Source organism: Streptomyces sp. NPDC017529 (assembly GCF_044329785.1).
GTDB lineage: Bacteria > Actinomycetota > Actinomycetes > Streptomycetales > Streptomycetaceae > Streptomyces.
The window spans coordinates 1-54,314 of sequence record NZ_JBIRJY010000023.1 but is presented as its reverse complement, the minus strand read 5'-3'; the positions used below and the strand labels follow the sequence as shown (position 1 = coordinate 54,314).

General features: G+C 69.1%; 56 protein-coding genes and 10 pseudogenes (1 of these 66 running past the window's edge). 25 read left to right on the top strand and 41 right to left on the bottom strand.

Annotated elements, in window-relative coordinates; all coding sequences use genetic code 11:
- A protein-coding gene (locus ACH4K4_RS33950) for a hypothetical protein (protein WP_398172847.1) crosses the window boundary here: on the bottom strand, positions 1 to 192 show its 5' portion. It extends 66 nt beyond the left edge of the window; only the first 192 of its 258 coding nucleotides appear in the window; its start codon is at positions 190 to 192; the stop codon falls past the left edge of the window.
- A 603-nt stretch (positions 193 to 795) separates the two neighbouring features.
- Between ACH4K4_RS33950 and ACH4K4_RS33945 the strand changes: the two genes are divergently transcribed.
- Positions 796 to 1,035 carry a hypothetical protein gene (locus tag ACH4K4_RS33945; RefSeq protein ID WP_398172845.1) on the top strand — a complete coding sequence of 80 codons (240 nt, stop codon included), beginning with the start codon at positions 796 to 798 and terminating at the stop codon, positions 1,033 to 1,035.
- A gap of 284 nt (positions 1,036 to 1,319) precedes the next feature.
- Positions 1,320 to 1,619, top strand: coding sequence for a hypothetical protein (locus ACH4K4_RS33940; protein ID WP_398172843.1), 300 nt, complete (start codon positions 1,320 to 1,322; stop codon positions 1,617 to 1,619).
- 156 nt (positions 1,620 to 1,775) lie between these two features.
- On the opposite strand, the gene ACH4K4_RS33935 is transcribed toward ACH4K4_RS33940, so the two are convergent.
- The 5 genes from ACH4K4_RS33935 to ACH4K4_RS33915 all read right to left on the bottom strand — a co-directional run bounded on the left by ACH4K4_RS33935 (position 1,776) and on the right by ACH4K4_RS33915 (position 4,257).
- Positions 1,776 to 2,234 (bottom strand): NUDIX domain-containing protein, encoded by a 459-nt coding sequence (locus ACH4K4_RS33935; protein ID WP_398172905.1) that lies wholly within the window; start codon positions 2,232 to 2,234, stop codon positions 1,776 to 1,778.
- A gap of 14 nt (positions 2,235 to 2,248) precedes the next feature.
- On the bottom strand, positions 2,249 to 2,842 hold the full coding sequence (locus ACH4K4_RS33930; protein WP_398172841.1) for a hypothetical protein: 594 nt from the start codon (positions 2,840 to 2,842) through the stop codon (positions 2,249 to 2,251).
- A gap of 207 nt (positions 2,843 to 3,049) precedes the next feature.
- Positions 3,050 to 3,268: a hypothetical protein gene (locus ACH4K4_RS33925; protein WP_398172839.1), complete on the bottom strand. Its 219-nt coding sequence runs from the start codon at positions 3,266 to 3,268 to the stop codon at positions 3,050 to 3,052.
- 3 nt (positions 3,269 to 3,271) lie between these two features.
- Positions 3,272 to 3,436, bottom strand: a complete 165-nt coding sequence (locus tag ACH4K4_RS33920; protein WP_398172903.1) for a helix-turn-helix domain-containing protein — start codon at positions 3,434 to 3,436, stop codon at positions 3,272 to 3,274.
- A complete protein-coding gene (locus tag ACH4K4_RS33915) occupies positions 3,382 to 4,257 on the bottom strand; it encodes a tyrosine-type recombinase/integrase (protein WP_398172837.1) in 876 nt (291 codons plus the stop codon). The genes ACH4K4_RS33920 and ACH4K4_RS33915 overlap by 55 nt, the downstream gene beginning before the upstream one ends.
- Positions 4,258 to 4,346: 89 nt before the next feature.
- Between ACH4K4_RS33915 and ACH4K4_RS33910 the strand changes: the two genes are divergently transcribed.
- Entirely contained in the window at positions 4,347 to 4,814 is a 468-nt protein-coding gene (locus tag ACH4K4_RS33910) for an NUDIX hydrolase (RefSeq protein ID WP_398172835.1), read from the top strand.
- A 138-nt stretch (positions 4,815 to 4,952) separates the two neighbouring features.
- Complete coding sequence (locus ACH4K4_RS33905; protein WP_398172915.1) at positions 4,953 to 5,666, top strand: hypothetical protein; 714 nt, start codon at positions 4,953 to 4,955, stop codon at positions 5,664 to 5,666.
- 554 nt (positions 5,667 to 6,220) lie between these two features.
- On the opposite strand, the gene ACH4K4_RS33900 is transcribed toward ACH4K4_RS33905, so the two are convergent.
- Both ACH4K4_RS33900 and ACH4K4_RS33895 read right to left on the bottom strand, forming a co-directional pair.
- Entirely contained in the window at positions 6,221 to 6,727 is a 507-nt protein-coding gene (locus ACH4K4_RS33900; RefSeq protein ID WP_398172833.1) for a LysR substrate-binding domain-containing protein, read from the bottom strand.
- A gap of 38 nt (positions 6,728 to 6,765) precedes the next feature.
- Positions 6,766 to 7,110: a LysR family transcriptional regulator gene (locus ACH4K4_RS33895; RefSeq protein WP_398172831.1), complete on the bottom strand. Its 345-nt coding sequence runs from the start codon at positions 7,108 to 7,110 to the stop codon at positions 6,766 to 6,768.
- Positions 7,111 to 7,298: 188 nt separating this feature from the next.
- Between ACH4K4_RS33895 and ACH4K4_RS33890 the strand changes: the two genes are divergently transcribed.
- Together ACH4K4_RS33890 and ACH4K4_RS33885 are read left to right on the top strand one after the other, a co-directional pair.
- Positions 7,299 to 7,604 (top strand): DUF1330 domain-containing protein, encoded by a 306-nt coding sequence (locus ACH4K4_RS33890; protein ID WP_398172829.1) that lies wholly within the window; start codon positions 7,299 to 7,301, stop codon positions 7,602 to 7,604.
- A 543-nt stretch (positions 7,605 to 8,147) separates the two neighbouring features.
- Positions 8,148 to 8,270: a hypothetical protein gene (locus ACH4K4_RS33885; RefSeq protein WP_398172827.1), complete on the top strand. Its 123-nt coding sequence runs from the start codon at positions 8,148 to 8,150 to the stop codon at positions 8,268 to 8,270.
- Between the two features lie 59 nt (positions 8,271 to 8,329).
- Here ACH4K4_RS33885 and ACH4K4_RS33880 read toward each other — a convergent pair whose 3' ends face one another.
- On the bottom strand, positions 8,330 to 8,788 hold the full coding sequence (locus ACH4K4_RS33880; RefSeq protein WP_398172825.1) for a DUF4279 domain-containing protein: 459 nt from the start codon (positions 8,786 to 8,788) through the stop codon (positions 8,330 to 8,332).
- 59 nt (positions 8,789 to 8,847) lie between these two features.
- Positions 8,848 to 9,092 (bottom strand): annotated as a pseudogene (locus tag ACH4K4_RS33875) (IS110 family transposase); the annotation flags it as partial.
- Between the two features lie 511 nt (positions 9,093 to 9,603).
- On the opposite strand from ACH4K4_RS33875, the gene ACH4K4_RS33870 reads away from it, so the two are divergent.
- The 3 genes and pseudogenes from ACH4K4_RS33870 to ACH4K4_RS33860 form a co-directional block, all read left to right on the top strand.
- Complete coding sequence (locus tag ACH4K4_RS33870; RefSeq protein ID WP_398172823.1) at positions 9,604 to 10,365, top strand: hypothetical protein; 762 nt, start codon at positions 9,604 to 9,606, stop codon at positions 10,363 to 10,365.
- A 14-nt stretch (positions 10,366 to 10,379) separates the two neighbouring features.
- A pseudogene (locus ACH4K4_RS33865) lies at positions 10,380 to 10,607 on the top strand (hypothetical protein); the annotation flags it as partial.
- A gap of 637 nt (positions 10,608 to 11,244) precedes the next feature.
- Positions 11,245 to 11,571: pseudogene (locus ACH4K4_RS33860) on the top strand (hypothetical protein); the annotation flags it as partial.
- Positions 11,572 to 11,605: 34 nt separating this feature from the next.
- On the opposite strand, the gene ACH4K4_RS33855 reads toward ACH4K4_RS33860, so the two are convergent.
- Complete coding sequence (locus ACH4K4_RS33855) at positions 11,606 to 12,196, bottom strand: hypothetical protein (RefSeq protein ID WP_398172821.1); 591 nt, start codon at positions 12,194 to 12,196, stop codon at positions 11,606 to 11,608.
- A 288-nt stretch (positions 12,197 to 12,484) separates the two neighbouring features.
- Here ACH4K4_RS33855 and ACH4K4_RS33850 point away from each other — a divergent pair, with 288 nt between their 5' ends.
- From ACH4K4_RS33850 to ACH4K4_RS33835, 4 genes and pseudogenes are all read left to right on the top strand, one after another.
- Positions 12,485 to 16,846, top strand: a complete 4,362-nt coding sequence (locus ACH4K4_RS33850; RefSeq protein ID WP_398172819.1) for an NB-ARC domain-containing protein — start codon at positions 12,485 to 12,487, stop codon at positions 16,844 to 16,846.
- A 123-nt stretch (positions 16,847 to 16,969) separates the two neighbouring features.
- Positions 16,970 to 17,362, top strand: a complete 393-nt coding sequence (locus tag ACH4K4_RS33845; protein ID WP_398172817.1) for a 1-deoxy-D-xylulose-5-phosphate synthase N-terminal domain-containing protein — start codon at positions 16,970 to 16,972, stop codon at positions 17,360 to 17,362.
- Between the two features lie 78 nt (positions 17,363 to 17,440).
- Positions 17,441 to 17,572: an integrase gene (locus ACH4K4_RS33840; RefSeq protein ID WP_398172815.1), complete on the top strand. Its 132-nt coding sequence runs from the start codon at positions 17,441 to 17,443 to the stop codon at positions 17,570 to 17,572.
- A gap of 332 nt (positions 17,573 to 17,904) precedes the next feature.
- Positions 17,905 to 18,012 (top strand): annotated as a pseudogene (locus ACH4K4_RS33835) (oxidoreductase); the annotation flags it as partial.
- A 57-nt stretch (positions 18,013 to 18,069) separates the two neighbouring features.
- Here ACH4K4_RS33835 and ACH4K4_RS33830 read toward each other — a convergent pair.
- The 6 genes from ACH4K4_RS33830 to ACH4K4_RS33805 all read right to left on the bottom strand — a co-directional run bounded on the left by ACH4K4_RS33830 (position 18,070) and on the right by ACH4K4_RS33805 (position 22,466).
- Positions 18,070 to 18,279, bottom strand: coding sequence for a DUF1427 family protein (locus ACH4K4_RS33830; RefSeq protein WP_398172813.1), 210 nt, complete (start codon positions 18,277 to 18,279; stop codon positions 18,070 to 18,072).
- Between the two features lie 274 nt (positions 18,280 to 18,553).
- Positions 18,554 to 19,462, bottom strand: a complete 909-nt coding sequence (locus ACH4K4_RS33825) for an alpha/beta hydrolase fold domain-containing protein (protein ID WP_398172811.1) — start codon at positions 19,460 to 19,462, stop codon at positions 18,554 to 18,556.
- The gene (locus ACH4K4_RS33820; RefSeq protein ID WP_398172809.1) at positions 19,459 to 20,016 is read right to left on the bottom strand and encodes a quercetin 2,3-dioxygenase; all 558 of its coding nucleotides are present in this window, start codon (positions 20,014 to 20,016) and stop codon (positions 19,459 to 19,461) included. Before ACH4K4_RS33820 ends, ACH4K4_RS33825 begins: the two co-directional genes overlap by 4 nt.
- A gap of 85 nt (positions 20,017 to 20,101) precedes the next feature.
- Complete coding sequence (locus tag ACH4K4_RS33815; protein ID WP_398172807.1) at positions 20,102 to 20,353, bottom strand: non-oxidative hydroxyarylic acid decarboxylases subunit D; 252 nt, start codon at positions 20,351 to 20,353, stop codon at positions 20,102 to 20,104.
- A gap of 52 nt (positions 20,354 to 20,405) precedes the next feature.
- Positions 20,406 to 21,830, bottom strand: a complete 1,425-nt coding sequence (locus ACH4K4_RS33810) for a non-oxidative hydroxyarylic acid decarboxylases subunit C (RefSeq protein WP_398172805.1) — start codon at positions 21,828 to 21,830, stop codon at positions 20,406 to 20,408.
- 45 nt (positions 21,831 to 21,875) lie between these two features.
- Entirely contained in the window at positions 21,876 to 22,466 is a 591-nt protein-coding gene (locus tag ACH4K4_RS33805) for a non-oxidative hydroxyarylic acid decarboxylases subunit B (protein WP_398172803.1), read from the bottom strand.
- Between the two features lie 183 nt (positions 22,467 to 22,649).
- On the opposite strand from ACH4K4_RS33805, the gene ACH4K4_RS33800 reads away from it, so the two are divergent.
- From ACH4K4_RS33800 to ACH4K4_RS33790, 3 genes are all read left to right on the top strand, one after another.
- A complete protein-coding gene (locus tag ACH4K4_RS33800) occupies positions 22,650 to 23,618 on the top strand; it encodes an AraC family transcriptional regulator (RefSeq protein ID WP_398172801.1) in 969 nt (322 codons plus the stop codon).
- The gene (locus ACH4K4_RS33795; RefSeq protein ID WP_398172799.1) at positions 23,615 to 24,106 is read left to right on the top strand and encodes a MarR family winged helix-turn-helix transcriptional regulator; all 492 of its coding nucleotides are present in this window, start codon (positions 23,615 to 23,617) and stop codon (positions 24,104 to 24,106) included. Before ACH4K4_RS33800 ends, ACH4K4_RS33795 begins: the two co-directional genes overlap by 4 nt.
- Before the next feature lie 233 nt (positions 24,107 to 24,339).
- Entirely contained in the window at positions 24,340 to 24,648 is a 309-nt protein-coding gene (locus tag ACH4K4_RS33790; protein ID WP_398172797.1) for a transposase, read from the top strand.
- Between the two features lie 229 nt (positions 24,649 to 24,877).
- Here the strand turns inward: ACH4K4_RS33790 and ACH4K4_RS33785 are convergent.
- Positions 24,878 to 25,104 (bottom strand): annotated as a pseudogene (locus ACH4K4_RS33785) (amidohydrolase); the annotation flags it as partial.
- A 34-nt stretch (positions 25,105 to 25,138) separates the two neighbouring features.
- On the opposite strand from ACH4K4_RS33785, the pseudogene ACH4K4_RS33780 reads away from it, so the two are divergent.
- Positions 25,139 to 25,264 (top strand): annotated as a pseudogene (locus ACH4K4_RS33780) (LysR family transcriptional regulator); the annotation flags it as partial.
- Positions 25,265 to 25,309: 45 nt separating this feature from the next.
- Here the strand turns inward: ACH4K4_RS33780 and ACH4K4_RS33775 are convergent.
- The 7 genes from ACH4K4_RS33775 to ACH4K4_RS33745 form a co-directional block, all read right to left on the bottom strand.
- Positions 25,310 to 25,615 (bottom strand): hypothetical protein, encoded by a 306-nt coding sequence (locus tag ACH4K4_RS33775; protein ID WP_398172913.1) that lies wholly within the window; start codon positions 25,613 to 25,615, stop codon positions 25,310 to 25,312.
- A gap of 26 nt (positions 25,616 to 25,641) precedes the next feature.
- On the bottom strand, positions 25,642 to 26,991 hold the full coding sequence (locus ACH4K4_RS33770; RefSeq protein WP_398172795.1) for a TRAP transporter large permease subunit: 1,350 nt from the start codon (positions 26,989 to 26,991) through the stop codon (positions 25,642 to 25,644).
- On the bottom strand, positions 26,991 to 28,049 hold the full coding sequence (locus tag ACH4K4_RS33765; RefSeq protein WP_398172793.1) for a substrate-binding domain-containing protein: 1,059 nt from the start codon (positions 28,047 to 28,049) through the stop codon (positions 26,991 to 26,993). Before ACH4K4_RS33765 ends, ACH4K4_RS33770 begins: the two co-directional genes overlap by 1 nt.
- A 62-nt stretch (positions 28,050 to 28,111) precedes the next feature.
- Positions 28,112 to 29,440, bottom strand: a complete 1,329-nt coding sequence (gene otnK / locus ACH4K4_RS33760) for a 3-oxo-tetronate kinase (protein ID WP_398172791.1) — start codon at positions 29,438 to 29,440, stop codon at positions 28,112 to 28,114.
- Entirely contained in the window at positions 29,437 to 30,069 is a 633-nt protein-coding gene (locus tag ACH4K4_RS33755; protein WP_398172789.1) for a hypothetical protein, read from the bottom strand. Before ACH4K4_RS33755 ends, otnK begins: the two co-directional genes overlap by 4 nt.
- Complete coding sequence (locus tag ACH4K4_RS33750; RefSeq protein ID WP_398172787.1) at positions 30,066 to 30,884, bottom strand: hydroxypyruvate isomerase family protein; 819 nt, start codon at positions 30,882 to 30,884, stop codon at positions 30,066 to 30,068. Before ACH4K4_RS33750 ends, ACH4K4_RS33755 begins: the two co-directional genes overlap by 4 nt.
- Positions 30,884 to 31,885 carry a phosphoglycerate dehydrogenase gene (locus tag ACH4K4_RS33745; RefSeq protein ID WP_398172785.1) on the bottom strand — a complete coding sequence of 334 codons (1,002 nt, stop codon included), beginning with the start codon at positions 31,883 to 31,885 and terminating at the stop codon, positions 30,884 to 30,886. Before ACH4K4_RS33745 ends, ACH4K4_RS33750 begins: the two co-directional genes overlap by 1 nt.
- Before the next feature lie 139 nt (positions 31,886 to 32,024).
- Between ACH4K4_RS33745 and ACH4K4_RS33740 the strand changes: the two genes are divergently transcribed.
- Entirely contained in the window at positions 32,025 to 32,717 is a 693-nt protein-coding gene (locus ACH4K4_RS33740; protein WP_398172783.1) for a GntR family transcriptional regulator, read from the top strand.
- Between the two features lie 247 nt (positions 32,718 to 32,964).
- A pseudogene (locus tag ACH4K4_RS33735) lies at positions 32,965 to 33,258 on the top strand (transposase family protein); the annotation flags it as partial.
- A 357-nt stretch (positions 33,259 to 33,615) separates the two neighbouring features.
- Here the strand turns inward: ACH4K4_RS33735 and ACH4K4_RS33730 are convergent.
- Complete coding sequence (locus ACH4K4_RS33730; protein ID WP_398172781.1) at positions 33,616 to 34,167, bottom strand: transposase family protein; 552 nt, start codon at positions 34,165 to 34,167, stop codon at positions 33,616 to 33,618.
- 832 nt (positions 34,168 to 34,999) lie between these two features.
- On the opposite strand from ACH4K4_RS33730, the gene ACH4K4_RS33725 reads away from it, so the two are divergent.
- Together ACH4K4_RS33725 and ACH4K4_RS33720 are read left to right on the top strand one after the other, a co-directional pair.
- On the top strand, positions 35,000 to 35,347 hold the full coding sequence (locus ACH4K4_RS33725) for an STAS domain-containing protein (RefSeq protein ID WP_398172779.1): 348 nt from the start codon (positions 35,000 to 35,002) through the stop codon (positions 35,345 to 35,347).
- Positions 35,348 to 35,352: 5 nt separating this feature from the next.
- A complete protein-coding gene (locus ACH4K4_RS33720) occupies positions 35,353 to 36,276 on the top strand; it encodes an anti-sigma factor RsbA family regulatory protein (RefSeq protein WP_398172777.1) in 924 nt (307 codons plus the stop codon).
- Here ACH4K4_RS33720 and ACH4K4_RS33715 read toward each other — a convergent pair.
- The 6 genes and pseudogenes from ACH4K4_RS33715 to ACH4K4_RS33690 form a co-directional block, all read right to left on the bottom strand.
- Positions 36,273 to 36,647: an STAS domain-containing protein gene (locus ACH4K4_RS33715; RefSeq protein WP_398172775.1), complete on the bottom strand. Its 375-nt coding sequence runs from the start codon at positions 36,645 to 36,647 to the stop codon at positions 36,273 to 36,275. The genes ACH4K4_RS33720 and ACH4K4_RS33715 overlap by 4 nt on opposite strands.
- The gene (locus ACH4K4_RS33710) at positions 36,640 to 38,016 is read right to left on the bottom strand and encodes a PP2C family protein-serine/threonine phosphatase (protein ID WP_398172773.1); all 1,377 of its coding nucleotides are present in this window, start codon (positions 38,014 to 38,016) and stop codon (positions 36,640 to 36,642) included. The genes ACH4K4_RS33715 and ACH4K4_RS33710 overlap by 8 nt, the downstream gene beginning before the upstream one ends.
- A 642-nt stretch (positions 38,017 to 38,658) precedes the next feature.
- Positions 38,659 to 38,937 (bottom strand): annotated as a pseudogene (locus tag ACH4K4_RS33705) (carbonic anhydrase); the annotation flags it as partial.
- Between the two features lie 79 nt (positions 38,938 to 39,016).
- A complete protein-coding gene (locus tag ACH4K4_RS33700) occupies positions 39,017 to 41,206 on the bottom strand; it encodes an MMPL family transporter (RefSeq protein ID WP_398172771.1) in 2,190 nt (729 codons plus the stop codon).
- A 71-nt stretch (positions 41,207 to 41,277) separates the two neighbouring features.
- Positions 41,278 to 42,144, bottom strand: coding sequence for an alpha/beta fold hydrolase (locus ACH4K4_RS33695; RefSeq protein WP_398172769.1), 867 nt, complete (start codon positions 42,142 to 42,144; stop codon positions 41,278 to 41,280).
- Entirely contained in the window at positions 42,141 to 43,304 is a 1,164-nt protein-coding gene (locus ACH4K4_RS33690; RefSeq protein ID WP_398172767.1) for an FAD-dependent oxidoreductase, read from the bottom strand. Before ACH4K4_RS33690 ends, ACH4K4_RS33695 begins: the two co-directional genes overlap by 4 nt.
- Positions 43,305 to 43,410: 106 nt before the next feature.
- Between ACH4K4_RS33690 and fabG the strand changes: the two genes are divergently transcribed.
- The gene (gene fabG, locus ACH4K4_RS33685; protein ID WP_398172765.1) at positions 43,411 to 44,115 is read left to right on the top strand and encodes a 3-oxoacyl-ACP reductase FabG; all 705 of its coding nucleotides are present in this window, start codon (positions 43,411 to 43,413) and stop codon (positions 44,113 to 44,115) included.
- Positions 44,116 to 44,117: 2 nt separating this feature from the next.
- Here fabG and ACH4K4_RS33680 read toward each other — a convergent pair whose 3' ends face one another.
- Both ACH4K4_RS33680 and ACH4K4_RS33675 read right to left on the bottom strand, forming a co-directional pair.
- Complete coding sequence (locus ACH4K4_RS33680) at positions 44,118 to 45,113, bottom strand: 3-oxoacyl-ACP synthase III family protein (RefSeq protein WP_398172763.1); 996 nt, start codon at positions 45,111 to 45,113, stop codon at positions 44,118 to 44,120.
- A gap of 25 nt (positions 45,114 to 45,138) precedes the next feature.
- Positions 45,139 to 46,122 carry a helix-turn-helix domain-containing protein gene (locus tag ACH4K4_RS33675; RefSeq protein WP_398172761.1) on the bottom strand — a complete coding sequence of 328 codons (984 nt, stop codon included), beginning with the start codon at positions 46,120 to 46,122 and terminating at the stop codon, positions 45,139 to 45,141.
- A 289-nt stretch (positions 46,123 to 46,411) separates the two neighbouring features.
- Here ACH4K4_RS33675 and ACH4K4_RS33670 point away from each other — a divergent pair, with 289 nt between their 5' ends.
- The 3 genes and pseudogenes from ACH4K4_RS33670 to ACH4K4_RS33660 form a co-directional block, all read left to right on the top strand.
- Complete coding sequence (locus tag ACH4K4_RS33670; RefSeq protein ID WP_398172759.1) at positions 46,412 to 46,960, top strand: FAD-dependent monooxygenase; 549 nt, start codon at positions 46,412 to 46,414, stop codon at positions 46,958 to 46,960.
- A 293-nt stretch (positions 46,961 to 47,253) separates the two neighbouring features.
- Positions 47,254 to 48,225, top strand: a complete 972-nt coding sequence (locus ACH4K4_RS33665; protein WP_398172757.1) for a phosphotransferase family protein — start codon at positions 47,254 to 47,256, stop codon at positions 48,223 to 48,225.
- A 925-nt stretch (positions 48,226 to 49,150) separates the two neighbouring features.
- Positions 49,151 to 49,653, top strand: a pseudogene (locus ACH4K4_RS33660) (IS5 family transposase); the annotation flags it as partial.
- A gap of 642 nt (positions 49,654 to 50,295) precedes the next feature.
- Here ACH4K4_RS33660 and ACH4K4_RS33655 read toward each other — a convergent pair.
- From ACH4K4_RS33655 to ACH4K4_RS33625, 7 genes and pseudogenes are all read right to left on the bottom strand, one after another.
- Positions 50,296 to 50,640 (bottom strand): annotated as a pseudogene (locus tag ACH4K4_RS33655) (excinuclease ABC subunit UvrA); the annotation flags it as partial.
- A gap of 146 nt (positions 50,641 to 50,786) precedes the next feature.
- The gene (locus ACH4K4_RS33650; RefSeq protein WP_398172755.1) at positions 50,787 to 51,371 is read right to left on the bottom strand and encodes an NADPH-dependent F420 reductase; all 585 of its coding nucleotides are present in this window, start codon (positions 51,369 to 51,371) and stop codon (positions 50,787 to 50,789) included.
- Positions 51,368 to 51,499, bottom strand: coding sequence for a hypothetical protein (locus ACH4K4_RS33645; protein WP_398172753.1), 132 nt, complete (start codon positions 51,497 to 51,499; stop codon positions 51,368 to 51,370). The genes ACH4K4_RS33650 and ACH4K4_RS33645 overlap by 4 nt, the downstream gene beginning before the upstream one ends.
- Positions 51,500 to 51,510: 11 nt before the next feature.
- Positions 51,511 to 52,023: an aldo/keto reductase gene (locus tag ACH4K4_RS33640; RefSeq protein ID WP_398172751.1), complete on the bottom strand. Its 513-nt coding sequence runs from the start codon at positions 52,021 to 52,023 to the stop codon at positions 51,511 to 51,513.
- Positions 51,999 to 52,310 (bottom strand): aldo/keto reductase, encoded by a 312-nt coding sequence (locus ACH4K4_RS33635; RefSeq protein ID WP_398172749.1) that lies wholly within the window; start codon positions 52,308 to 52,310, stop codon positions 51,999 to 52,001. The genes ACH4K4_RS33640 and ACH4K4_RS33635 overlap by 25 nt, the downstream gene beginning before the upstream one ends.
- Positions 52,311 to 52,402: 92 nt before the next feature.
- Positions 52,403 to 53,347 (bottom strand): Gfo/Idh/MocA family protein, encoded by a 945-nt coding sequence (locus ACH4K4_RS33630; RefSeq protein WP_398172747.1) that lies wholly within the window; start codon positions 53,345 to 53,347, stop codon positions 52,403 to 52,405.
- A 43-nt stretch (positions 53,348 to 53,390) separates the two neighbouring features.
- A complete protein-coding gene (locus ACH4K4_RS33625; RefSeq protein ID WP_398172745.1) occupies positions 53,391 to 54,215 on the bottom strand; it encodes a VOC family protein in 825 nt (274 codons plus the stop codon).
- Between the last annotated feature and the right edge of the window lie 99 nt (positions 54,216 to 54,314).

The following is a 54,314-nucleotide window of genomic DNA, read 5'->3' as shown; positions in this document are numbered from 1 at the left end:
GACCGCCGGGAAGCCGTGGGTGCCGTCGAGCGGCTGGCAGCGGGTGAGGAGCTGGCGGTGGACCGCGGGGGCGGCGGTAACGCGCAGGGTGTAGCCCTGGCCGCGTCGCACCGCGACGCCCTGGTTGAGGGCGGTGCGTTCGGCGGGCTCCAGTTCGGTGGTGCGGAGGAAGTCGGCGACCTTGCCCGGCATGCCGAGGGTGGCCGGCCTACGGCAGCTGGGTCATTGTCCGGGAGGCGTGCCGCCGCGCCGACCGGACGCGGTTCACCCCGCAGAGCCTGGCCCGCAAGCGCGGCCACATGCTGTCCGTGAACGCCTTCCTCACCTGGACCTCCGAGCACGACCTCGCCCTGGGAAACGTCACCCAGCAGCACGTCGACGCCTGGTTGGATGCCAGCGGGCCATCCCGGCGCTCCGTCCGCGGCTTTTTGAACTGGGCCCACCGGCACGGTCTGACCGCCGACCTCATCGTGCCGGGCCCCAGGCGCTCGTCCGAACCGCGCGACTGGTGCACCCCCGGCCAACGGTGGGCCCTGCTGGAACGCTGCCTGCACGAGGACGGCCTCCCGCTCGATGCCTGGGCAGCCGGCTGCCTGATCCTCCTCTACGGCCTCAGCGGACAGCGGATCACCGAACTGACCACCCACCACCTGAGCGGAGGCAAGTACCCCACCATTCTGTTCGGCACCCAGCCCGCCGCACTCCCGCCGGCGGTGTTCGAACTCCGACCCAGCAGGCCGAACATGCCGTCACCGCCTCAGCCATTGCACACAGCAGCACCCGGGCCGGGGCACCGTGGCTCTTTCCCGGCTAGCTCGCCGGCCCCAGCCCGTCATCGCACACCACCTGACCAGCAAGCTGCGGCGCCACGGGCTCCCGGTCTTCCCCTTGCGCAACTCCGCGCTGATCACCCTCGCCGCAGACCTTCCCCCGTCAGTCCTCAGCTCCCTCCTCGGCATCAGCCTCACCGCCGCACTCCGCTGGACCCGGTGCACCGGCCGCGACTGGAACACCTACCCGGCCAGCCGCGTGTGACGGATTGGTGGAGGTCCGGGCCGGTTCGCGACGCACGGAAGACCGCACAGCTGTGGTCGTCGGTGAGGCTGCCCGGGTGGTACTGAGGCCAACCGGCGCAAGGAAGCCAGCTCCTGCGTGATCAACTGTTTGGGAGAATGGGAACAAAGGCACGGTTTCGGGAACTGCCGGTGGACTGTCGCGAAAGATGCCTTTCCGGGCTGCCGGCCCGGTGCTTGAATCGCCTCGCACAGTGGAAACCGGGGCGTCCGGCGTCCCGCCGGACGCGAGAGAGGGGCGACGAGATGAGCATGACTCAGAGCGGCAAGCTGAACCTGGACTCACCGCACTCCACCGAGACACAGGGCGGAAAGACCGATACCTTCCAGCAGGTCACTTTCCCCACCCCGTTCCCCGCAGGATCGAGTGTCATCGTGCAGGTCACGGTGCAGACCTTCAACGGGCCCGAGACGCCCGGTGTGCGACTGCACGACGTGACGAACACCGGGTTCAAGATCCGTTTCAACGAGATTCTCGGCGGGGGCGTCTCGGCTGACGGCAAGCACACCACGGAGACAGTCGGCTGGACCGCCTACACGGTCTGATGGCCCGGCAGGCCATGACCTCTCGGCAGTAACCGCGGTACCGAAGCGGCGATCGTGCCGAGAAGTCCTGTCTGCTGGCACGCTGAGGCAGACAGACCGACGGAATGCGGCAGGTGTACGTGTGTCGCGTATTCAGCGGATGGGGCCGGTTTCTGATTACTGACTGTCGCCGGTCACGGTGGTCCAGCGCGGATCGATGTGGCCCAGCCATGCGTCTTGATCGTCGGCCAGTGGTTGCTTCAGGGGAAGGGGGAGGAACCGGCAGGCGAAGGTGAGGCCGGCGTCGTCTCCGTCGCCGTGGACTTGGTGGTCCCACGCATCGGAGGTGTCTGCTGGTGCCTGGAGGAAGAAGAAGCTGGTTCGTCGTGGCTGACCCGTGTCGGGATGGGGCTTGTCCTCCACGGCGATCTGCCGGACTACCGTGGCTCTCAGCAGACCGGTTTCCTCGGCGACCTCTCGAAGGACCGCTTCTTCCAGTCCTTCGCCTGTTTCGACTCCTCCCGCAGGGACTTGGGTGCCGACCTCCGGCATACCGATGTGGTCGAACACCAGAACTTCGGGGATGGCGAGGTTCCGGATTACGTATGCGGCGACACGGATTCTGGGTCGGGTCATCCCGGCATTGTCAGTCATCGGTGCCTTTCATGGTCGCTGGGGGCGTATCGGCTCCAGGTTCCGCCGGCCTCGGTGACCAAGCGGGTGGTGGCCTTGTCGTGATTGCCGAGTGCCTTCGCGATGACGGGGGCCGGGGCTTGGAGGACGAGCTGACGGATCGCGGAGGTCCTGCCGCGCTGCGGAGGGACGCCGATCTCACGCAGATGGACTTGGAGACTGACCGGGTTCATCGGCTGTCCGGGCTGGCGGCCGGGGAAGAGCCACTGTGAGCTCTTGCTGCTGGCGTAGGGCAGCTGCTGGCGGGACTGAATATAGGCCAGCATCAGGTCGGCAACGGGCTCGGGCAGCGGGGGCGGCGGGTCTTCCAAATGGACGGTGACGGTGGCCTCGTCGTCGGTGACGCCGTCGATGGTGAGGCGGACGATGCGGCTGACGGGTTGTGCATAGAGGAGAACGAGCGCGGCGGCGACCCTGGCCCGCAGGGGCAAGGAGTCGTCATTGAGGACCCGGCGGAGGATCGCGAGCCGGCGGTGCTGGTGCAGCGGTTCCGGGTCCTGGGTGATGACGGTGGGCGGCAGCGTGAGGCGGGGCATCCGGCCGGTCTTCATGCACCACCGCAGGAATGACTGGGACGGACGCCGGGTGGCCAGACTCTCTGTGTGCCAGGCGTCGATGTCAGCCTGCTGGCACTGCCCGATGGCGCGTTCCCGGTCGGCCAGCCATGCGAGGAAGGCGCCGGCCTGGGTGACTTCCTGCTTGGTGTGGTTGGCCTGGGGGCGTCCCAGCCGTGCCTTCTCTGCCTCTGTCCGCAGGCGTCACATCTGGTGCCAGGCGGCGAAGGGCCGGAGGAGCTGACGGTGTTCGGGTTCCTCGATGCTGGCGAGCCGTTCGGTCAGCCACCGTTGGTAGAGCAGGAGCTGCCGGTCGACTCGCGGGAGGGCACCACCGTCCGACCACTCCGCCGACTTCGCCGCCCGGCGGCCGTAGCGTGCGCAGTTCCGGACATGCCAGCGCTCGTATTCCTCGGGCGTCATCGCTCACCCCTCCGGCGTCAGCCGGACCGGTGTGGGTCGGCATGCGGCCAGGTTGATCGGCGTCTCTTCGCCGGCGGCGCGGTGGGCCGGGAGGTTCTGGGCCGAGGTGGCGATCAGGTCGGTGGGCGTGCAGTCGAGGATGTCGCACAGGGTGGCCAGCACCGGCAGGGACAGCCGTTCCGGAGTGCCGGAGACCAGACGGTGGGCCTGGGAAGGAGGACAGTGTGATGCCGCGTTCGGTCAGGTGCGGCATCAGCTCGGCGACGATGAACATGCCGCGGGCGGCCATCAGCTCGCGCAGGCGCCACCGGTAGCTGACCTGACGTGGCATCAGGAGGTCCTCCCCGGCCGCAGAGCGGCCTCGATGGCGGCGTCCAGGACGCGACGCAGGAGTGGGGGCGGAAGGCGGAGCAGACGCAGGTGTAGAGCGCGGTGGTGGAGGCGTGGTCATGGCCGTCCTGCTGCTGGACGAACAGCGGGTCGTGACCGTCCTCGATCAGGTGGGTGATGTAGGACCTGCGCAGCGAGTGGAACTCCAGCGCGAGGGCAAGGCCGATGGCGTCCCGGTAGGCGGCGAAGCGGGAGTCCAGCCGCTGGAGCCCGACCCGCGGGCCTCGCTCGGACGGCCACAGGACCCGCCCGGTCGCATGCCGCATCCCAGGCCGCACCTCGCTGATCCATTCCTCGATCGTGCCGGGTGTCCAGTGCCAGACGGTCAACACACTGCGGCGCTTGGGCGGCGACCCCTTCTTGGCCTTGCCGTAGCGGACCAGCAGGGTGCCGTACTCACCGAACTCCCGGCCCTCCGAGTTGCGGCCGAAGTCAGTGAGATCCAGCATCCGGGTCTCGTTGCGGCGCAGGCCGTAGGCGTACGCGACCCTGAGCAAGGCGGCGTCCCGCAAGGCCGGCCACCAGCCCTTGCGTCCCTTGCCGCGAACGCGCAGCACCTCCTCGTCGGCGTGGGCGAAGAAGGGTGCGGATCCTCTCAAGGGACGGTCTGAGCTGGTGTCCTGTCGAAGCGAAGGTTGAACTCCTGCCGCGCTGGGGGTCGGTATAAGGTTCGGTGGGAGGTGTGGGGATGAGTTTCCGTCTGGCGGCGTACGCCGTATGCATCGAGGACGGGCGTGTGTTGCTCGCCCGTCACGTGCCCCCGGTGGGCCAGTCCAATTGGACGCTTCCGGGCGGAAGGGTGGAGCACGCGGAGGATCCGTTCGATGCTGTGATCCGGGAGTTCGCTGAGGAGACTGGCTGTGAAGCAGTGGTCGAACGTCTGCTGGGTGTGGATTCAAGGGTGATTCCCGCGGTCGAAGCCCGTACCGGCGCCGAGCACCAGAACGTCGGCATCTTCTACCGGGTTCGGATCACCGGCGGCCGGCTCCGGCCCGAGCCGAATGGCGAGACCGCTGAGTCGGTCTGGACTCCGTTCTTGGACATCGCACGCCTGCGCCGGTCATCGCTGGTCGACGTCGGCCTCGCGCTGGCGCAGAGCGCTCCGGCAACCGGCCATGTTGCTTCCGTCCCGGTCGGCGGCTTGATCCAGCACTGACCCCGGCCGATACAACCACGTACTCGTACCCGCTCAAGGCTCGGGGGCGAAGCTGTCACGCGCGGGAGTTCGAAGCCGTCGATTGCTGTGTGGTGGCACCGTCGTACTTCTACCGTGACGGGGTGAAGGTGGGGCGCCATGGTGTCTGTGCCGGAAGAACTGCGGGCGCGCGAGGCCGCAGCTCGGCAACGAGTGGAGGACCTCCAGGCCGAGGCCGCGGAGTTGGCCCTCAGGTTGGAGGAGGCGCGAGAGTATCTGTCACGGCTGGAGATCACTCGGGAGGCCGTCGCGCAGGTGTTGGCCGACCTGTCGGCCGCGGAGGCCGGACCGGACGCCCCGGCAGGGGACGCGCCGGCACCGAACGAGGGATCGATGCCTCATGGCAGCGGGGTGACAACGGTCCCGCCATGGCGGGAGGGCCTGGCAGTGGCGGTGTTGCCGGGTGTGTACCGGGGCATCGTGGAGGTCATCGCCAATGCGCCGGGGCCGGTGCAGGCCAAGCAGATTGTGCCGCGGATCGGGCTGCCGACAACGACCGGGAAGATCGAGGGCACCCGAAGCAAATTGAAGCGGCTGGTGGAGCGCAACTGGCTGGGCGAGGACGCGCCAGGACTGTTCACCTCGCCCGTCGGGACCGGGAGGGAGCCGGTCCAACTCACGGTGACCAAGGGCCTCGTCTCCGTAAATTCGGAGGCGCCAACCAAACCGAATCACCCAGAACAAGAGCCCACGATGGAACCGTACGACGCCTTACCCCAGCCTGATCCGTACTCCGCTTCCCGCAATGCCTTCGAACGCCTCACCTCGGCGCTGGTGGTTGTGTCAGTGTCTTCGGGTGCCGTTTCAAGGTGACTCCCGGAGTTGTTTTGGCGAGTTGCGCATGATCAATGTCAGCGTCTCTTGGTGTTGCATGCGCATGCGAGTGGTGGGTTCCGCCGGGGCAGCCTGCTCGGCATGGATCGAGCCCGCCTGCTCATCGAGCGCGCGCTGAAAACCCATCTTTGAACCCGCACCCGCCGATGTCGCGGAACTCGGCACGCGGATCGCCCGTCTCGAACACGGCCTCGGGGAGCAATGGAACAGTGGTTGGCGTTAAGCATTGACCGACGTCATGGACGCCGTTGACGGCGGGCGTTCCCGCCGGTTACCCGCGCTTGTCCGGCTCGGCGTCGGCGAAGGCGCGGTATCCGCCGAGCTCTCGGGCTGGGCGAGGACGTCGCCGCGGTGTACGACTCGGACCGGCCCCGGGGCCATCATCGGATGCTGATCCGCCGGCGTAGCGAGGTCGTGTCGGACATTCAGCAAGACGCTGTCTTCATCACTGCGAAGTCCTCCGGGCGCAAGGTCTTTGGCCTCGCCACCGCAGACATCCGTCTCGCTTGACCTCTTGCGCGTCAGTCCGGCAGTCAGTGCAGCTCGTGCGCCAGGGTTTTGGCGACGGCACGGATGCGGCGGTGCAGCGGCGACTGCTCGCGCGGGAGGACCAGGTGGATCGTCAGGCTGGGCGCGCCTCGCAGCGGTCGCCAGGTGAGACCGGCCGGTTGCGCCGTGACCGCGGCTTCTCCGGCCGGGGCGAGGGTGACCCCGTCGCGCAGGTCGCGCTGAGACATGTCGAAAGAGACTGCGGGCGTCTGGAATCGCGGGTGTGGTCGGGTGTCTCGGAACAGCGCGGACAGCTGATCGTGGATCACGGGGTTGGCCGCACGGTCCGGGAGTCGCAGCGGATACGCGGCCGCGTCGGCGATCTCGATCTCCGGGTGGTCGGCCAGCGAATGGTGCTGCGCCAGCTGGACCCCGATGCGCGCACGTCGCAGCAGGAACCGGCGCACGCCACGGCCCGGCTGTTCACCGCGGGTGATCCCGGCATCGATGCGGCCGTCGGCGACCGCGGGGGAGATCTCCGGTGTCGCCATCGGGACCGCGCCGACCTCGATCCCGCTGTTGCCGCGAATCAGCCTGCCCCCAGGGCCGGTGCCGTCTCGGCCCCGGTGCTGAGGCTGTATCCGATGCGCAGCGTGCCCAGTTCACCGGCCGCCGCGCTCCGGGCGGTGTCCCATGCCCGGTCCAGCGCCGCCAGCGCGGGCGGCGCGGACTCCGCCAAAGCCGCACCGGCCGTGGTCAATACGACGCTACGCGTGTTGCGGACCAGCAGGGCCGTACCGAGTTCCGTCTCCAATCGGCGTATCCGGGCGCTGAGTGCGGGCTGTGCGATACCGATCCGTGCGGCCGCGCGGGTGAAGTTCAACTCCTGCGCCAGCACCAGGAAGTACCGCAGGCTCACCGTATCCGGCGCCACGTGCCCTCCCTGCCGATTGATAACGATCCGTTCTGAGCCTATCCCGTACCGGTCTTTCCCTCGACCGCAGATCAAGCCCTAGCCTGCGCATATGGCGATTCAAGTGACCGCGGTGCCCGTCGCCGGGGTCGATCGATCTGAGTGTCAATTCGAAGTCGGACGTGTCCGGCCGAACACAGGAGGTTTCCATGGCCAAGGGCTACCGGGTCAGTGTCTACCCCGCCATTTCCGACCCTGAGAGACTGTCTGCCTACGACAAGCTGGCCGGTCCGGCGGTCCAGGCTGGGGGCGGGCGCACCTTGTCCCGGATCCCGTCCCGTGGCGGTCGAGTCGTTGCCCACGAGGCCGGACTCACGCAACGCGTCGTTCTGATCGAGTTCGACAGCTTCGAACAGGCCGTCGCGGCATACGAGAGCGAGGCATACCAGAAGGCGCTGGTGGCTCTCCCCGACGGCGTCGAGCGCGACTTCCGCATCATCGACGGCATCGACTGACCGGCGGTCCCAGCCATCGCTGAGCATCCGTAAGCCGACCGCCTAGCCACACCACAGGCACCACCCTCACCCGAAAGCTCGGGCAGGGTGTCACACACTGCACACTGTCGTGCAGACCCACCCGGGCCTGCCCGACAGGCCGTCTCCGGAGAGATCCCGCACAACTTGTCAGCCCATAGCGACGAGGCTGAGTTCGGCTCGCTGTCGGGAGGGTCTCCCGCGTGGCGGCCGGTCAGCTGGCTTCGGCGCGCTCGGCCACCGCCTTCGTGTGGGCGAGCCAAAACAACAACTCAGCTCCGCGCCGGTCGATTTCCACGTGTTGGGTCAGGGACGAGACGCCGTGCACCGTTTCCGGTGTTGGTTTTCCCGTCCCCGCCCGCCGAACCGGACGTGCCCGTTGGCCGAGCATCCGGCTCTCCACGTGATCTGTTGGATCAGACGAGGTAGTCGCTGACCTGGCCGACGAAAGCCACGTCGTCGTGATTCGTCCGGCGGAAGCGTGCTCCGTCGGGGTTGACCTCGTCGATGTTGCCAGGCGTGCTGATGATCACAGCGGCGGAGCTGGAGCCACTGCGCGCATTCCTCGCCGCCCGGCTGCGGGAGGCGGTCACCGAGCAGCCGCCGGGCAGTACCACCCGGCGGCTGCTGAACCGGCTGGCTTCCTAACGCTGTTGCCAAGCTGCCGGAGCGCGGCTCATGTGCCAGGTGAGTACGAGGTCATGCGCTCACCTGGTGTCCTCGGCTCCTGCCATGTCGTACTCATCGATGTCGAGCTCGGCTCCGGTGGCGCTGAGGAAGTCCAGAACCTTGCGGTCCAGGTGCCAACCGAAAAGGGCGGGGGCATCCACTGCGCCTGGCTGGGCTTGGTCGGTGTCGTTGAAGTAGCGCACAATTTGAAGCACTCCTCCGCCGCCGGTGCGCGCCAGTTGCCTGGTGAGGTCGCGGATGCGGTCCGTGTGGGGCTGGAGCCTGTCGAGAACGCGGGTGATCTGCTCGTCGACGCGCAGACCCGGCTCCCGGCAGACAACCATCCACGAGTGGTCGACCGGAACCACCGTCGGCTCGGTGAATCGGCTGCCGCGAACAGTCACTTCGTCAGGTGTCATGCCCAGTTGGAAGGACATGTCGTCTGCCGACGTGTGTTGGCTGAACAGCGCGAAGTAGGCGTACTGGCGAAGGGGCATCCCGTAGAGGATAGCCGCGCGGGGAAAATGGGCCGACCATGATTATTCGAGCCCAACAGTCAGGCAGCCTCGGTGACCGGAGGCGTGACCTCGTAGCACCGTCGGTCACGGATCAGGGCCCAGATGACGTTGACGCGTCGGCGGGCGAGAGCAAGCACGGCCTGGACATGCTTCTTGCCTTCGGCGCGTTTGCGGTCGTAGAACTTCAGTCGCGTGGTGCGGGGGCGACGCCGGCGAAGGCCGCGAGGGCGTCCGGGTGGCAACGTGCCTCCAGCGAGACCGGCACACCTCGGAGCAGTACCGCTGCGGACGCCCGTGCCGCTCGTCGCCGGCAATGTCTTGCCCCACCCCGGCCCGTCGCAGGTCCGCCACCCGCCCGCCATTGCCAACCCCCTTTCCGGTCGCCGGGCCGCGGTTCAGCGGTGCGCGCCGCCCGGGAAAAGAGGGAGGTTTCCGGTCAGCGCACGCCGCACATCTTCGCGGCGGCCGACCGGGGCGCTGCGGTGCTCACTCCGGTGCTCCGTAGCGGGGCTGGCCCAGGCAGGCCGGGCACAGGGGCACCCGTCCCAGCACGCGCACCGGCTCGGTGTCCGAGTGCACGGACGCCATGGCAGACCTGCTGTTTAGTTCCTGCGCCGTGCGGGCCTGGACCCGGACGACGTCGACCTGAGCGAAGTTGACACAAAACCTTGGCTTTACCTCCCCTTGCCATCGCCTTGACCGTCGATTGCCGGTAGCGTCCCGTTCCGGTCGGCGCTGCCGATCGTCATCTGTTCGCCGGTTCCCGTGAGCCGTTGAATGTCACCGGAGGATGCATGCCCCGCCGTATCACCGTCGCAATAGCCTCGTGCACGCTGAGTCTCGGGGCCCTTGCCTCGGGTGCAGGCGTCGCCTTCGCGGCTCCGTCGGCCTCCGCCGTCGACGCACCGTCACTCCGGCCGGCGATCGACGCGCGCGCCGCGTCCGTGGACCGGTGCAGCTACCAGGTGGTCCGTTCCGACGACTCCCGCTACGCCTACTCCGTACGAGGTGCCATCGGCGGCAGCACCCGCGAGCTGCCGGTCCAGAAGGAGGACTTCGTGAGGTTCTCCAGCGGCTGGCACAAGGTCGTCCAGGTCGAAGCGTGTTCGGGCGGGCAGGGCCCGGCTGCCGACACGCTCAGCGTCATCGGCAAACTGGAGAACCCGGAACACTACGAGCCGTCCGTGCCACGGACGATCCACAGCGACGCCGTCAAGCCCGCGCCCTCCTCGGTGATCCCGAAGGCGCCGGCGCTGGCGTCCGTCACCCGGCTCGACGCGGCTACCGTCCGCGTCGCCTGGCAACCCGCGCAGGGCAACCCGGACCAGGTTCTCCTGATGGAACGCAAGCCGTTCTACAGCAGCGAGATCGGCCTGTGGCACCCCTACACGTTCCAGCGGAACGCCCCGGCCGGCGCCACCTCGATGGACCGCAAACTGGAGCGCGACCCCGGCATTCCCCCGGCGAACCGGTCGCACGCCTACTGGATGCGCGTGATCAAGGGCGGCTTCGTCAGCGACCTCCGAGCCGAGAAGCCGACCACTGTGGAGCCGTAGCCGCCGACCGACGCGGGCCACGCCTCCGCGAGGAGGACGAGAGGCCGCCGCTCACCTTCCGAGGGGCGGCGGCCCCGTTCGTTCCCATGGCCCGTCACCGGGCGCAGGAGATCGCCGCGCTCGGGATGGGCGCCCTGGATGTGTCGGGGACGCCGCCGCGGCGCCTGGCGGAGCTGTCGCGGTACGGGGGTGGCAAGGCGTCGCTGCCGCGCCGGCACCCCGACGCGCGGCGGCTGGCGACGCCGCGGCGCGGGTCGGCGGCGTTGGCGCGGGCCCAGGCGGCGGTCGTGCGTCCGGCGGCCCGGGCCTGACGGGTGGCCAGCGCCTGGTCCGGTCCCGGGCCGGGGTCTTCGGGAGTGTCCGGGGGTCTCGCTGAGCGTCGCGCAGGGTGGTGCCCTGGTCTGCTGCTTTATCGCCCTAGCGGGTGATGCGGGGGGTCGCCTGACTCAGGTGGGCGTGACGGGTCGGGGGGTGTGCAAGTCCGATTACCTCTGGCCATCTCCGGTCGTATCGGTGCTGAGTTGCCTGAGGGGGTGCCAGGTTGTAGATGATTACGTTCTGTGTCGACCGCGAGGGCCCTTCTGGGGTGGGGGTGTCCGTGGGGGTGGAAGCGGCTCACGAGCGGGAGCGACGCAATCCGTCGTGATCCGATGGAAGTGCCGGCCGACGCTGATGCACGGGACTCCGGGAGGCACGCTCCGGCTGGCCTTGGTACCGGTACGAACGTCTGCTTGCCCACAACCGGTCGAAGGCCGGCCGGGTGCGTTGCACCCTTCGAGTTTCCCCTCATTCCCGTTGCTCTCAGCGGTGAACCGGCGTGAAGGGCGGCAGCTACAGGGCAAAGACCGCGGGGCCAGCCGCGCTGTACTGGCGGGTACAGCGGACGAGTTGCTGGCCTTCTTCGACGTCCCCGCCGAGCACTGGACCCACCTGCGCGTCACGAACCCGATCGAGTCGACCTTCGTCACCGTGCGACTGCGGACCAAGGTCACCAAGGTCACCAAGGGTGCCGGATCCCGCGCGGCCGTCCTGGCCATGGTCTTCAAGCTGATGGGATCCGCCCAGGCTCGGCGGCGGGCAGTGAACGCGCCCCACCTCGTCGCCCTCGGCAGAGCCAAATCCCGCTTCGAACGCTGCCGTCGGCGTCTGCTCCGCAGGCACGGGGCATTACCAGGCGTCAGTCGAAATGCCGTGGGGAATCGTTAGCTATGCATTCGTGCTTCCGATTCGCCGATGACCGCTAGCGTTCGCCGGTACCGAGCATCCCCGCGTACAGGAGGATCTGGACGGCAAGCCCGATGATGGCCAGCGCCTCGATCACGGACAGCCCGATCAGCAGTGCCCCACCGTCTCCGTACACCCAGTACGTGACAAGTGCAGCCAGCGGAACTGCGCAGAACGCCCCCTGGTCGACCGCGCACTGGATGAGTTTGCGCGAGCGGCGCCGCGCATCGCTGCGGTGAGAGGTCTCCCATCTGAAAACGATCTCGGCGGCGTCGGGGCTTCCGGTCGCCGCCGCGAGACGCGGCCCCAGCTCGTTTCGCACATAGGCGCCGATCGCTGAGATCTTCTCGTCGTTGATGAGGTAGGTCCATCCCAGGGCCACGCAGACTGGCGGTAACGCGAGCAGCATCTGCGGCTGCTTGGCCTGCGAGACGGAGGCGATGACGGCGGCGACGGCGGCAGCCAGTGTCACGTACAGCAGATTATCGCGGAAGCCGATACGGGCCTTCTGCTCGTCCTTGATTGCCTGATACTCCGTTAGTAACAGCTGCCCGACCGTGATCTCCGACTCTCTCCCGTTCCCCTGTGCCCGCTGCTCCGACGACATGGTTTTCCCCCGCCTTCCGCCCGCACCTTGCTCTGTCTTGAGCATCCCAGAGCGGAGGGCGGAAGGAAGCGGTCAGCGTCTTTACGCACGGCGTGAGCTCGAAGGCGCGGCCCAGGGCCGGACTCAGTGCTGTCACGGACACTGCCGATTCTTGTCGACCGATGCGTTCGGATTCGGGTAAGTCGCCGAACTCAGCCGCCGATGACCCCGAACATCCCGCTCCACAACGCTCCTTCGGGCGGGCACACTTAACGCACCACCGCAATTCGCTCAGGTGAGGATGGTCCCGTGGCAGAGCCGAATTCACATCCCACCATCGTGATCCTCACTGCCCTCTCCCTGGAGTACGAAGCCGTACGCGACCACCTCACCGGCATCGAAAGGCTCGTACACCCCACCACAGGCACTCGGGCCGAACGGGGCGTGCTCCCTGGCACTCCGTGGCACATCGCCCTCGTGTGGATCGACTCCGGCACGCTGAACGCCGCCATCCTCACCGGACTCCTCAACGCCTGGCTGAAACCCCAGGCTCTCTTCTTTGTCGGCGTCGCGGGGGGCCTCAAGGACGACATCGACATCGGCGACGTCGTCATCGCCACCAAAATCTATGCCTACGACGGCGGCAAGCACTCCGAAGACGGCTTCCTCACCCGTCCCGAGGCTTGGCACGCCCCGCAACGCCTGAAGAGCGCAGCCTTCACAGCCCTGCGCGGACGGACAGACGTGCACTTCGAGCCCGTAGCCGTCGCCAACATCGTCCTCGTCGATCCCGCCTCCGCCACCGCCGCCCTCATCAAACGGCACTACGAAGACGCCGCCGCCGTCGAAATGGAAGGCTCCGGCGTCGCCCATGCCGCCCACCTCACTGGCGACCTTGAAGCCCTCGTCATCCGCGGTATCAGCGACAAGGCCGACCCCGGCAAAGCCGAAGCCGACGAGGGCGGCTCGCAGCCCCGTGCCGCCGCGAACGCCGCTATGGCTGCGATCGCTATCATCCGCGAACTCGACCCCCGCCCGGTGAACGCGCGGCACAGCGGCGGCGACCACATCAACATCGGCCATGGCGCCACTTTTCACGAGGCGGTGATCGGCAAAGAGGTCGATGGCCAGGGCCGGCAAAGCGGCCAGTCTGGGCGGGCTGCGATCTACTCGGTGCCCTCGCCCGAGCCTCGGGACATTCCTCGGCCGGAGATCGCACGGGAGTTGGTCGCCAGCCTCACCTCCGAAGAGACCGGCGTCGTCGCGATGACCACGGCGCTGGCGGGCGCCGGTGGATTCGGCAAGACCACGATGGCGCGCATGCTCGTCCATGACCGTCAGGTCCGGGATCTGTTTCCCGACGGAATACTGTGGATCCAGCTGAACGAGGGCCTCAAAGACGCCGCGCTCGCGGAGACCATCGACAACGTGTGTGCGGTCGTGTCCGGTAGCAAACCGCCGTATACCGATCCGCTCGCGGCAGGAGCCGAGCTGGGAGCGCTTCTCGGCGACCGGCGATTTCTCCTGGTCATCGACGACGCCTGGCATCAGGATCAGCTGAATCCGCTGCTGATCGGGGGACCTCACTGTGTGCGGCTGGTGACCACGCGCCGTCATAGTGTCGTCCCCTACGGCGCGGCGGCGGTCGACGTCGACGCGATGACCGCGATGGAGGCGCGGGCCCTGCTGACGAGTGGTCTCGGCCAGGTACCTGAAGCGGCTCAGGCGGATCTGCTGGGGATCACGGGACGCTGGCCGGTCCTTCTCCGCCTGGTCAACGGTGCGGCCCGTGACGACATCAAGCGGGGCGCCGACGCGGCGGTAGCCCTCGTCGAGCTCCGCGACCAGTTGCGTGAGAGCGGCCTCACCGCGCTGGACGCCGCTGACCGGCGTGACCGTACCAAGGCGGTCTCGATGACCGTGAAGATCAGCATGAAGCGGCTGACTCCAGCTCAGAAGCGGCGATTCCACGAGCTCGCGATCTTTCCGGAGGACGTGAAGGTCCCAGTCGAGGTGGTACGCCGGTATTGGGCGCATACGGGCGGCTTGAACACCACTCAGGTCGTCAGGCTGTTGCACAGGTTCGCCGATCTGTCCCTGCTGGCCGACTACCGTCGCGGTGCGACACCCTTTCTCCGGTTGCACGACGTCATCCGCGCCTACCTTCGTGGTCGTCTGCGTGGTGAGCTTGGGCGGATGCACACACGTTTCCTCAACGCGCATCGTGATCTACTGCCCGACGGCGCCTGGTGGCAGCTCCCACCTGATCAGGTGTATCTGTGGTCGTGGGTGGCGACCCACCTGCGGGACGCGGGACTGGCGAAGGAACTGCGTACCAGCGTCCTGAACCCGCGTTGGGTGACCGAGAAGCTCGAGATCCATGGCGCGGCTGCGATCGCGACGGACTTGGCGCTGCCGGCCGACCCGGTCGCGGCAGACCTGGCATCGGTGATCCAGCAGAATGCCCACCTGCTGGCAGAGCTTGAGCCCAGGGGATCGGTCGCCGCCACGCTGGCGTCCAGAATCCTGGCGGCCGCTCCTGCCGCACCGATCTCGACGGCATTGCTGCAGGCTCAAGCCGGCCCGTACCTGGCCATGACGAGCCCACCGCCCGACCTGCCGCACGCGGCTCTGATGCGCGTGCTGACCCGAGACGTCCAACTCGCGAGATCGCTGGCAACGACCCCGGACGGGAAGGTGCTGGCGGTGGGGACGACGGACGGAACACTGATCCTTTGGGACGGCGGAACAGGAGCCCAGGCCGGCTCCTTCCGCCACGGTGAACCAATCAACGCGCTGGAGATGTCCGCGGACGGGGCCTGGCTGGCCTCTGCCGCGGACGGCGTCCGGCTCTGGGACATGGCGATGACGGTCGAGCGGCCTGCTCTGGCCGGACCGCGCGGTCCCGTCCTGTGCCTGGCCTCAACCGGTGACGGCAGAACGCTGGCCGCCGGCGGGGAGGATCAGACCGTCTGGGTCTGGGACACCGAGACCGGTGCGCTGCGGTACCGGCTGGAGGACCACCAGTCGCCGGTCTCCGTGATCGCGATCTCCATCGACGGGCGGTTCCTGGCATCGGCCGGAGGCGATCTGAACAGGGACACCCACATCAGGCTCTGGGACCTGGAGACGGGCGACCTGCGGTGCGAGCTCCCGGGGCATGAGTTCGCCACCCGAGTGATGGCCTTCGCTGCCTGCTCCTCCTCGCTGATCTCAGCCGGGGACGGTGTCGTGCGCGCGTGGGACCTGACGACCGGAACGGCACTCTGGGAGATCGACAGCGGACGTAAGTTCGTTCGGGCGATGATCGTCGGATCCGACGGTGAATGGATCGCCGGAGCGGGTGGAAACCTGATGGAGGACGACGGCGGCTTCGTTGGGGTATGGGATCTCGACGGTCGCGAACCGCGCGCGAGATGGCGCGTCGACGGACTCCCCATGCAGGATGCTCTGGCTCTCTCGGCTGACGGGGACCTGCTGATCTCAGGTGGAGGAGGAGTCGCGGGCAGAAACGACGCCTACCTGAGAGTCTGGGACGTGACATCGGGCCTCCGGCGGTCCACGCTGGTCGGCCACGCGCTGTCGGTCCAGAAGATCGTCGCACCGCCGCACGGGCAATGGATCGCCTCGCTCGCGGATGACGCCACCGTCCGCGTCTGGCATCACGGGACCGGCGTCGCACCGCCCGCCGAGGAAGGTGTCGCCTCGCTCGCCATAGATCGGTCCGGACGAAGACTCGTTTCGGCCAACTACACGTCGCTGCGCGTCTGGAACGCCGAGGACGGCACCGTCGAGCGCACCTTGGAAGCGGGCGACAGCGAGATCGAGGCCGTGGCCTTCGGGCCGGACGGCTCCTGGCTCGCGAGCGCCGGCCGAGACCGCCTGGTCAGGGTCTGGCAGACCGATGGCTGGGCCGGCCCGAGGGAACTCGGGCCGCACAGCTTCTGGGTGACGGATCTGGTGCCGGCGATGCCCTTCCATGTGGCCGCGTGCGACGGCTCGCTCCGGATCTGGGATGTGCGATCCGGTATCGAGGCGGCCACCGAGTTCGCCGGCCTAGCGGATCCTCTCCTCGTCATCGCCGTCGCCCCGGACTTCGAGTGGATCGCCGGTGGTGGCGGTGAAAGGACTTCGCTAACCGAAAACCCTGTCCATGTCCGCGTGCTCACGACCGGCCGCCTACATACACTGCCCGGGCACCGGCGGGACATCTCGGCGCTGGCTCCTGCTCCCGACGGTTCCTGGCTGGCTTCGACAGGTGACCACCGCGTGCTGATCTGGGACCCACGAGAAGGCGTCCTCCGGCACGAACTCAGCGACGGAGACGGTCTCCTTCGCGTTCTCCTGGCCGACCCGACCGGTTCATGGCTGGCCGCAGCCGGCCGGGACGGCGGCATCCGCCTGTGGGACCCGAGAACAGGCGACCTGCACCATGTTCTGACCGGCCATGTCGGCCCGGTCACCGCGCTGAGCCTGATCAAGGGCTCCGGTGGGACTCTTCTAGTCTCCGTCGGACAGGACCGGAGCATCCGGGTGTGGGACCCGGAATCGGGAAAGGCTGTCTGCTCTCTTCGAGTGGACGGCCCGTTGGCCGCCCTGGCGTCGCACGGTACACGCGTGCACGCCGGAGGAGCCCGTGGTTGTTACTTCCTTCAGTTCGGCAAAGGGTGATCTCCAGGTGACGCCAGCGGAACCCTTTTGCCGTGCTTGGAAGTGGGGGCTGTCATGTCGTCCTCCGGGAGCACGGCTCAGGACAGCTGGCTATGCGCCGTGTGGCCAGTCCCCGCTGCTGTCGTGTGGTGGACTCACCTCGCCGACCACCAGGCCACCCTGCGCAAGAACGGCGATGCGGCGGGCTCGAACCTGTTCACCTCGCTCGGCGTCGTCTACCTGGGCCCACTGGACGGCCACGACACTGCGCCCATCGAAGCCGCCTTGCATCGGGCGCGGGCGCTACGGCGTCCCGTGGCGGTGCACGTCGTCACCACCACGGGCAAGGGACATCTGACCGCGGAGCATGCCGAGGCGGACTGCCTGCACGCCGTCGGCCCCACTGCCCGGCCTCCGGGGGCACACCAACCGGAAGACTCCTCGCAGACCACGACGCCGTTCTCCACACGGACACGGTGGTACTCCGCGGTGCATCTATGCGCGGCCATGGTTGGAAGCACGACCATCATCTGCTGAAAACGGCGATGGGCCGCCCGTCGGCCAGGATTGCGACAGCGCGTCGGTGCCGGACGGCAGGGAACAGGGCTGGCGTGGTTGCAGAGTATCCAGGTGCTGTCCCGCTACTACGCCTACTTCCTCGCCGAGGCTCGTGATCACGCCAACCACCTGATTGAGGAATCGATGCGCCGGCGGGACGGCAGCACGGAGGCCGCAGCTGGGGACTGAACGGGAATCTGGTGCAGATCAGACGCCCTTTTTTGGGGGCCTAGAAGAACCCCAGCTTCTTCGGTGAGTAGCTCACCAACAGGTTCTTCGTCTGTTGGTGGTGCAGAGCTCACGACGGTGCTGACCTGCTGCTTTGACGGTCGCCAACGGGCCCTCGGAGAGCGTTGGTCCGCGTATGGTCCGGATCTTGGTTTCTCAGCCACCCGGGAGCTGGGGTGGGCTGTCGGTGCGCTTCGGGGGAGGTCGAGGCGAGCCCGGTGACGTCGTGTTGATCCGGCAGTCGCCGAACAGAGGGACATAGCGAGACGCACGTCCCTCGGACCTCCTTCGAGGTGGAACTCTCCCGGAGCGGCATCACGATGACCGTCCCGCCGGACAAGACCGTCCTCCAGACGGTCGAGGAGGCCGGCGTGCGGGTCCTCTCCTCGTGCCAGGAGGGCACCTGTGGCTCTCTCGGGGCGGGCGTCCCCGAAGGGTGTGGGTTCCCCGGGGGTGGGTCAGCGGCGCCGTGCCAACCGTGTACGGAAGGTCGTGGCGACCCGCTCGCCGAGGAGGACGCCCGCCAGTCCGCACAGGCTCAGCAGGGGCGGCGCGGGTGCAGCGGCGTCCATGGCCCAGTAGACGGCGCCCATCACCGTTCCGGCGAGGAGGAAGCCCCTCGCCCGGCGCGCGAATGCTGCCGTACGGGCCGTGCGTGGGGCGGTCACAGGGCCCCAGAACGGCCTGGCTCAGCAGCATGCCGAGCAGGCTGCACAGCGCGTTGGGCGGGGGAGCGGGGGAGGGGGGGCATGCGGCTGCTGCGGCAGGACCAGTTCCTCGGTGAGGGGTCCCGTGTTGTCGAAGAACCCCATGAGCCACCGCAGAAGCCAAGAATGGTCGAGGCCGCACGGGGCCCCTTCGTCTTCACACCCGAAGGAAGGCCCCGTGCGGTTCTTCACGGGTCATGGCCGGCCGGTACCGCCCTGGTTTTCCCGGAAATCGCTAGGCCAGGAGACGGCGGACGAAGGCCAGGGAGTGGCTGAAGAGCTTCTCCACTTCGGCGTCGGGCAGGCCGTACCAGCCGTGATCGGCGCCTGGCACCGTCCACGCTTCGACCGGCGCGCCGGCCTGCTCCAGTGCTGCGGCGAGGGACCGGCTGTGCGAGCAGTCCACCAGAGTGTCCTGGTCTCCATGGACCAGGAGGAACGGTGGGGCGCCGGGCCGGACGTGGGCGAGGGGGCTGGCCGCGCGGGCGCGCTCCGGGACGGTGGCCGGGGCCGCTCCGAGCATGCGCGCCTCGGGGGTGGCGGGGTCGTCGGGAGCAAAACAGCCCCGGGCGGTGGTCAGGTCGCTCGGTGCGTACCAGACCACGGCACCGGCCGGCTGCGCGTACCCCCTGCTCACGGGATCGGCCTCGGTCAGGGTGAGGAGTGAGGCGAGGTGTCCGCCGGCGGACTCGCCCCACACCACCGTCCGCCCGGTGTCGATGCCGAGTTCCGCCGAGCGCAGGGTGAGCCAGCGCAAGGCGGAGCGCAGATCGTTCAGCGGGGCGGGGAAGGTGGCTTCGCCGCTGAGCCGGTAGTCGGCGCAGGCGACGGCGAAGCCCGCGGCCGCGATGCGCGCGAAGGGCCGGGGAGACCAGTGGCGGGTGCGCAGTCCCATGTCGTCGCGCCGTCCCCGGCGCCAGGCGCCGCCGTGCACGAACAGCACCAGCGGGACAGGGCCTGCCGCCTTGTCTGCCTCAGGCAGCCAGAGGTCGAGTTCCAGCGGGCGGCCGCCCTCGACTTCTTGGTAGGGCACTCCGCGCAGTTCCCGTACCCCGGGCGCGCTCACCGCTGCGGGCGGCAGGGCGGCGCGGTCGGGGTGGGGCGCGGCGATGAGTTCGTGCAGCGAGGGCCCGGGCGCCGTCACTGGGTACGCCACTGGTGGTCGGGCAGGAAGCGCACGTCGTACTGCTGCGGGACGGTCGCGAACTTCCCGGGTTCCGGGATGACGGGCTGGTGCGGCAGGCCGAGCTGCTCGGCGGGCACGCCGAGGTTTTCGAAGAACCGCTCGAAGGTGCCGCCGGGGCCGGCCGCGACGCCGACGACGCGGCTGTGGTGGCGCTCGATGCGGTAGGCGTGCGGACAGTTCTTGGGTACGAAGCCGAAGTCGCCGGGGGTCAGCAGCTTCTCGTACTGGTTGCCCTCAAGGTCCTCGGCGAACAGCCGCACGGCTCCGTCGGTGATGTAGAAGACCTCATAGGTGTCGGGATGGACGTGGGCCGGGATGATGTCGCCCTTGGGGCCTTCGACGGTGAAGAAGTTGAAGGTGTTCTCCGTCTGCTCACCGCCCGCGTAGATGGTGACCAGGTCGCCGAAGAGGTGGGCGCGGTCACCCATGCCCTTTTCGATGAAGTAGGGGACGCCCGGCTCGGCGGGGATGTGGGAGCGGGTGCGGTAGCGGGTCGCGTATTCGGCGGTCAAGAGTGTTTCTCCTCCTCATGAAAAGTCTGATGTCAGGTTACCTGACAACGGCGCGGTGCGGGAGTTCCCGGCGGGTATGAGATGCCTAACGGCCTTCACGATCCCGGCGCAGCGGGGGGACGGCGGGCACCTCCGGCGCGCTGCGGATGTCCTCCACGGTCAGCTTGAAGCTGTCGGGATAGGCGGTGCGGGTGGTGCGGCGTGCCGGTTCGCTGGTGCGCCAGCAGTACAGGCACTGCTCGCACTGCAGGACGTCCCACGCCCCGGGAACGGGAGAGGGGAACAGCCGCGTGATCGCGGGGTGGGCGCAGCGGGGGCAGACGGTCTTCTCGGACATGCGGCTCCTTCATGCGGTCGTGCCCGGCCGGCCGGTGGCCGGCGGGCCTGGGTCAGCGGTCGGCGGCCAGCTGCTGCAGGCGATCGAGCCATGCCGCGGCTTCGGGCAGATCGCGGACCGGGTTGCCGTAGTTGCCGCGGGTATCGGGGGCGACGGGCGTGGTGGCGTCGATGACGAGCTTGTCGGTGATGCCGGGGGGCTGCGCCTGCGGTGCGAGTTCGAGGACCGGCAGGTTGGGGATACGGATGAGGTCCCCGGACGGATTCATCTTCGTCGACAGCGCCCACATGACCTGGGGCAGGTTGAAGGGATCGACGTCCTCGTCCACGACGATGACGGTGGTCGCGTAGCCGAGGCCGTGCGGTGTGGTCAGCACGCGCAGGCCGACGGCCTTGGCGAAGCCGCCATAGCGCTTGGCGGTGGAGACGATGACCACCAGGCCGTGGGTGTACATGGCGTTGACCGCCTGAACCTCCGGAAACTCCGTTTTGAGCTGCTGGTACAGCGGCACGCAGGTGTTGGCGGCGATCAGGTAGTCGACCTCGGTCCAGGGCATGCCCAGGTAGAGGTGCTCGAAGACCGGCCGGCTGCGGTAGGAGATCTTGTCGATGCGGATGACGGTCATGCGGCGGCCGCCGGAGTAGTGGCCGGTGAACTCCCCGAAGGGGCCCTCGATCTCGCGCTTGCGGCCTTCGATGACGCCCTCGATGACGACCTCGGAGCCCCACGGCACGGGCAGGCCGGTCAACGGGGCGGGCGCGAGAGGCGCGGGAGCGCCGCGGAGCGCGCCGGCCAGCTCGTACTCGTTCTCGTCGTACTTCATCGGGGTGGACGCCACGATGGAGATCACCGGATCGTTGCCCAGGGTGATGGCGACGGGCAGGTCCTCGCCCGCCTGCTCGGCCTTGTGCAGGTGCTGGGCGATGTCGTGCATGGGCACGGGCTGAAGGGCGAGCTTGCGCTTGCCCTTGACCTCGATGCGGTAGATGCCGACGTTCTGCTTGCCGCTGTTCTCCGGGTCCTCGGGGTCCTTGGAGACGACCGCGGCCTTGTCGATGTAGAAGCCGCCGTCGCCGTCGTTGAGACGGAACAGCGGCAGCACCTGGAAGATGTCCGCCTCGTCGCCGTCCATGGTGTTCTGCGCCCACGGCGGGTCCTCGCGCCACTCGGGGGCGACGGGGAAGTCGTTCCAGCGGCGGATGAACTCCTCCACCTGCCGCTTGACCGGGGTGTCCTTGGGCAGGTCCAGGGCCAGGGCGTGGTTGGCCCAGGAACCGTGGACGTTCAGGGCGATGCGGGCGTCGGTGAAGCCGGTGACGTTGTCGAAGTACAGCGCCGGGGCCGTATCGCCCAGGCGCGGGGCGGCGTTGGCGGCCGCGGCCAGGTCCGGCTCGGGCATCACCTCGTCGGTGACGCGCAGCAGCTGGCCCTCGCGGTCCAGGGCGTCGAGGAAACTGCGCAGGTCGTCGTGGGCCATGAAAAAGGCTCCTTCGGTTCGCTGTTGAGTGCCTGCGATGGGGTGTCAGGCGGCGGGCCGTTCCCGGCGGGCCTCGCGCATGCCCTGCCAGCGGCGGGCGGCGGGTGCCGGGAGGCCGAACTGGTCCAGGACGCGGGCGGTGATGTGGTCGACGATGTCGTCGACGTTCTGCGGGCGGTTGTAGAAGGCGGGCATGGGCGGGACGATCTGGGCGCCCATCCGGGCGAGGGCCAGCATGTTCTCCAAGTGGATCTCGCTCAGCGGTGTCTCCCGCGGCACCAGCACGAGACGGCGCCGCTCCTTGAGCACCACATCGGCGGCGCGGGCCAGCAGGCCGTCGGCGTACCCGGTGCGGATTCCGGCCAGCGTCTTCATCGAGCACGGCACGATGACCATCCCGTCCACGCGGAACGACCCCGAGGCGATCGGCGCGCCCTGGTCCTCCGGCGCGTGTACGTGGTCGGCCAGCGCGGCGATCTCCCGTGCCGACCGTCCCGTCTCCAGTTCGATGGTCGAGCGGGCCCAGCGCGAGCACACCAGGTGGGTCTCCACCTCCGGCAGCTGCTGGAGGTTCTCCAGCAGCCGGACGCCGAAGACCGCGCCGGTCGCTCCCGTCATCCCGATGATCAACCGCACAGCAGTCCTCCCTCACGCCGGCCGGACCGCCGGCCTCACTGATGGTTTCCGGTCGCCGAGTGGCGGTGGCCGCCTGAGCGCCACCGCCCGGGCAGGGCCTGTCACGCCGTCTCATCGCCACCTGCTCGCACCACAACGCTAAGGCGGTGCCAGAAGGGCCATCCCCTACACTTGAGACACGTCATGAACAGAAACGGACACCCTGAGGGCGGGACCGCCGACGGCATCGTGGCCGTCCCCTACCGCCCCACTCCCGGCTCGCCACCGGGTGTGGAGGTTCTCGGCTTTCCCCGGCTCGCCGCACGGGCGCGCGGCCACGGCCTCGACCCCTACCGTCCCCGGCGCCCGGCCTTCCACGAACTGCTCACCGTCACCACCGGAACCCTGCGCTGTTCTGTCGACTTCAGCACCTTCGACCTCACCCCCGGTACCTGGCTGTGGGTACGTCCGGGGCAGGTCCTGCAGTTCCTCACGCACCTGACCGAGGCCGGCGGCACCGCGATCCTCTTCCCGCCCGGCTTCCTCAGCACCGCCACGGTCGGCATCACCGGCGCGGAGGACCACACCCGGTGCCGCCTGCTGCGTCCCACCGCCCGTCAGACACCCGCCCTCGGCCACATCCGCAGGGCGCTAGAAGAGGGCTACGGCGACGTGGCCGCGCTGCCGCTGAAGGCCCACATCGAAGCTATGCGCAGCCTGCTGTCCGCCCTGCTGCTCCACCTCGCCCACCTGGACGGCACCCCGCCGTCCGACAACCCCGGCGACGAGCCCTTCCGCCGCTTCCGGCAGGCCGTCGAAGAGGGCTTCTGCCGCACCCACCGCGTCGAGGAGTACGCCGCCCGGCTCGGTTACAGCGTGCGCACCCTCACCCGCGCCACCCGGGCGGCCGTCGGCTGCGGAGCCAAACGCTTCATCGACGACCGCGTCCTGCTGGAGGCCAAACGCCTCCTCGCGCACACGGCCCTGCCCCCCGCCGTCATCGGTGAACGCGTCGGCTTCCACCACGCCACCGCCTTCAGCGCCTTCTTCCGCCGACGCACCGGCACCACACCCACCGCTTTCCGCGCCTGGGCCGCCGGCACCGCGCCGGCCTCCCAGCACTCCGCCGGCTCTCAGGTGACAGCCGACGACCCCAGCGAGGACCTTTCATGAACCCCGACCGCAACCTCCCCCAACTCCTCGCCGACGCCAAGCACTGGTTCGACACGGCGCTCGCCGCCGCCATGGCCGATGCGGGCGAGCGGCCCATCACCCTCGGCCAGCAAAACGTCTTCGCCCACCTGCCGCCCGACGGCGCCACCGTCTCGGACCTGGCCCGCTGGATGGACGTCGCCCGGCAAAGCGCCCACCAGGCCGTTCACGCCCTCATCGGCATGGGCCTGCTCGAACAGACCCCGGACCCCGCCTCCGCCCGCCGCCGCATCATCGTCATGACCGCCGAAGGCCGACGCGTGCACCGTCTCGCCCGCACCCTGATCGCCCGGCTGGAGGACGACCTCGGCAAACGCCTCGGCCCGCCGACACTCACCACCCTGCGCCAGACTCTCGAACGCCCGTGGGGCCCGGCTGCTCTGGAGGCCGGCGCGGCCAGGCCGGACATGGAGAACAGCACCCCGGCCCCGCGTGACGCCACGCCATAGCCGGCAGCCAGGTCAGGCACCCGCTAGCGGTGATTTGCTGACGGCGGGCGGTGGTGGCGGTACGCCGGAAGTGAGAGCCTCAGCCTGTGGTGGGGGAGCTTGAGACGACCAAGCGCCTGTCGTGTCCGCCCGCGCCGGATCCGCTACCTGGCCGGGCTGCTGCTGCCGCGGGACCGGAACAAGACGCTGACCTGCCTGGCCGGTACGGAGCCGGCGGCGCCCAGCATGCGGCGGTGCAGCGGTTGCAGTTCTTCCTTTCCGAGTCCACCTGGGACCAGGAAGCGGCCAACGCCCGGCGTCTTCAGCTGCTGCTGACCGACCCGGTAACCGCCCCGCATCCGGGCGGGGTGCTGGTGGTCGATGATTCCGGGGGCCGCAAGGACGGCTACGCGACCGCGCACGTGGGCGTGCAGTACCTCGGCTGGGTCGGGAAGACCAGATCGGGGGTGCTCTGGCCCACGCGTGGTTTCCCGAGGTGGCCGCGGATGCCAGGTTCCCGCGGTCAGAACCCGGTTGTCAGCCTTACATGCCAAGTTGTGTAGTTCGGCGTCTGCTGCCCGTTGGCCTTGTTCGAGACCGGTAGGAGACGCGATGAGTGATGACACCGACAGTTCTCATCTGGTGAGTGCCTGCCCCAGCCCCGGTCGGCCGCCTTCGTAGCTGTCCGTTCGACCGAGCGGCCATGCCGTAACCGGAGCCGGCCTCGGGACGTGGCTTCGACCTGGGGCTCATCCCCCAGGAGAACTTCAGAGTGCTTCACGCACATGCCGGCCCGGCGGCGCGGATCAGTTTCCGCAGGACGGCCGGGTCGTGCACCAGCGAGTCGAACCAGAAGCGCTTGAGGTAGCTGCTCGGCTCCCGCGCGCAGCCGCGGGCGTCAGGGCGGCCCGCCGGACGTGGTCGGAGCGGGCAATGGGCGCAGGTAGCCGCCCCCCCCGCACGGCTACCAGATGCAGGGCCGGGTGCCGGTCGAGGGCGCCCGAGAAGACCAGGTGGGAGCCCTCGTCCAGGAACTGCTTGCCGGCCGGCTGCGTGGCTCCCGTACGCGTCATGGAGTGCCCCTACGCAGCCGTAGCCGTCCAGGAGGCCCTGTGGTGGTATCCCGTGCACACGCACGACGCCGCCCACATCTGGCTCATCGAGACGGGCGGGCGGGTTCGCGGTCTTCGCGTTCTCCGCCCGCGTCAGCCGGCCGTCTGCCCGTCAGGAGTCGGCTTCTTCGGCTGCGTAGGGGCACTCCATCGTGCCGCCGTTCCTCCCCGCGTGGGTGTAGAGCAGGAGGAACGAGCAGATTCCCGCGCCGCCCGCGATGACGCACGCGGCGTCGGTCATGGAGGTTCCGGATAGTTCCATCAGTTCCCTGTCGCCCAGTGCCAGGGCGATGACCTGGCCCATGACGACGAGGAACCCGGCGAGGAGGAAGAGGGCGAGCAGGACGCGCGTCACGGTCAGCAGGACGGTGTGGACGGTGGTGGGGGTGTTCGTACGGGAACGGAGCGGGGTGTGCATGAGCGCTCTCCCTTGAGCGGCCCGGCTCAGCCGGGGATCCAGAGGACTCCGACCGCCACCAGCACGCCGATGACGTATGTGGGCACCAGGTAGTAGAGGGCGACCGGCAGGAAGATGCGGGCCGGGTCGATGTCCGCGATGCCGGCCGCGACGTACAGCGGCGCGGCGCCGGGCGGCGAGCAGCCCTCGGACGAGGCCCAGATGATGATCGTGGCGAAGGCGACGTGCGCGGGGATTCCGGCGGCCGTCAGCGCGGCGAAGGCGACGGGGCCGACAGCGGCGAGGGTGGAGGTGGTGTTCAGCGGGCCCGCGACGATCACGAGGACGAGGCCCACGACCAGTGCCGCGACCAGCGGCGGGACGCCTGCCAGGTGCTGCATGTACGGGGCGAGTTCGGCGCCGAGCCCCAGCCGGCTCAGTACCTCGGAGGCGGCGAATGCGAAGAGCATCGTCACTCCGACGAGCCCGAGTTTCGGGCTGACCCGGGCCAGCAGCCCCCACCACGCGCGGGCGCCTCGCGGCAGCGCCTTGCGCTCGACGAGGAGCCCGGCGACGAGCATCGCCAGGGGCAGCCAGACCAGCAGCGGCACGGCGTCGCTGACATCGAGGCCGTGCAGCCGGTCTGTCGCCCATTCCCGGCCCGGCGAGGTGGTCAGCAGAATCGGGAGGGCGACGGCGGCGGGCACCAACAGCGCGGTCCAGCCCGCGGTGAACGACCGGCGCAGCGGGTGGATGTCCTGCGGCGCCATGGCGCCGACGCCGCGCCGTCGGACGATCGCGTACGCGATGACCAGCCGCATGGCGATCATCCAGGCTCCGGTGACGAAGAGGGTGGCGACGACGTCGTGTGAGCCGAGGACCGGTACCACGGTCGGCGCGGCCAGCAGGACGAAGAACGCGCCGCTGAACGGGAAGGTCGCGCCGATGCCCGCGTTGCCCGACAGCACCAGTGCGGCGGTCTCGCCGCCGGCCCGGGAGCGTTTCATCCACGGGATGGCGATGGAGCCGACGGTGGCCACGATGGCCGCGCCGTTGTGCGCGACCGCGCCGAACAGGCCCGAGGCGACGGTCGCCGCATACGCCGAGCCGCCCTTGTGGCGGCCGAGAAGCGAGCTGAGAAGGTCGATCAGACGCTGTACGAGACCGGTACTGGTGAGCAGTTCGCTGACGAAGACGAAGGCCAGCGCCGCGAACGTGATCTCGGACTTCAGCCCCGCCACCAGGCTCTCCCAGCCCACGCGCAGCGCGTCCGTGCCCGCGAAGGCGACGCTCGCCAGGAAGCCGACGGCCATCGACTCGCCCACGTTCCGCTTGACGGCGACGTTCCAGACGACGATGGCCGTGATGAAGGCCACCAGGGCGAGGATCGCGTTCATCAGCGCGGTGCCCGCGGCACGTCCAGCCCGGCGGCGCGGTACGCGTCCAGCGCCGGACCGCCGGTGAGGTGGTCCAGCAGTGCGCGGGCCTCCGGCCGCCCTTCGGACCCGGCGCCGAGCGCGACCGAGAGTGGTGTGTAGTGCTGGACGTCGTCCGGGAGCGGTCCGACGATCTTCGCTTCGGGGACGATGCGCAGCTCGCTCAGTTGCTGGACGGCAAGGTCGGCGCGTCCGTCGGTCAACGCGCGGGCGGTGAAGCCCTTTTCGATGACGGTGGCTCGCGCGTTCACCTCGCCGGCGATGCCCAGGCGTTCCAGCAACGCGGCGAAGTAGACGCCGCTGGCGCCCGTCCGGGAGTACGCCACGGAACGCGCCGAGGTCAGCGCGGTGACGAGCGCGTCGGTGCTGCCGATGCCGGGCGCCTCGGCTCCGGGTGCCACGGCCACGCCGATGCCCGCCCGCGCGACGGGGCGCAGCGAGGACGCGCTGAGGACGCCGGAAGCGGCCAGGTCCTCCAATGTCCCCGTCACGCCGAGGACGACATCGGGCCGCGCGCCGTCCTCGATCTTCTTCAGCAGGACGTTCGTGGGCTCGTAGACGCTATCGACGGCGATGCCGGTCCGGTCGCTGAACGCGTCCAGCAGGCCCTCGTCCAGCACCTTTTTGACGGCGAGTGCGCTGAACAGTGAGACGGAGCGCGCCTGGGCCGGGAAGAGGACCGAGCGCTGCGCCTCGGTGAGCTGCGCGTAATCCGTTCCGCGCACCAGCAGAAAGACCTTCGCCGTCTGCTCCAGCTCCTCGATCGTGTCCAGCGCCTCGCCCGTGGTGGGCGCCGCCACGATCGGGCCGTGGTGTCGTAGCAGCAGCGCCGCGTGGGTCCGGGCCTGTGCCTCGGCGGCCTCGGCCAGCGCCGCGTCGCCCGGCGGGAAGTACGGCAGCAGCGGCAGGCGGCCGACCCGCATGGCGTAGTAGGCGGTGAGCGGGGGCAGCGCGTCGTCCTCATTGAGCCCGCGCAGGCAGGAGACGGCGGCGGCGTGCGGGGAGTGTGTGTGGACCACCGCATGTGCGGTGGCGGCCACGGCCTCGCGCTCTGGTAAATCCGGTGAAGAGCGGTGCGGTGTCATGGATGAAGTCCTCCGCTGGGGGTGGAACGTGAGGAGGGACCGGCCGAGGCGGTGGCCAGCAGGTCGGGCGCGCCGAAGTTTCCGGACTTGAGCAGCAGTGCGATCCGGGGGCCGGACGTGGGGTGGATCCACGGCACGCCGGGCGCCGCCTCCGCTCCGATCCAGCCGGCCGTGACGCCGAGGGCTGTCACCACGGCGCCGGAGGTCTCGCCGCCCGCCGTGATCACACGGCGTACGCCGCGCTCCACCAGGCCCGCGGCGATCAGCCCGGTGGCCCGTTCGAGGACGGCGGCGGCGCGTTCGGCGCCGAGCGCCCGCTGTGTCTCGCGCAACCGGTCAGGCGGGAGGGAGGAGGAGAAGACCGGGGCTTCGCCGGGCGGCAGCGCGTCGTACCAGGCGAGCGCCTGCCCGGCGAGCGCCGCCGGATCGGGCTCGGTGACCGGGTCCAGCCGGTGGGCCGGCCGGCCCAGGCCGGTCAGGACGCCGAGCTGCTCCCGTGTGCGCGCCGAACAGCTCCCGCACAGCACGGCCGCGGGGCCCGTCTCCGGGGACTCCCCGGTCCCGGACGCTTCGTCGTCGGCGTACGTGACCGTGGTCGCGTGGGCGTGTGCCAAGCCGCCGGCCAGGCCCGCGGCGCCGGCGGTCAGCGGCGCGGCGCCGGCGGCGGCGCCGAGCGTACGCAGGTCGTCCGCGTCGAGCGCGTCCGCGATGACGTAACGAGTGCCGCGCGCCCCGGAAGTGGCGAGTGCCGCCCTGACCGCAGCGGTGCCCTCGCGTACGGTCTCCCAGCAGAGCGACTCCACCGGCCGGTCCGTCTGGGCCCGCAGCAGCCGGGGCACGGAGGAGTCCGTCATGGGCGTCACCGGATGGTGCCGCATGGCCGACTCCGCCAGCGGCTGGTCGTCGACGAAGAGGTGGCCCCGGTAGACGGTGCGCAGGTGCTCCGGCGAGCTGGGCGTCAGCAGGACCGTGGGCGCGGCGAGCGCGTCGGCGAGCGCGTCGAGAACGGGCCCGATGTTCCCGTCCGGGGTGGAGTCGAAGGTGGAGCAGAACTTGAGGTAGAAGTGCCGTGCGCCGCACCGCCGCAGCCAGGCCAGCGCCTCCAGCGAGCGCGCCACAGCGTCCGGCGCCGGCAGCATCCGGCTCTTGAGGGCGACGACCAGCGCGTCATGGCCCGGGGGCGGCGCGGCGCGTCCGCCGCCCTCGGGGGTGGACTTGCCCGGCTCTGGCACTCCGAAGTACAGCAGCGTGCGAAGCCCGGCGCGCCGCAGGGCTGCGGCCACGTCGGTGGCCCCGGTGAAGTCGTCCGCGATGACGCCGATCACGCCGAAATCCCTTCTCCTACAAGCTTCTTCAAGGCCCTGGCGGCGGCGTGCGGGCCTGAGTGGACCGGCAGCCCCAGCCCGGCGGACAGCTCCCGTGCGTGCGGGGCGAGCGAGAATTGGGCCAGCAGGACGGCGTCGGCGCCGTCGTCCGGTGGCCGCACACCGGGTGGTGCCACCGCGCCGACGGCCTCCACACGCACGTCGGCGGCGCGCGCGGCGGCTCGGAATCGGGCGAGCGAGTCGCGCAGGGCCGCTTCGAAGGAGGCGAGCACGAGGATGCGCCGGTGCCCGCCCGCCAGGGCCTCGCGGAAGACGGCGGCGTCCGGGGCCAGCACGGGAACCCCGGCGTCCCTGGCCTCGTGTGCGTCCTCGGCAACCGGTCCGTACAGCGAGCAGGTGAGCAGCACGCCCCGCGCGCCGCCTCCGGCCGCGTACCCGATCAGCCGCCGCATCCGCCCGGCGAGTGCGGGAGTGAGGCCGCCGTGCGCGTGGGCGTCGGTGAGGAGCGTGTCGTCGAGCAGGTTCCAGGGCTCGGCGCCGGGGAACTCGTCCGCGAGCCCCGCGACGGCCGGACCGATGGCGGCGGGGGTGGCGCTGATCAGCGCGATACGGGGGTTTCCGCCGGTCATCGTGCCACCTGCGTCCCGATCCAGCCGAGCCCGGAGACCGTGTCGGTGGCCGGGGTGTACTCGCACCCGATCCAGCCGGAGTACCCGGCCGCGAGCAGCGTGTCGAAGACCAGCGGCCAGGCGATCTCACCCGTGCCCGGCTCGGTGCGCGTGGGCGGATCGGCGATCTGGACGTGCTGGACGTACGGCAGGTACGTCCGCAAAGTGCGCACCAGGTCACCTTCGGCGACCTGCGCGTGGTAGACGTCGAAGAGCAGGCCGACGCCGTGCGCGCCGTCCCCGTCCACAGTGCGGACCGCGTCGGCGACGGCAGCGGCCTGCGCTTGGGTCTCCAGGAAGAAGCCGGGCGCGTCGCGTGTGTTCTGCGCCTCCAGGACGAGCCGTACGCCCGTGCCGTGGGCGCGCTCGGCGGCCCAGCCGAGATTGACCACGTACTGGGCGAACGCGCGGTCCCGGCTCACGTCCGGGGGCCGGACGCCACCGAGCACGTGCAGGAACTCGCTGCCCAGTTCCACCGCGTACTCCAGCCCGCGCTCGATGCCGTCCCGGAACGCGCCGCCGCGGCCCGGCAGGCAGGCGGACCCCGAGCGCTCCGGCGAACCCGGCTCGCCCGGCGGGGAGTTGATCAGAACCTGGCACAGTCCCGCGTCCCGGAGCAGCTGGCGCAGCCGCCGTGCCGGATACACGTAGGGCGCGGCGTACTCGACGCCGGTGAAGCCCGCTGCGGCCGCCGCGTCGAAGCGTCGCTCGAACGGCAGCTCGGTGAAGAGCCACTTGAGGTTGGCGTCCAGGCGCTGCCCGTGGGGTGTACGCATCACCGCACCGCGTTCCGTGCGTCGCGGTAGCCCGGGTTGACCAGGTGGGCCGGGGCCTGCCCGCGCAGCACGTCGAGCACCTGGTGCGCGGCCGACAGGCTGGAGCGGGAACGTGCCTCCACCGTCGCCCCGGCGATGTGTCCGGTGACAAGGACGTTGTCGAGGCCACGTAGCGGACTGCCGGCGGGCAGCGGCTCACGCTCCAGCACATCCAGCGCGGCGCCGGCCAGCTCGCCGCGCGCGAGCGCGCCCGCCAGCGCGTCCTCGTCCAGCACCCCGCCCCGTGCCGTGTTGATCAGATACGCGCCGGGCTTCAACCGGCGCAGCGCGGCGGCGTCGATCAGGTGCCGGGTGGTCGCGTCCAGGGCGATGTGGAGGGTGACGAAGTCGGACTCGCGCAGCACGTCCGCGAGCGGCAGCGCCCGCGTTCCGGTCTCCTCCAGGAACGCCCGGTCGAGGTGCGGGTCGTAGGCCAGCACGCGCATGCCGAGCGCCAGTCCCAGCCGGGCGACGGCCTGCCCGATCGAACCGAGCCCGACGATGCCGAGCGTCGCGCCGCCCAGCTCACGCCCGCCGGGCTGCGGCCAGCCTCCGGCGCGGACGTCGGCGGCGTTCCGCGGGATGCCGCGCGCGCAGCACACCAGCAGCCCGAGCACGTACTCGGCGACCGATCTCCGGTTGGCGCCGGGCGTGTGGGTGACGGCGACACCGCGCCGGGTGGCCGCGGCGACATCGACGTTGTCGTATCCGGCGCCGCAGCGGCCGACGACGCGGAGCAGCGGAGCGGCCTCCAGCACCTCGGCCGTGAACTGGTCCGTGCCCGCCACGATCCCCTCGACCCCGTCCGCGTCCGCGACGGCCTCCCGCAGCGAGCGCCCGCTCCTCCGCCGGTCCTCGGGCCGGGCGAACACGGTGGCGAACCCGGCGTCGCGGAGCAGCCGGTGGACCTCATCGCCGGGTTCGAGGTACGCCGTGGTCACCAGTACGCGCCTGTCCGTCATCGAGGACTCCTTCGAGACACGACCGCTATACTTCGAGACACGACCGCTATACTATAGCGATAAGCAAAATAGTATAGCGAGCAATACGCGATCAAGAGGCGGTGAGGCTGCGCTATCGTCGGTCGGCGAAGGAGGCACCATGGCAACAACGCGCCGGCCGGCTCGGCAGCCCTTGGCCGACCAGATGTACGAGGCCCTGCTGGGGCAGTTCATGGACGGACTGTGGTCACCGGGCCAGGCACTCAACATCGGCGCGCTGTCCCGTGAACTGAACGTCAGTCAGACGCCGCTGCGCGAGGCCCTCGCCCGGCTCGAACACACCGGGCTCGTACACCGCGAAGCACTCAAGGGCTACCGTGTCGCGCCCCTCTTCACCGAACACGAGCTGATCAAGCTGATGGACGCGCGGCTCGTCCTCGAACCTGCCCTCACCTACGAGGCGGCGCGCCGCACCACGCCGGAATTCCTGGCCGAGCTGCGAGAGAGCGTCGAGGAACTCAAGCAGTGCGCGGACGCGCCCCGTTCGGCCGGCTCGACGTCGGTACGCGCCTACTGGTCGGCCGACGAGCGGTTCCACCTGCTGATCGCCGAGCAGTCCGGCAACCCCTTCCTCGCCTCCGCGTACCGCGCGCTGGGCGGCCACGTGCAGCGCTTCCGGCTCTTCACCGAACTGGGGTCCTCCGAGGCGCATTCCCCGGCGCGAGAGCACACGGCGGTGTACGACGCCATGGCGGCCGGCGACGCGGACGGCGCCGCCGAGCGGATGCGGCAGCACATCGAGAACGCGAAGACCCGCGCCCTCTCCGACCGCCAGGCCGTCGCCACGGCATAACCGCTCCACACCCCTGGCTGCCGTTGCCGGTGCAGGTCGGGTTCCGCCCTTTATGGCGAACCGACTCCCGGGCAAGAAGACACTTCGCATCGAGTGGTCGCTGGGCTCGCGAGGGCCTTGTTGCCAGAGACGATGCCCCGCCGCCCAAGGGCCCTCTTCGCCAGGATCGACAGCACTACGTTGCGGTCGTCGGCCCCTTACGAGTTGGTGCGTGGCAGCGGAGGGGCATGCTCCTGCGGTGAGGGGCATGGTTGAACGGTCGATGATGACGCATCCGGTGTTCAGGGGTATTCGACGGCGCACTTGGCGGCTCTGGTTGAAGGATTGGCCGGTCCGTGGGCAGCTGCGACGGAAGACGGACGGGCCCGGGCCCGCGGTCGAGCGCGCAAGCGTGCCCAGGGTGCGAGTGCCCGTTACCAGCTGGTGTTCGTGGGCCGGCTTGGTCACGCTGATCCATCTGCGGCACGACCTGCCACACGCGGTCTTGGGTGCCCTGTTCGGTGTCGAGCGCTCGACGGTCACCCCGGCAGTCGGCGAGGTGTCGGCTTCCCCAGCCTGGGTGCCAGTCTGACGGGTAGGTACTCACCCCACCACATCGCGAATTCAAGAATCACACGCGCACCGCAGTGAGACGTGATGTCCGCACAGCAACGCTCACGCGTACTCTCCGACGCATCAGAGGCGCGCTCGGAAGACCTTCGTTTCAACTCATGCGACTTTAACGAGCTCGTGCATGGTTGGCCGACGGGCATGGCCAAGTGGTCCTCTGGCCGATCTCACCCCGTCGGGGCAGCCTGTGGTGGGGCTCGGTGGAGGGCTGCCAGCCCGGCGATAGCTGGGACGAGTTCAGCCAAGAGGTCGCGCCGACCAAGATGGCGAGCCAGGGCCCGCCAGTTCTTCAAGTGGCGATGCCGTGCTCGACGCGAATGCGTCGAGACGCACGAGCCCTGCGCTGCAGGGCTAACCGTTCCTCCCACCAGGTCGGAGGGTTCTTCTTGAACTTGCGGTGTGGTGGCGTAATCACTTGGCCGCCGGTCTGTGCACCCAGCCCCTGGTAGCCGGCTTCAGCGAGGATGCGCAAGCCACGGTGTCTGCCGAGCAGGTCCACAAGTCCTGCATCGCGGGCTTGGGTGATGTCGGGGCAGCTGCCCGGCTTGAGCGCACCGCCGAACAACAGTCGGCCCTGGTCATCGGTGACCACCAGGATCTTCACCGCGTTCTGTTTGCTCTTGCCGGAGATGAAGCGGTCGCGGCCGTCGATGCCTGCGGCCGGACGGCGGACGCGGATCTCGGTGGCGTCGATGATGGCACTTTGCCCGCTGGCCCCGAGGTAGTCGACGACGTCAGTGAGCGTGCGCAGCCGGATGCCCGGCCCCACCGCACAGCTACGCCGGGCCAGCAAAGGCCGGATCTCCCCGATCGCCCGGGTGATGGTGGAAGAACGGTCCACCCTAAACCAGCAGGCCAGCACGTGACTCCGTGGCGGAGATGGACAAGCGTGGCGAGGAGCCGGTCCACGAACACCAGCTTGTAGCGTGCCCCGGCTCCCATCGCTCGTCGCCTCGGACGTTCCGAAAGCCGTCGGCATCGCTGAGCAGCCCACAACGGGCCGATCTCGGAGATGAGTTCAGCGATCACGTCTCTGCTCAGGCCGGTGATCCGCGGACAGTCGACGATCACGGCACGGGCAACGCTCCCCATGAAGCAACCATGCCGCCATGCGGCCCGTCGGCCAAGCATGCACGAGCTCGTTATGCCGTACCCACCAGCACCGCACCCTTCCGCAGAGACCGTACACACGCTACCGCGCCCATACCCCGCGCTTTTTCTGTCGGCCGTCGGTCCCGGCAGGCACCGGGCCGTTGACTCATTAACAACGACCGGGCCTCCTGCCTGTCATGGCCGACGACGCCTGCGAGCAGGCCACCTTCGGTGCGATGACCTCGCGAAGCGAACATGCGACGGTGAAGGCGAAGTCTTCAAGGCGCTGGAGGAGGCGCAGGCCGGCGGAGCCCATCTGAATTACATGGCCATGCCCAGCGCAAGCAGGGCGGAGGGCGCGGAACGCGGACTGTTGGACTGGGGCGTCGACCAGGGACCTACTGCGCCGTGGACAGTTTCACCGCGTACCCGTCAGTACGAGCCAGCTGTCCCTTCGGCGCTGCGGTGACGGGCTTGTGTGTGGTCTTGCCCGGGACGGCGAGGGTTGGTCCTGGTGTGCGAATGCCATCGGCGGGCGGTGTGGGCCATACTGACGTCGCAACGAAGACACAGGGGGTAGCGTGCAGATCCCGCAGGGCCCCGACGGGCCGCGGCCGGCCGGGGCGGTGCTGACGGTGTGCCCCTTGCCGGACCGGCCGGGGGTGCGGGCGGCGGGAGAAATCAGCTTGAGTACGCGGGTGACCTGGGAGGCCGCGCTGGAGCGGTTGGCCGCTCCCGGTCACGAGGTGTTCCATGTGGAGCTGTCGGCGGTGACGTTCGTCGATGTGGCCGGGGCCTCCGCCCTGGCTCTCACGGCGCAGAGCCTGGGAGCCGGGCGGCGCATCGTGGTGAGCCGCCCTCCTCTGACGCTGCGGCGCCTGCTGGAGCTGTTCTGGCCCGGTCTGCCGGCACTGGAGGTGGTGGAGTGACGTCCATGGCCGCACATGCCGGACCGTTTGCGCACCCCGCTCTGTTCTACCGCGATGACCAGCAGTATGTGGCGGGCACGGTGCCGTTCATCCTCGGCGGCCTGCAGGCCGGTGAGCCGGTGGCGGTTGCCGTCCCCGGTGCCCGGCTGGCACTGCTCAAGAGGGAACTGGGCCGGCATGCCGCTGCGGTGCGCTTCATCGACATGACGCAGGCCGGGCGCAACCCGGGCCGCATCATCCCGGGGGTGCTGCGGGCTTTCGCCGATGCCTGGCCGAACGGGCGGGTCCGGATCATCGGTGAGCCGATCTGGCCGGGCCGCTCGGCTGCCGAGTACCCGGCCTGCGCCCAGCACGAAGCACTGATCAACGCGGCGTTCCGCGGTCGCCCGGTCACCATCCTGTGCCCATACGACGCGGCCCGCCTCGATGCCACCGTGCTCGCCGACGCCTGTGCCACCCACCCCCACGTCATCGACCAGGATCACCAGCGGGCCAGCCCCGCCTATGACCCCGACGCCGTCATCACCCGCTACAACGAACCGCTTACGCCCCCGCACGGCGTCGTGGCGACCGCGTTCACCGCGCACGAGCTGCCCGCGGTGCGAAATGCCGCGGTTCGGCGCGCGGAGGAACTGGGGGTGGACGCAGCGCGGTTGGAGGATGTGGCGCTGGCGGTGGCCGAACTGACCACCAACAGTGTCGTGCACGGCGGCGATTCGGGAACACTGCGGGTCTGGGGCGAGGACCGCCAGGTGGTGTGCGAGGTGCGCGACCGCGGACAACTGGATGACCAACTGGCCGGACGGCGCCCCGCGGACCGGGCGCAGCCCGGCGGGCGCGGGCTGCTGCTGGTCCACCTGGTCGCCGACCTCGTCCGGTTGCACACCGGTGAGCAGGGCACCACCGTGCGCTGCTACTTCGCCTGTTAGTCGCCGCTGTGCGAGGCGCCGGGCGCGGCGGACAGCGCCGCGTCGATGTCGGGGTAGACGGGGATGAAGTGGTGCAGCCCGATCTGGTGCAGGGCCCGTCCGACGCGGTCGGGGGCGCCGGCCAGGGCCAGAGTGCCGTGGTGCAGCCTGGCCTCGCGCATCAGGCCGATCAGGGCACTGATTCCGGAGGAGTCGCAGAAGGTGACTGCGGAGAAGTCCAGGAGCAGGCACCCGGGACCGTTCACGAGCAGCTGGTGGCCCTGGGTGTAGAGGGTGTCGGCGCTGGTGAAGTCGATGTCGCCGGCGACGGCGGCCACCGTCCAGTCGCCCACCTGGCGCATGCTGCGCACCGTCAGGTCCGTATCAGCCATGTGCCTGCCCTTCGCTGCTGAACTCCGCTTGCCGGGGGCCCGGCACGCCCCTGGCGTTGTCGCTGGGTCCGGCGGTCGGCACGGCCAGTGCCACCACGGCGACGTCGTCGCATACCGCGGAGCCCAGGTCGTTGAGCAGCGCGGTGATCGCCTCGGTCAGTGCGGCTGCACCGCGCCCGGTGTGTGCGGCGAGGAATCCTGCCAGGCCGTCCTCGCCGAACAGGCTTCCGTCGGCGGCGCGGGCCTCGGTCAGCCCGTCGGTGTACAGCAGCAGCGCATCGCCAGGCCCCAGGCGGGCGCCGCGCTCGGCGAAGGTGGCCTCCGCCAGCGCCCCGACGAGCATGCCGCCCGCCGGGCGGACACTTTCGACTGCGCCACCGGCCCGCAGCAGGTAGGCGCACGGATGCCCGCCGCTGCCGAGAACCAGGCCGAAACCCCGCTCGGCCTCCGGCCCGCTCGCGGGTTCGCGCTCCAGCAGGCCGTACATCGCGGTGCAGAAGCCCGGCCGGCCTTCCGCGGGCGCCGACAGCAGAATCCGGTTCAAGGCGCTCAGTACGGCCACGGGAGCTGGATCGTGCAGTGCCTGGGCGCGCACCGTGTAACGGATCAGCGCGGTCAGCGACGCTGCCTCGGCGCCCTTGCCGCACACATCCCCCATCACGAACGCCCACCGGCCACCGGGCAGGGCGAACACGTCGTAGAAGTCGCCGCCGATCTGCCGGGGGCCGACGGTGCGCAGGTGGCTGGCCAGTTCCAGCCCGGGCACGGCAGGCATCTGCGGCGGGGCGAGCATGCGTTGCAGTGTCGCGGCCAGCAGCTCGCTTTCGGCCGATTCCGCCTCGGCCCGTTTTCGACGGCGGCGCTCGGCGTGCACCGTCGACACCGCGCGGTGGCGTTCCTCCAGCTCGTCCATGACCACGGCGGCCAGGTCCTGCAGTGCCGCCAGCTGCTCGGCGTCGGCGTGGCGGGGGCGGGTGTCCCATACGTCCACGGTGCCCAGCCGGTAGCCCTCGTGCGTGATCAGCGGGGCCGCGGCGTAGAACCGCACGCCCGGCGGTCCGGTCACCAGGGGATGGACGGACGCCGCCGGATCACACCGCGTGTCGGACACGACGTAGGGGCCCTCGGTCAGCAGTGCCATATCCGCCAGGCCCGGGCTCCGCGGGACCTGAGTGATCCCTTCCAGGCCGCGGGATGCCTTGAACCACATACGGTGCGCGTCGACGATCGTCACGGTGGCGATGGGCGTGTCGAACCAGCGGGCCGCCAGGGAGGCGATGCGGTCGAAGGACGGCTCGGCGGGGGTGTCGATGATCCCGTAGCGGGCCACCGCGGCCAGCCGGTCTCTTTCCCCGACAACGGTGCTCATACTGCCCTCCCGTCCGGCCGGGCGGGAGGGCCTGGCAGCTCGCGCCCACCCCCTGGTCACTGCCCGTCACGGCGGCACAGGGTCCGGTAGAAAGCCGCGGCAGGCCGCGTCCGCCACCGGGCGTCCGCCCGCACAAGGACGTGACTCCACTGGGTCTGTGGACATCAGCGTGAGCGTAGCGGAACGCGGAGAGGCGAGGACAAAGGCGCGGGCTTCCCCTTCGTTCGTGTGAACAGGGCGGCCTACGGGATTGGGTCGCGGCAAGGCCGCATACCGGGGCTCCGCGTCACGGTCAGTGGGAGGGGCGGAACGTGCGCGTCGCTGGGCCAGGACAGTGAAGGCGCCGTTCAGTGCTGCTTGCGGCGGCGTGCAGGCCACCGGTCGATCCGCTTGACCCTGCGCCCCCGGCGAGTGACCGCACACCGCGGTCGGCCATGCCACCCGTCGTGGGTGATGACTCTTACCTACTCCCGGCAAACCTCGCAGCCCTCTGCCCACGTCAGGTCGGCGCGGGGGGCGGTGCTGGGCGCGCGGTCGCCGCCGCGATCCTTGGGTGGTGGCCAGCCATGGATGATCGAGCGGTGACCCCGATGAGTTCCTCATCCACGCATGCGGGTGTCCTCCGGCCACGGCAAACCCACGCTGAGCTGCCGTTGCCCGAGCGGTCAGGACGCGGGAGCGGTCCAGCAGCAGATCGACGGTGTGCCGGATGTGTTCGTCAAGGATCTCTTCATCCAGGGAGCGAACGGCGGCACGGGCCACCAGCACGCTCGGGGTGGCCCGTTCGACAACGTGGCGGACGAAACCAGAGGGCGCCCTGCCGTCGGCGGCGGCGCTGGCAGCCGCAATGGCCCCGCACGACTCGTGGCCGAGCACGACAACGAGCGGGGCGTCGAGCACGCTCACGCCGTACCCCAAGGAACGACATCACCGTCCCCGCCACCGTGTCACACGAAGACCATGCTGCGAGGACTCGTTAGGCCCGGCTCGAGCGCAGTTACTATCCGCCATGCCGCCAATGCGTCGCGAACCTGCGGAGTTTCGGAGGCGCCCACCAGTTGGCCCGCCCCAGCAGACGCATCAAAGCCGGCACCAGTAGGGCGCGCACCAAGGTCGCATCCAGGACGACGGCAAGGGCCAGGCCGATCCCCAGCATCTTCAGGCTGGACACTCCCGAGGTCGCCAGAGCGACCAGCACCGCGGCGAACAGTGCGGCAGCAGCTGTGATCAAGCGCCCGGTGCGTTGCAGGCCCCGGGCAACGGCGAGGTTGTTTTCACCCGTGAGGGCATGTTCCTCGCTTATACGGGAGAGCAAGAACACTTCGTAGTCCATGGACAAGCCGAAGGCCACGCAGAAGATGAGAATCGGCATACCGACATCAACGTATCCAGTGGTGTTGAAGTCGCCTACAAGCCACTGGAGGTGGCCTTCCTGGAAGATGAACACCAGAGAACCGAACGTAGCCGTCAGTGACAGAAGGTTGAGCACTATGGCTTTGATGGGGATTAGCACACTGCCAGTGAAGAGGAACAGGAGAACCAGCGTTGTTCCCCCGATAATGGCCAGAGCCCAGGGCATACGGCCCAGGAGTTCGTCGGTGGTGTCCACGAGCCGTGCAGATTCGCCGCCCACGAGGGCCGGTGCAGGTGCGGGCAATGCGCGCAATTGTTTCACCAGGCTGGTGCCCATGCTCGAATACGGTTCGACATCGGTGTCGACCTGCAGACGGGTCCCGGCAGCCGACATGAACCGGCCGTCCGCCACGGGCTGCTGTTCCTGCCCCTGCGGAATGCGGCGCTGCGCGTCCGGATGCGGCGTGCCCGATCCTCCCTCCAACCCGGCGACACGACGTCCCTCGCTGTACACCCCTTGCGACGCAATGACCTGCCGGATTCCCGGCACAGCTGACACCCGGGCGGCGTATGTGCCGAGACGGGAATCCCGGCCGGACGCGGGGGTTTTGTACCCGACCAGCACCACGTTGACCGGAGAGGTGGCTGCTTCCGAGAAGTCCGCGCGCAGTCTTTCGCTCGCGGTGTGAACGGCGTGCCCAGCCGGCAACGCCCGGTCGTCGTCCAGACCGACCTCCGCCCGAATGAATGGCGCGGCAAGGAACACGAGGAAGGACACCACGGCCACCGCGATGACGGCAGGCCGCCGCATCACCGCCAGCGTGAGCCGGTGCCAGAAGCCGCGGTCGAGTCGCGTAGGGGGGCGGCTGCGGTGCCACCGGGACAGCGGGTCCAGGCGGGTCACCCACGTACCTGCCACCGCCAGCGTTGCCGGCAGGACGGTAGTGGCCACTACTGCGGCGATCAGCGTGACGATGATTCCCGCGTATGCCAGGGAACGCATCGAGGGAAAGACGAGTGGCGCGGCGAAGGCGAAGGCGACGGTGAGCGCGGAGAACCATACGGTGCGTCCGGCGGTGCGTACGGCGGTGCGCACCGCCGACGGAACGCCGTCCCCGAGCGCGAGTTGTTCCCGGAAGCGAGTCGTGATGAAGAGGCTGTAGTCGATGGCCAGCCCGAGTCCGACGGCCGTGACCAGATTCAGGGAGAATACGGAAACATCGAGGAAGCGTGCGATGCCATGGAGTGCGGCCATGCTGCCCAGCACGGTAAGCGCGCCCACCAAAAGCGGCAGTACGGCGGCGACGACGCTGCCGAAGACCAGTATCAGCAGTACGAGCGCGGCCGGTGCCACGATGGCCTCGGCGTGGACCAGGTCCTGCTGCATCTGTACCTTCAGTGCGGCCTCCACCACGGCTTCACCGGTGGCAGCCAGGCGCAGCGGTCCCTCACTGCCACCGGAAATGTCAGGCATGAGCCGCTCGGCGGTGGCGGTCCGGGCCGCATCGTCCCCCCGGAGTCGGACAAGCAGCAGTCCGGTACGGCCGTCCGCCGACCGCAGCTGTGATTGATGCGTGTTCCAATACGAACGGACCTCGGCCACCTCGGGGAGGCGTTCCAGCCGAGCGGTCAGGGCCTGTCCGGCCGCCGTGGAGGCGGCAGCATCGACGCCGGACGTGCTGCTGGCAAGGACCGCCATGTGCGGGTTACCTGCGGAGAACTGCTCGTCCAGCAAGCGGTCGGCCCGCTCGGCCTCGGTCCGTGCCACGAACTGTTCGGCGGTCATCCGGTCCTCGGCACTCAGCGCCGCCGGCACCGCCAACGCGGCCAGTAACACGGCTATCAGCAGAATGAACCGATGTCTGCGAGTGAGGCGTTCGCTTACCCCGGACCGGTCCCGTGGCGCAGTCATTCAGTGTTCTCCGCCGTCTTGTCCGCAGAGGTGTAAAACTGGATCAGTGCTTCACCCACGGTTTCGGGCGCAGCGTAACCGAGGAAGTGTTCCCCTTCTGGAAGCAGGACGAACTCGCACCGCGGTCCCAGGATGTGGGCCATGGCCCGCGCCTGCCGGACCTGCACCAGGGTGTCCTGGCCGCCAGCGACCATGAGCGTAGGGAAGGGAACTTCACCCTGGGACGAGTCATGCTCCAGCATGAGGGGCAGGATGCTGTGCTTGAAATAGAGGGGAAGTTTGCCGATGCGCCGGGTCTCGGAGTAGACCCAGAGCGGGCTGATGCAGCGGCCACTGAGATAGTGACTGAGGAGCAGCCGTAAGACGATCGCGGGGAAGAGACGCTCGATCGGCCGATGATAGAGCTGCTTGGCCAGGAGATTGAGCGGACCGGGGAAGAAGTATGCGTCTGCCAGCCCCAGGAATGCGGCGGACCGGAAGAGTTCGGGCCGGCGGATGCACGCCGAGTACGCGGCAGCTCCCGCGTCGCTCCATGAAAGAACATGTGCGGGACCCTCGTCCAGGGACTCGGCCACGGCAGTCAGTTCCTCGGCCCGGTCTTCTACGCTCACCCGTTCCGAACGGCTCATGCGCGGCTCGTACACGACGATCTGGTACCGGCTCTCCAGGGCACGGATGTGGGGTGCGTAGACGAAACCGAGCTCGGGGACCGTGCCCACACAAATGACCAGCGGACCGTGACCGAACCGGGCAAGGCGGACCGATGTCCCGTCGTTGAGACGGATGCTCCTGGTCTCTCCTTCGAGCATGTTCCGGTCCCGCTGGACCCGGGCGGCCAGTTCATGTCGCTTTGCTCCGGTCATGTTTTATCGGCTCCTTGAGGTGCGTCGACGAGTTGACGGATGAGGGCCTGCTTGAGCGGGACAGCGTGGTCGAGAGCCTGCAACGCGAGCCTTCTCGCGAGAACGGGGGCAGGGTGGCTGAAGCCGGCGAGGACGGCGCCCACATTGGTCCGACTGATGACGCGCCGTACCTGGGAGCGGCGCTCGAAGGCATACTTCGCGCATGCCTCGTCCAGCGCTGTGAGGCTGTGCTGTCCCTCGATGCACCTGGCCAGCGCCTCGGCGTCCTGGAACGCGAGGTTCATGCCTTGTCCGCCTGTGGGGTGGACACTGTGCGCCGTATCGCCCAGTAGCACCGCGCCCGGTATGGCCCAGCGGTCGGCCAGCAGGCCCCGCAGCCGGTAGGTACGCCCCTCGATGAGCGTCAATGTCTCGTTCCGCAACGGGCGGAGAATCCGGGTGGCATGGTCGGCGAAGCTCGCCCGGGTCGGTCGGCGGTTCCGGTCAGAGGTGCGGAACTGTATGCCGATGCGCAGTTCGTTGCGCGGTAGCGAGACCAGGACGAGGACGCCTTCCTTGTCCAGAACGTAATAACCGCAGCCTTCGTAGGCGTCAAGTGCCGCAACGCGCGCGTTGTAGAAGGATGTGCCGTACTCTCGTATGTCGGCAGGTCCGAAGTGAGCGTCGCGCAGCGCGGATTTGGTACCGGTTGCGATCACTGTCAGCGGAGATCGGTATTCGCCCCGAGCCGTGCGTACTCCCACGATCCGCCCACCGCTCGAACACAGGTCTTGGACCGGTTCCCCGAGGTGCATGGTGACCAGGCCACCTGCCATTGCGGCGTCCCGGAGGCCGAGAACGATGTCCGGATGCCGTAGCGCTGTCAGACGGCGGGATCCTCCGAGTGCCGCTTCCACTTCGACGCCGAGCAGACGGCGACCGTCACCGTCCAGGATGCGGAACCGGCTAAAACTCTTGGGGTCCCTTTTCTTCAGGAACTCCCACGCATTCCACCGTTCCAGTAAGACTCGCGAGCCGGCGTGGATGATATCCCCGCGGTCTATGTCGAGCGGAGATCCCGAACGTTCGAAGACCAGCGAGGGCAGACCGCGCCGGGCGAGAGCCACCGCGGCCGCGATTCCGGCCGCTCCGCCGCCGACGATCAGTAATGGATCTCGCATGCCTCCCCTTTGCCGTATCGCTGGCATCGTTCCGCCACTCCCCTCCCGAAAGCGCCCGGACTCTGCTATCGTCCGGCGAAACATTGCCTCGCGTAAGGACTGACCGATGGCCCGTACGGTCCTGATCTCCGGAGGAAATCGAGGAATCGGTCTGGCAATCGCCAGGAACTTCCAGAAAAACGGTGACAGGGTAGTAGCGACGTTTCGGTCGTCACCGCCTCCGGCGGAGATAACTGGAATCAAGTGCGATGTGACGGACGAGACTCAGGTGAGCCAGGCAGTGAGCGAGGTCGAATCACTGCACGGCCCCGTCGAGGTGCTGGTGGCCAACGCCGGTATCACCCTGGACAAATTGATTCTGCGCATGACCGACGAAGAGTTCGGGGACGTCTTGCAGACGAACCTTACGGGCACCTTCCGGATGGCCAGAGCCGCCAGCAGGGCAATGGCGAAGCACCGCTGGGGACGCATGATCTTCCTTTCCTCGGTTGTCGGCTTCTTCGGCGCTCCGGGTCAGGCCAACTACGCCGCGTCCAAAGCGGGCCTGGTCGGACTGGCCCGCTCGCTGGCCTGGGAACTGGGCGGCCGCGGCGTGACGGTCAACGTCGTGGCTCCCGGGCTCATCAGCACGGACATGACGGCGGGCCTGGCCCCCGAACGCCGAGACCTGCTGGTGGGCATCACTCCCCTCGGGCGTATGGGAACACCTGATGACGTCGCGCACGCCGTCCGGTTTCTGGCCTCCGAAGAGGCGCGGTTCATCACCGGAGCAGTGCTGCCCGTCAGCGGCGGGCTCGCCATGGGGTATTGAACTCATACCTCTATGGCAGCGGCCCCACAGGAGAACCCCAGCCCGAATGTGAGCAGCAGGACCCGCGTCCCCGGAGTCAGCCGGCCCTCATCTCGGGCAATGGACAGGTTGACCAGCAAGCTGGCCGGCCCCATGTTCCCGAGCCGCCGCCCGGGCAGCGGCATGACGTCGAGGTTGAGCCCGAGCCGCTTGGAACCCATTTCCAGCATCTTGGTATTGGGCTGGTGGATGACGATCAATTCGATGTCGTCGTTCTTCCACTCGGCCTGCTCCAAAGTGGCACTTATCACTCCGGGAAGAGAGCGCAGAGCCTGCCGGTAGAGCGACTGTCCCCGCATCTCGTAGAAACCGGTCGAGAGGTCGACACCGATTTCCGTCTTCCGCGCCTGCCGGACTTCGACTTCCCCCATCTGCCAGTGCTCGGTGTGCGATTCCCAGTGGAGGCCACGCAGCAGGATTTCCTGTGCTTGCTCCGCCTCACGGGTGAGAACCATAGCGCCGGCGCCGGCACCGAAGAGACCCGCAGTGTCCGGGTCCTTGTGGTTGATGTAGGTCAAGAAGTCGACTGCGGCGGAGATGATGACACGCTCACAGCGATGGGACTGCAGCATCAGCGTGGCGATCTCCAGTGCGGCTATGGGCTCCGCGCACACACCGTCCAGGCCGATGACCCGTACATCATCCAGTCCCAGGTTGCCCGCGAGCACAACACCGGCCGGCGGGGTGAGGTGGGTGAACCCGTTCTGGATGTGCATCAGGACGGTCTCCCGGCCCAGCTGCGCCGGATCGATCGACGCGTCCTCACACGCCCTGGTGACTGCGGCGATACCGAGAGACAGGACGTCTTCGCCAGGGGCGCAGATCCGGCGTTGTTCGATGCCTGTCCGTTCCACGAACCAGTCGGCCGGTAACCCTATAGATTTGGCCAGATCCCGATTGTCGATCACTGTCGAGCCGAGAGCATGACCAATTCCTGCTAGACCGAGGCCCATGTCCATGATTCCCCCATTTTGCACTGGCTCCTCAGTCGTTCCGGTCACCCACCCCGTAACGACCCTGCACAGGCGTACCAGTTTGCTGGCCCGTCGGCGGCCCGTCTTGTAGAAAACCGAAGTGCGCAGGAAGGACCATGCTGGTGACCTGATTCGGGATTCGATCGGGAACCTTCTCGGGCCATCCGGCAGAGCGCATAAACAAGAGCTCCCTGATGGTCAAGCCAACCATATTCTTGATCTCGTGGCACATATGCGACTGATCATGAAAACCGGTCGCCACGGCGACCTGCCCTGCCGGGTGGCCGTGGTCGAGCAGTCGCAGGGTCCGTTGCAAGCGCAGCACACGGGCCATCACCTTCGGCGACAGCCCCACCTGGCGACGGAACTGCCCCTCCAGGTGGCGCAGACTCCAGCCAACCTCAGCGGCCACCTGAGCCGTCGGCAGTGTGCCGTGCGAACGCCGGAGCATGGTCCAGGCGCCATCGACCTGCCGAGACCAGGAATCCCCTGTAGCCACCCGGACGGTGAACTCCTCGTCCAGCACGCTGAAACGCTTGCCCCAGGTCGACTCATGAGCGAGTCGGCTGAGCAAGGATTCGGTCCCGGTGCCGAAGAGATCGCTCAACCTGACAGCACGGTCGGCCAACTCGTGCAGGTCGATGCCGAACGCGGTGAAGGCCCCACGCGGGGTCATGAGCACCTCGACCCCCCGAATGTGTCCCGCGTGCGAGTGCATCCATGCTTCGCTGCGCATTCCGCTGACAGTCGCCCCGGCGGTGCACAGGATTCCCGCAGGCCGCACGGCATTCCGCAGACGCAGCTCACCACCGAGTCCCAGCATCACCGACACCGCCCCGTCAGGGACTTCCAGCCGCGTCCGGGCTTTGGCCAACTCCACCCGAAATCCGCGGTAGCACAGCACGTCCTTGCGCAGATGCTGCGCTGGCGGCCGGCACACCACCTCGTAGGTTCCTGCTTTTCCCCAGCACCGAGTGACAGAGCCCATAGCCATGGAACGATCCCCACTACGAGAGCACGAAGTCCGTCAGTGCCCGGTCCTGCGGCAAGTCCCGCGCACGTACTGCAGAGCATGGGACAACAGCAGCTCGCGGGTCCAAGGGCAACTGGAGGTTCCGGACAGCTGGGGCGCAAGTGAGGGTCGCCGGTTTGCGGAGCATGACCTGACGTCCGTGACCGGCGGGGCGGTGGCGTCAACAATGTAGCTGCTGTGGACGTTGGAGCCTTCGTGTCGGCAGGGCGTACGTCCGTTCCGGCCCCAGCGAACAAGAAGCGCCAGGAACATGCGCGGAACCAGCCCCGCCGCCCGCAGGCGCGATGAGCCGTACGCGCAGCCGTTTCGCGCGCCATCCGGCGGGCTGCCCCGCCGACGGGCATCGGGGCGCAGTGCATCGTTGGCCGGGGACGTGGAGTTGGCCGATCCCGCCGACCTGCCGCTCGGGGTGACCGACGGCGAACGCGGCACCGTGTTCGTGATCCTCCGGCCCGACTATGCGCGCCTTGTGCTCGACGAGCCGGCCCCGCCCGCCGACCGTGACAAGCCGGTGGCCCTGGCGTACTTCCAGCAGGTACTCGACCAGGCGCTCGGCGGGGTGAAACTCCGCAACCCGCGCTGGCTGACCTGGTTCTCGGACGCGGCCAGGCAGGCGGACCGCTACGTCGCAGGCCGGGCCGTGCTGGCCGGGGACGCCACTCACATCCACCCGCCGGCCGGGCGCTGGACAGCTGCCACCAGGAGCGTAACGAGGCCGGAGCACGCGTGCTGCACACCATCCGTGCACTGCCTGGTCCACCTGGTTCGGCGCCCCGGCGTTTCCAGTGGAAGCGCCTGATGCGGCTTCTACAGTAGGCGACAGCCGACGCTTGGCGGCCGACGCCTCGGATGGGCGCTTGGGCGGTGTCCTGGGCGGCGAGACGGGTATCTCCCGGTCACGGGGCCGGTACATGAAGCCGGAACGTCCCGGTACATGAAGCCGGAACGTCCCGATACATGAAGCCGGATCGCCCCGGGCGGGCCGGGAGAGGAACCGAGGTCGACGATGAAGCCGACACAGTGAACCGAGATCAGTCCGCGCGCGACATGGCTGCTCGAATCAGACACCTGGCGCAGCATGAGCCCGGGCGCTTGGGCCTGCCCGAGCAGACACCAGATCCTTCATCACGCAACGCCAGCGTCCGGCTGCTGGGACAGGGGGAGAGCTACACCGCCTGGCGCCTCGACACCGACGGAAGTCCGTCCCTGGTCATCCGGGTCACCCGCCGGGCTCCGGAGGACCTGCCCCGGCCGATCAGCCAGGAGTTCGCCGCCCTCCCTCTCCTGCCCGACGGCATCGGCCCCTCGGCCGTGCTCCTGGAACAGGCACGCGACAACCCTCTGGGGTCGCCCTACATGGTGTGCGGGTACGTTTCCGGCCGGGTGCTCCAGCCCGCCCAGTGGAACGACGGCCTTCTGGCCGCACACGCCCGCCAGATGAGCAGGCTCCACGCCCGGGGCTTCGACCGGTGCGGCAGCGTCGGCGCACTGGCGGACGAACAGGACACGCACCTGTCATTGACCCGTATGTTCACCACCGGCCTCACCTGGTGGAGCGAGACCTTCCCCCACGTGGTCGACGATCCGGAGGTCAGCCGACTGCTTCCCCGCGTGGAAGCCTTCGTGGCGGCCGCGGAACCCGCCTTCCGGCGCCTGGAGCGGTTCACCCTTATCCACGGTGACCTCGTGGTTCCCAACATCCTGGTCGACGACACCGGCACGCCGCGTTACGTGGACTGGGAATGGGCCGAGATCGGCGACCCGGCGCAGGACCTGGCGTACATCGGTGGCTACGTACCGGCTCCGCCGTGGTACCTGCCGCTGGACCGTACGAGAATCCGTCGGCTGCTGGAGACCTACCTGCAACATGCCCCCGACACCTGCGACGAGACGCCGGAAAGCCTCGCCGCACGCCGCGACGCGTGGGAGGTGTACGAGCGGTTCTTCTCCTCCCTGCACTTCCGCACCCGGCGCAACAGCCCCGAGGACCTGCAGGCCGGTCTGTACACCCGTGCGGTCGCTCAGCTCACGTCCGGCCTCCACCACCGCCTCACCCCGTCGTGATCCAGCCCTCGGAACCGCCCGCCTGGCCGTATCTCCGCAGCCACCGTCAGGAGCCGCTACAGCCTGCAACTCGTGCCGGAGAGCGGGAGCCGGGCGGGCGCGCTCGCCGAGGGACGGCCCGTGGCTCAGACTGGTCTGCGGCGACGGCGGGTGTCGGGGAGCCCGGTGCGGCCTGCCTCGTCCGAGGGCAGCGCCGGACACGGCGCGAGCGGCGGCGCCCCGGCTGTGTCTTGGCCCGGTCGGCCGCGGGCGGGTGTCGTCGACGGCGGCGAACGGCCGGACGTGGTGGTGCGGGGCGAACTCGATCTGGACGCTCGCGGAGTGGTCGTCCGGCTTGAGGGTTTCGTGTCCCTCGCATGAGCCATGACCCGCAAGGGCCTTGCCTGTGAATGGCCTGTGCTATTCGGAACAGGTGAGGATTCGCTGGACCATAGGTCGCCCTCGGCAGCACCTTTTCACAGCGATTCCAGCAAGCGGCTCCACGACAGCTGTCCAGGTGGGTGCGCCGAACGGTCGGGCAGGAGTCGATTGCCTTGGCCGTGTCCAGTAGTTGATTCTGCGGTGGGGCAGGAAGTTCCCGCACGTCCCACCGAGCCGAGCACGAGGCCCCAGCCGCGCCCCAGCCTCTCCGCATCGTCAACTACGGGCTCGCCGTGGGGCTGGGCTCCCAGTTCACCGCCCGCCGCTTCACCTCCCACCCAGACTCCCTCGGATCCCTGCCACCCTTCATCCGCCGCACCCTTCGGGCGTAGGACGCATCGGCGTGCCTGCGCGACACGCTCACGGTTGTCGGCGAACGCCGCACGCCACGCCCTGCAGACGCTCACGCCTGGCTCGGCCTCGCGCGCACGGAATACTTCATCCTGTGCACCGTCACCGACTCAGCCCGCGTCTCCCCGCCCAGCACCAGCCCCAAGGCGCAATAGCGGCCGGCCTGCTGGACACGGAGGACGCCGCGGTCGACGGCTCGCACGTCCGGGCCCTGAAAGGGGGGCTCACACCGGACCTTCGCCGGTCGACCGTGGCCGCCTCGGCAGCAAGCACCACCTGATCACCGACCGGCACGGGATACCCCTTGCGGTGTCGCTGACCAGCGGAAACCGTCACGACGTCACCCAGCTCATGCCCCTGCTGGACGCGATTGCCCGCATCCGCGGTCTGGTGGGCCGGCCACGTCACCGCCCACGACGGCTGTTCGCCGACCGCGGCTACGACTACGACAAGTACCGTCGGCTCCTGCGCACTCGCGGCATCACGCCGAAGGTCGCCCACGCAGGCACCGCCCACGGATCCGGCCTGGGCAAGACCCGGTGGGTCGTCGAGCGCACCTTCGCCTGGCTCCACCAGTTCAAACGCTTGCGGACCCGCTACGAGATACGTGCCGACCTCCACCTCGGGCTGCTCCAACTTGCCTGCAGCATCATCTGCGCCCATATCTGGGCCGACGGCCGCCTGTCCGGCGAGGACTTCCACTGCTGGCACACCTGGGGCAGCAGGACGTACACGCTCATCCCCTATGACCACGCCGCCAAGTCCTACAGCTCCTACAGCACCTCCAAGCTGTTCGCCGCCGTATATCCCGAGGCCATCGCACTGGCACCGCTGATCGCCTCCCCCTACTGGCGTCAGATGGCCTGCGGCAGTACCACCGAGCAGGCCCGGTACTTCACCGAAGTCAGCAAGCGCGTCACCTATCCCTAGAACGACCCCGGTTGTGGGGACGCCGTCGCGCACTGGGCCATCGCGGACTCCTGGCGCCCGCCCTCGAAGCCGCTGACGACGTACACCCCCGGCCGGGTCGGCGGCAAGATGTCGCCCCTCTACGCCAGCCGCGTCGCACGGCACAACAACAGCGTGAAGTGGTTCAGCCGCATCAACCGGAACCAGGGCCACACGCTCCTGTTCCACAACCACCTCAAGCCCGTCCTCCTGCGCGAGCGGACACCGCAGTACGTGAAGTGGGAAGGCGCCGTCTGGCACAGCAGCCGCACCGACGACCTCATGAGAGAAGAGGTCGCACGACGGCGCAAGGAACTCCAAGGCGGAGCCGCACGTCTGCGACGCCAGCGGACTGCACGAGTTGCTGGAGTAGGCGGTGGACATGCCCGCGCTGGGGTGGTCGGCGCGGGAGAAGAGCAGGCGGATGAGGGAGGCGATGTCCGTGAGGGTGCCCACCGTGGAGCGGGAACCGCCGCCCAGGGGTTTCTGGTCGACCACGATCGCAGGTGCGAGGTCTTCGATCGCGTCCGCTTCGGGCTTTTCGTATGTGGGCAGGAGGTTGCGGACGAAGTAGGGGAAGGTATCGCTCAGTTGCCGCCGGGACTCGGCCGCGATGGTGTCGAAGACCAGCGAGGTCCTCCCCGAGCCGGAGACGCCGGTGATGACGATCTCACCGTGCGGGGACGTGCTGTTCACGGCGGTTCTCCTGGGCGGGGTACGGCGTGTGGCGAGAGACGGTGGCAGGGCCCCGGAGGGGCAGTACCGGTTTGCGCTCGCCCGGGGACTCTGGGGGGTGAGAGCGGGTGACGGAGGCCCGCGCAGGTGCGTGCGGGGCGGGGTGATCAGCGGATGATCTTGACGCCGAAACGGCCGCGCAGGGCCAGGCCGATGGCGGTGTGCAGGTGGGCGTACATCTCCATGCCGCGGGCGGCGGGCAGGGGGCCGAGGTCGATGATGTCGTGCCAGCCGTAGGACCGCAGCAGCTCGGCGGCGGTGTCCTTGGCGTCGGTGTGGTCGCCGGCCAGCAGGGTGGTGTGGTCGCCGTCGGCGAACTGTTCGGGATGGGTGACGGTTTCCTGTTCCTGGGTGACGAAGGCTTTGACGACCTTGGAGGCGGGCAGGGCGCGTTGGATCTGTTCGGCCAGGCTGTCGGTGTCCGCCGCTTCCAGGCGTGGCATGACGCTCCAGGGGGTGGGCCAGGGGCGGTCGGCCTCGTCGGGCTGTTGGTAGCGGTAGGGGACGGCGTAGTCGATGAGGGTCTTGCCGGCCAGGGCGGTGGAGGGGAGGGCGGCCAGGGTCTGTACGGCGTGGGCGCCGTCGATGCCGTTGATGACCAGGTCTGCGCCCTGGGCCGCCTCGGCGAAGGTGTGCAGCGGGATGCCGGGGTGGGCGCTCTGGAAGTCCTGGTAGGGCGGTGTGCCCATCATGTCCGGTTCGTACGGGCCAGGGTGGCTTCGGTATTGCGGGTGCCGACGGTGACCTGGTGGCCGAGTTCGCTCAGGCGGGTGGTGTGGCAGCGGGCGTCGGCGCCGGTGCCGAGAACAGCGATCTTCATGGCGGGTCTCCTTATGCCGCAGGTACGCGGCGGGGGCGCGTGGTGAGCGTGTTGATGCGGTCGACCTCGTCCGGGGTGAGCCGCAGGTCGGCGGCCTGGAGGTTGCTGGTGATGCGGTCGGGGTGGGCGGATTTGGGGATGACGGCAACGCGGTGGGCCAAGTGCCAGGCGATGACGACCTGCGCGGGGCTCGCGCTGTGAGTGTCGGCGATCTGGGCCAGGACGGGGTGGTCCAAGCCGGTTTTGCGCAGTGGGCTGTGGCCTTCGAGGACCACGCCGCGCTGCCGGTGGGCGGCCAGCAAGTCCGGGTCGTAGCGGGTGGGGTTGAAGCGGACCTGATTGACCTGCGGCATCTGCCCGGTGGCCTGGGCGAGCGCATCGAGCTGGGCGGGGCTGTGGTTGCTCACCCCCACGGCCCCGGCCAGGCCTTGCTCGGCGGCGGCCAGGAACGCGTCCCAGACCGCGACGTGCTCGCCCGCGTTCTTCAGGGGGTAGTGCATCAGCCACAGGTCCACCTGGTCCACGCCGAGCCGGTCCAGGCTGCGGGCCAGGGTGGCGTGTTCCTTGCCCGGGTGTGCTGGGCGAACTTCGTGGTCACGAACACCTCGCCGCGCGGGATGCCACTGTCGGCCAGCGCCTGCCCGACGGCTTCCTCGTTGCCGTACAGCTGGGCGGTGTCCACGTGCCGGTAGCCGGCGCGGAGCGCGTGCAGGACGGCCCGGTAGGCGTCCTCGCCTCTCATTTGCAAGGTGCCGAACCCGAGCAGCGGCATGGCGGCACCCGAGGGCAGCGTGGTGGTAGGAGGCTTCATCGGCAGGGGTGCCTTCCGGATTGCGGTACGGGCCGGGTGCGCCATGGGCCGCCCCCGGGGCCCGCCGGAGCGGGTCACGGGAAGAGCGGGGCTCAGCGCGGGTTGTTGACCTTGTGGTCGAGGTCGAGGGTGAGCTGGAGGGCGTCCAGCACACTCGCGGGGGCGATCTGGTTGTCTGCTTCGCCGCGCACCACGTCCAGGACGTGGCCGATCATGGCGGTGTACTGGTCGGCGTCCGGCAGCTGGAGCTCGTGCGCGCCCTCGGCGGTGTAGGCGGTGACGGTGCCGGAGGGTTTGCCGTCGAAGCCCATCGTGGACGTGGCGTCCAGTACGCCGTGCTCGAAGGCGGCGGTGTAGCCGCCGCGGGCTCCCCACGCCTGGGGCATCAGCGAGGAGATCGAGCTGCGGGCCGTCGCGCCGTCGAAGCGGAAGGCTGCGTCGATGGCCCCGGAGTCCTCGCCGCGCGCCACGGTGGTGACGGTGGTGGCCTGGGGCAGGCCGAGGGTGCGGGTGATGATGTCCATGTCGCTGTGCATGGCCTCCAACGGCAGCACCTTCAGCCCCAGCGAGGCGCCCGGCCACAGGTGCGCTGTCAGGTTCCACAGCGTCAGCTGCTCCAGGCGCCCGTAGGTGCCCTGGTTCACCGTGTCGAACAGGGCCTGGTTCGCCGGGATGAATCGCTCGAACATGTCGACGAACACGTGCTTGTCGCTGCGGGCGGCGGCCTCGGCCACCCGTTTGGCGCCCTCGATGTCGTCGGCCAGCGGCAGTTCGACCAGCGCGTGCTTGCCCGCCTTGAGGGCGCGCAGTACGAACTCGGCGTGCAGCCGGATGGGCAGGCAGATGTCCACCAGGTCGAAGGAGCCGTCCTCGAACGCGGCGTCCATATCGGTCGAGGAGGCGAACCCGAACTGGCCTGCGGCCTTCGCGGCCTTGGCCGCGTCCCGGCCGAACATCACCACCTCCACATCACCGCGCGCGGCGTAGACAGCGGCGTGCGCCTGCCCGAAACCGGTCCCCAACAGTGCGATCTTCATTGTTCGTCTCCTTGCAGTGCGTGCGCGGTCGGGGCGTAGGGGATCAGCGGGTCGTGGGCTGGGAGAGGAGGGCGAAGCGATTCCCGCGGGGGTCGCGGATACGGGCGCGGACCGGGCCGCCGGGCGCGGAGCCCGGCTGCTGCTCCACTCGTCCGCCGTCTTCCTGCGCGGCTGCGGCGGTGGCGGCGACGTCGGTGACCAGGAAGGTGGGCATGACGTAATCCGCCGTGCCACCGTTGTCGCCGCTGTGATCCCACAAGAGGCCGGAGGGGTACTCGGCGCCGGGGCCGAAGACGGCCAGGGTGGGTACGTCACCGATGGTGTCGCCCTTCTCGAACCGCCAGCCGAAGCCCTGGGTGTAGAAGGCGGTGGTGGCCTTCACGTCGGTGGTGCCGATCTCGAAGCCGGTCATCGTCCCGGGCTTCGGGGTGAAGGCGGCCTGCTGCATGTATTCCTCGGTCCCGGCGATGCGCTCCTCGAACCGCTGGGAGGTGGACTGGGAGAAGAGGGAGAACAGGTTGCCGCGCGGGTCCTTCAGCCGTGCGAAGACGGTCACATCCCCTACCGGCGTGGCCGGTACGACGACCGTGGCGCCCAGGTCGGTGAGCTTGTCGACGTCGGCGTGGACGTCGGTGGACAGAATGGAGAGGTTGATGGCCTCGTCGCCGGTGTCGCCCTGCTGGATCGCGCCCATCGGCCACGGAGCGCCGGGGGCGAGGATGCGGGTGTAGGTGCGGCCGTCGATGGAGGAGTCCGGGTCGACTTCGAACGTCCAGCCGAGGAGAGGGCCGTAGAAGTCGGTGACGGGCCGGGGGTCGGTGGTGCCGATCTCGAACCAGACGACCTGGCCGGGAGACATGAAGCTCATGATTGTCCTACCTTTCAAGCGTGGTTGCTCTGGTCATTCGTAAGATCGGAGGGCCCAGGGGCTCTGGGCATGGCTGTCATGGTTTCGACCCAGTTGATG

Coding starts and splice junctions, on each gene's coding strand:
- ACH4K4_RS33940 (WP_398172843.1), top strand. CDS start 1,320: ATGAGCATGACTCAGAGCGGCAAGCTGAACCTGGACTCACCGCACTCC.
- ACH4K4_RS33935 (WP_398172905.1), bottom strand. CDS start 2,234: ATGACCCGACCCAGAATCCGTGTCGCCGCATACGTAATCCGGAACCTC.
- ACH4K4_RS33930 (WP_398172841.1), bottom strand. CDS start 2,842: ATGAAGACCGGCCGGATGCCCCGCCTCACGCTGCCGCCCACCGTCATC.
- ACH4K4_RS33925 (WP_398172839.1), bottom strand. CDS start 3,268: ATGACGCCCGAGGAATACGAGCGCTGGCATGTCCGGAACTGCGCACGC.
- ACH4K4_RS33910 (WP_398172835.1), top strand. CDS start 4,347: ATGAGTTTCCGTCTGGCGGCGTACGCCGTATGCATCGAGGACGGGCGT.
- ACH4K4_RS33905 (WP_398172915.1), top strand. CDS start 4,953: ATGGTGTCTGTGCCGGAAGAACTGCGGGCGCGCGAGGCCGCAGCTCGG.
- ACH4K4_RS33900 (WP_398172833.1), bottom strand. CDS start 6,727: ATGGCGACACCGGAGATCTCCCCCGCGGTCGCCGACGGCCGCATCGAT.
- ACH4K4_RS33890 (WP_398172829.1), top strand. CDS start 7,299: ATGGCCAAGGGCTACCGGGTCAGTGTCTACCCCGCCATTTCCGACCCT.
- ACH4K4_RS33885 (WP_398172827.1), top strand. CDS start 8,148: ATGATCACAGCGGCGGAGCTGGAGCCACTGCGCGCATTCCTCGCCGCC.
- ACH4K4_RS33880 (WP_398172825.1), bottom strand. CDS start 8,788: ATGCCCCTTCGCCAGTACGCCTACTTCGCGCTGTTCAGCCAACACACG.
- ACH4K4_RS33870 (WP_398172823.1), top strand. CDS start 9,604: ATGCCCCGCCGTATCACCGTCGCAATAGCCTCGTGCACGCTGAGTCTC.
- ACH4K4_RS33855 (WP_398172821.1), bottom strand. CDS start 12,196: ATGTCGTCGGAGCAGCGGGCACAGGGGAACGGGAGAGAGTCGGAGATC.
- ACH4K4_RS33815 (WP_398172807.1), bottom strand. CDS start 20,353: ATGTCCGAGAAGACCGTCTGCCCCCGCTGCGCCCACCCCGCGATCACG.
- ACH4K4_RS33810 (WP_398172805.1), bottom strand. CDS start 21,830: ATGGCCCACGACGACCTGCGCAGTTTCCTCGACGCCCTGGACCGCGAG.
- ACH4K4_RS33800 (WP_398172801.1), top strand. CDS start 22,650: ATGAACAGAAACGGACACCCTGAGGGCGGGACCGCCGACGGCATCGTG.
- ACH4K4_RS33795 (WP_398172799.1), top strand. CDS start 23,615: ATGAACCCCGACCGCAACCTCCCCCAACTCCTCGCCGACGCCAAGCAC.
- ACH4K4_RS33775 (WP_398172913.1), bottom strand. CDS start 25,615: ATGCACACCCCGCTCCGTTCCCGTACGAACACCCCCACCACCGTCCAC.
- ACH4K4_RS33770 (WP_398172795.1), bottom strand. CDS start 26,991: ATGAACGCGATCCTCGCCCTGGTGGCCTTCATCACGGCCATCGTCGTC.
- ACH4K4_RS33755 (WP_398172789.1), bottom strand. CDS start 30,069: ATGACCGGCGGAAACCCCCGTATCGCGCTGATCAGCGCCACCCCCGCC.
- ACH4K4_RS33750 (WP_398172787.1), bottom strand. CDS start 30,884: ATGCGTACACCCCACGGGCAGCGCCTGGACGCCAACCTCAAGTGGCTC.
- ACH4K4_RS33745 (WP_398172785.1), bottom strand. CDS start 31,885: ATGACGGACAGGCGCGTACTGGTGACCACGGCGTACCTCGAACCCGGC.
- ACH4K4_RS33740 (WP_398172783.1), top strand. CDS start 32,025: ATGGCAACAACGCGCCGGCCGGCTCGGCAGCCCTTGGCCGACCAGATG.
- ACH4K4_RS33720 (WP_398172777.1), top strand. CDS start 35,353: ATGGCCGCACATGCCGGACCGTTTGCGCACCCCGCTCTGTTCTACCGC.
- ACH4K4_RS33715 (WP_398172775.1), bottom strand. CDS start 36,647: ATGGCTGATACGGACCTGACGGTGCGCAGCATGCGCCAGGTGGGCGAC.
- ACH4K4_RS33710 (WP_398172773.1), bottom strand. CDS start 38,016: ATGAGCACCGTTGTCGGGGAAAGAGACCGGCTGGCCGCGGTGGCCCGC.
- ACH4K4_RS33695 (WP_398172769.1), bottom strand. CDS start 42,144: ATGACCGGAGCAAAGCGACATGAACTGGCCGCCCGGGTCCAGCGGGAC.
- ACH4K4_RS33690 (WP_398172767.1), bottom strand. CDS start 43,304: ATGCGAGATCCATTACTGATCGTCGGCGGCGGAGCGGCCGGAATCGCG.
- fabG (WP_398172765.1), top strand. CDS start 43,411: ATGGCCCGTACGGTCCTGATCTCCGGAGGAAATCGAGGAATCGGTCTG.
- ACH4K4_RS33680 (WP_398172763.1), bottom strand. CDS start 45,113: ATGGACATGGGCCTCGGTCTAGCAGGAATTGGTCATGCTCTCGGCTCG.
- ACH4K4_RS33675 (WP_398172761.1), bottom strand. CDS start 46,122: ATGGCTATGGGCTCTGTCACTCGGTGCTGGGGAAAAGCAGGAACCTAC.
- ACH4K4_RS33670 (WP_398172759.1), top strand. CDS start 46,412: ATGCGCGGAACCAGCCCCGCCGCCCGCAGGCGCGATGAGCCGTACGCG.
- ACH4K4_RS33650 (WP_398172755.1), bottom strand. CDS start 51,371: ATGATGGGCACACCGCCCTACCAGGACTTCCAGAGCGCCCACCCCGGC.
- ACH4K4_RS33645 (WP_398172753.1), bottom strand. CDS start 51,499: ATGAAGATCGCTGTTCTCGGCACCGGCGCCGACGCCCGCTGCCACACC.
- ACH4K4_RS33635 (WP_398172749.1), bottom strand. CDS start 52,310: ATGAAGCCTCCTACCACCACGCTGCCCTCGGGTGCCGCCATGCCGCTG.
- ACH4K4_RS33630 (WP_398172747.1), bottom strand. CDS start 53,347: ATGAAGATCGCACTGTTGGGGACCGGTTTCGGGCAGGCGCACGCCGCT.
- ACH4K4_RS33625 (WP_398172745.1), bottom strand. CDS start 54,215: ATGAGCTTCATGTCTCCCGGCCAGGTCGTCTGGTTCGAGATCGGCACC.